Here is a 54,806-nt window from a genome sequence, read left to right on the forward strand (position 1 = left end):
CGAAAAGCGCGATCACCGCCGTCTCGGCAAGCAGATGGAACTCTTCCATTTCCAGGAAGAGGCCCAGGGCCAGGTTTTCTGGCATCCCAATGGCTGGCGCCTCTATCGCACGGTGATGAATTATATGCGTCGCCGCCTCGACGCCGCCGGCTATGTCGAGATCCGCACGCCGCAGCTGATGGACCGCAAATTCTGGGAGGCTTCCGGCCACTGGGACAAATATCGCGAGAACATGTTCATCTCCTCGATCGACCAGGAAGAGAAAGTCCTGGCCGTGAAGCCGATGAACTGCCCGTGTCATGTTCAGGTGTTCAACCAGGGCCAGAAATCCTATCGCGACCTGCCGCTGCGCATGGCCGAATTCGGCTCGTGTCACCGCTATGAACCGTCCGGATCGTTGCATGGTCTGATGCGGGTGCGCGGCTTCGTGCAGGACGATGCCCACATCTTCTGCACCAGCGACCAGATCACGGCGGAAGTCAGCGATTTCTGTGAGCTTCTGAAATCCGTCTATGCCGATTTCGGCTTTGAAGAGCCGCGGATCAAATTCTCCGATCGCCCCGAACAGCGGGTTGGTTCGGACGAGGTCTGGGATCAGGCGGAAGCCTCGCTGAAGGCTGCCGCCGAGGCTTCGGGTCTCGACTATGAGTACAATCCCGGCGACGGCGCCTTTTACGGTCCCAAGCTGGACTTTGTGGTCAAGGATGCGATCGGTCGCGAATGGCAGACGGGCACGATCCAGTGCGACTTCAACCTGCCGGAACGGCTCGATGCCAGCTTTATCGGTGATGACAGCGAGAAACATCGCCCGGTCATGCTGCACCGGGCCATTCTGGGCTCGCTGGAGCGTTTCCTGGGTGTGCTGATCGAGAGCTATGCCGGCAAGCTGCCCCTCTGGCTGGCGCCGCGTCAGGTCGTGATCGCGACGATCACCTCGGACGCAGACGCCTACGCCGAAGAGGTCAAGGCGGCGATGGTCAAGGCGGGCATGCACGCCGAAACCGATCTGCGTAATGAAAAGATCAACTACAAGGTCCGCGAACATTCGGTCGGCAAGGTGCCGGTGATCGCCGTTGTTGGCCGCAAGGAAGCCGAAGAGGGCACGCTGGCCCTGCGCTTCCTTGGAGAAGGCGGCAACAAGCAGGAAGTCCTGCCGCTGTCCGACGCCATTGCCCGTTTGAGCGAGGACGCCAAGGCGCCCGACCTCAAGCGCGCCTAGACCGTAGGGAAGGCGATGCAGCGCGGCGACACCCGGGCAGGCTGGGCAGGGCTTCTGGCTTTTGCCTTCGCCTTCCCCTTCGGCGTGGCGGGCAGTCTGATGATTGCTCCCTGGGTGTCGCTGCTCGCGGTCTTCGCCTTTCCGGTTCATGGCCGGTTCTGGCGTCCCGAGCGCCCGCCCTGGGCCTTGTTCGGCGTGGGCGTGTTCCTGGCGTGGGCGTTGGTGAGCTTTTCCTGGTCCCCGCATGATGATGCCCGCCAATTGTGGCGGACCGGTCTGGGCGTGCCGCTCTACATCCTGTTCGCGGTCCGCGTCGGACAATTGGACGGGCCTTGGCGTCGACGGGCCGAGACCGCGCTCCTGTTCGGGGTCATCGCGCTGGGGCTTTTCCTGCTGTCGGAAACCCTGTTTGACGGGGCCGCCACCCGCGGGTTCAAACTTGCCGAGGAAAATGGTGCGGTGCATGGCGAGTTCGGGGTCGAAATCCTGGTGAATCGCAGCCTCGGTCACGCCGCGGTTCCGTTGCTTCTCATGAGCATGCCGGCGGCGCTGATAACCTGGCGGGAAGGCGGGCCGGCCATCGGTGTCGGCATTCTTGTGCTCGCCGCGATTGCCGCCTTCAGCTTCGACACCGAAGTCAACACGGTCGCCTTTGTGTTCGGTCTGGTCGCGGCCGGTCTGACCGCCTTGTGGCCGCGCACCATGCTGGCCTGTTTGTTCGGCTTGCTGGCCGGGGCTGTCATTGTCCTGCCGCTTATCCTGCCCGGATTGATCGATGTGATGCCGGACAGTTGGCGGGCGGCCTTGCCGGCCTCGTTCGAATGGCGCTTGCAGATCTGGAGCTATACCGGTGACCTGATCCGCGAACAGCCCTGGTTCGGCTACGGTCTGGACGCCTCTCGCCCGCTCAATGGCGAGGCTGAAGTCTTTGCCCTCGGCAGTTTGCATAATGTCGAGGCCTTGCCGATGCACCCACACAATGCCACTCTGCATGTCTGGCTCGAGACCGGGGCGGTCGGAGCCGCGCTTTTGGCTGGCGTGCTTGTCGCTTTGGGGGGACGGATCGCCGCTGCGCCGCAGCTGTCACGGTTGCAGGCGATTGCTGTGGCTTGGATTACTGTGGTCTATGTGTCCTTGATCGTTTTCTCCTATGGGGTCTGGCAAGAATGGCACCAAGGGACATTGGCGTTGGCAGCAACGAGCGTGTTCTTTCTCGCGGCGAGACATCGCCCGCGATAGCGGAACCGCGCCTGTCCGTGGTTACGGTCTCCTGGCAGACCGGGCCGCATCTTGTGGAGGCCGTTGAGTCCATACTGGCAGCGCCTGGCGTGGACGAATTCGTGCTCGTCAATCATGGCAATCCACCCGAGCTGATCCAATCATTGCGGGCCATGGCGGCTGACCGGGACGACTTTGTTTTGGTCGAGACCGGCGCCAATTACGGGTTTGCCCGCGGCTGTAATATCGGCGCGCAGCGCGCCAGTGGCGATCTGGTCCTCTTTCTCAATCCCGACGCGGTGCTCGCCAAAGGGGTTGCCAGCCGACTCAAGGCTTCCGCCAAACAGCTCGGCGACACGGTCTGGGTGATTGGCGCGCGGATCGTCAATTCAGACGGCACAGAGCAGCGCGGCGGGCGTCGCGGTGAGTTGACACCGCGCTCGGCGATGGTGACGTTCCTTGGGCTCGATCGTTTGCTGCCATTCGTGAAAAGCCTGCACTTCGAGCATGAAGACCTGCCGACCGAACTCGCGTCCGTGCCGGTTGTGTCGGGCGCAGCGATGATGATGCCGCGTCGGGCTTTCCTGCAGATGGGTGGCTTTGACGAGCGGTATTTCCTGCACGTCGAGGATATCGACATTTGTCGCAAGGTTCGTGAATGCGGCGGGACGGTCTGGTTCGAGCCGCGCGCCTCGATCCTGCATTATGGGGGTACGAGCAAGTCCAGCCCCTATTTCGTTGAGACCCACAAGGCGCTCGGCTTCGTCAAATATTTCTGGAAATACTATCCAGGGGCGCTGGAGCGCCTGTTTACGATGCTGATGATCGTTCCGATTTTTGCGGCGATCTGGGGGCGTGTGACCTTGATACATCTGCGTGGGCGCATTGCCACACTGCTCCGACGCCGACGCGCCGTCGCAAGGCTGCGCCGGATGGAGTCGAAGCGTGGCGGGCGCGATCGAACCGCGCTTCCGGCAGCCGAAGCGGCTAATCCGCCGGTTTCGGAAACCCGCCCGCTCTAGACAGGGCGCTGTCGACCGGGTGTTTCAACCCGTCGCTCTCCAGCCATTTCGCGGTTTCAATCAACTTGTCCAGGTCCAGCCCGGTCTCGAACCCGCCGCGCTCGAGCATGTATACCACGTCCTCGGTCGCCACATTGCCGGTCGCGGCCGGCGCAAACGGGCAGCCGCCAATGCCGCCGACCGAGGCATCGATGACATCAACCCCCGCCTCGACCGCCGCGTAGATATTGGCCATCGCGGTATTGCGCGTGTTGTGGAAGTGCATGCGGATCTTCATGTCACCGCTTTCGGCGCGCACAAGATCCAGCATACGGCGGACCGCCCACGGGTCGGCGACACCGATCGTGTCACCCATGGCAAACTCGGATGCGCCGGCGGCGCGGGCCCGGGCGGCAAGGCGGGCAACGACCTTGGGGTCGACCTCGCCGTCAAAGGGATCACCGAAGGCGACCGACACCGTCACCGAGACCGGTACGCCCTCATCATGGGCGAGAATGGCGATACGGTCGAACAGGTCAGCGGTCTGGTCCGGCGTCGCGTTCTGGTTCTTCAGACCGAAGCCGGGCGAGGCGACCATGACGTAATTGACCTCGTCGCAGCCATTCTCCAGCGCCCGCCGCATGCCGCGTTCATTGAGCGCCAGGCCGATATATTTCACCCCGTCCTGCCGCGGCACGCGCTGCATGACCGCATCGCTGTCGGCCATCGCCGGTACCAGCTTGGGATGGACAAAACTCGCCGCCTCCATGCGCCGCACCCCGGCCGCGATCAGACGCTCGACGAACTCGATCTTGCTGTCCGTCGACATCATCGCCGGATCATTCTGCAACCCGTCGCGCGGTCCGACTTCAACGATCTCAATCTTGCGGGTCATTGGGGGTGTCCTCGTTGGTCAACGGGTTCTGCGGCAGGCTATCAGAGGCACAATACGTAAAGGCAATGGCAAGGACGGTATTGGTGCCGCGCGCATAATTCGTACCGGCTGCAAGTGTCCGGTGACATATCCGCAGGGCCGCGAAGCGCTCCGCCAATGGTTGGATGTCGGACCAGGCAAGCGTGGATGGGTGTGTCAGATAGGACCGCAACTCCGCATCCCGCGACAAGTCCAGCACTACCATCGTCGGTTCATCCCGGCCTTCAGCAAAGGCCAGGACCTCTTCGGTGGTTCCCAGCACCGTGTCTGTACCCAGAGAGAAAGCGAGGCTGGGTTCGGTGAAACTGGAGGCGGTCACGATCTCATCCGGCGACAGGCCGGTGATGGTTTCGGAATAGGCCCGCGCCGCGCGGACCTGATCGGCCAGTCGGACCGCATAGGCCTCCGCAAAACTGCCGCTTCGGGCCGCGATATGCCAGCCGAAGCCGGACAGCACCGCGAAGACAAGGGCCAGAACGCCGGGTCGCAGGCGATCGGATACCAGGGCGGCCACGGCGAGCGCCAGGAAGATGGCGAGACCGGCGAAAACCCGGGCAATGGCGCCCATGTCGTAGCCGAGCTGGAAACCGCCCTCAAAGCCGGCCCCGGCCAGCCGGATCGCATCCCAGTTCGCATTATTGCCATAGGTGATGAAGACATAGGGCAGGAAGATTGCGAACACCCCCGCACCGATAGCAAACAGGGTCCAACTTGCCCAACGTTGCCAGCGAGCGGCCTTGGCCAGCTCGACCAGACCCCAGCCAGCGGCCAGCGCCAGCGCGGGGTAAACCGGCAGCACATAGTGCGGCAGCTTGGTCGGCAGGATTTCGAACAGGAGCCAGGTCGGGATCGCCCAGGCGATCAGGAAACGGGCCGCGCCTGCCATCCGGTCGTCACCACCTAGGAGGGCCGAGACGATCCGCCCGGCGCCGGGAATGAGAAACAGGGTTGCGGGGAAGAAGACCAGGGGAAGAACCAGAAGATGATACCCGGGAAGACCCCCATGTCTTTCGTCGGCTGAAACCAGCTTGGGCACCAGGTCATCGCCCAGCGCGTCGCGCAGGAAACCACCCTCTGTCGCAATCTGGATCGAAATCAGCCAGGGCGTGACGATGAGGATGGCGAGCAGCGGTCCCCACCAGACCAGCACCGGTTTCAGCCAGGCAATCCGCCGTTCCCAGATCACGAGTGCCGCAACGGTCAGTCCCACCACCATCGGCGTAACCGGTCCCTTGATCAGGATACCGGCGCCCAGGCTCGCCCAGAACAGGAGGCCGGTTCGCCAGCCCGGATTTGTCCCGCCGCGGACATTGGCCAGAGCCGCCATGGCCAGGGTGGTACAGCCGACCAGCATCGCATCGGTCTTGGCGATACCGCCCTCGATCCCCAGAAGGACTGTCGTGGCAAACAGGGCCGCACCGGCAAAGGCCGCTTCGCGTCCGACCAGGCGCTGACCGCCCCAGAAACAGGCGAGGGCCGCGAGGATCGCACCGAGCACGGAGGGCAGGCGATAGGCCCAGATCTGGCGGTCATCCGCGTCGGAGACGAGGGCCACGGCGGCGGCCTGCAGCCAATGAATGCCGACCGGCTTCTTGTTGCGCGGCTCGTCGAGATAATTGATCTCGATGAAGTTCCCGCTCTCCAGCATCTGGGCGGTGGCCTGGGCGTAGCGGCTCTCGTCGCGGTCGATCGGCGGCAGGGTGAAAATGCCGGCCATGGCAGACAGGGCAGCGAGCAGGCCGATGATCCACCAGGCGCGGATACCGCGAGCCAGATCGGTCAATGTATTTCCTCCGCTCATCCCGCCATCATGCCGGTCGGCGACGCGGGGCATGAGAAATCCCTCGCGTCTTCACTGAAACCCGGTATGTAACGGGCATCCCGTATTCGCAAGCTCAAGCAGACACCTATGAGCCCTTCCGACCAGACCGTTCCCGAAATCTCCGTTGTTGTCCCGGCCTATAACGAGGCCGGCAATGTCGTGCCGCTGGCCCGCGAAATCGCGGCCGCGCTGGATGGACGGTCCTTCGAAATCCTGTTCGTCGATGATTGTTCGAAGGATGCGACCCGCCAGGAGCTGATCGACGCCAAGGCCGAATTGCCGATGTTGCGCGTGATCGCGCATCGTCACAATGCCGGTCAGTCCCGCTCGGTTCGCACCGGTGTGATGCAGGCGCGTGGCGCCATCATCTGCACGCTCGATGGCGATGGCCAGAACCCGCCTCAGGACCTGCCGACGGTGATAGATGCGCTGACCCGGGATGACGCGCCGGAAAACCTGGCCCTGGTCGGAGGCGACCGCTCGGCCAACCGTCAGGACTCGGCCTGGAAGAAATTCGCCTCGCGCTTCGGCAACGGCCTGCGCAAGGCCATGCTGAATGATAATTGCAATGACACCGGATGCGGCCTCAAGGCCTTCCGGCGCTCGGCCTATCTCGCCCTGCCTTTCTTCGACCATCAGCACCGTTTCCTGCCGGCCTTGATGATCCGTGAGGGTTATGTCTGCGAATTCCGGCCGGTCACCCATCGCCACCGCATGATCGGAACGTCGAAATATACGAATTTTGGTCGTCTTTTCGCCTCACTGACAGACATGATGGGTGTGATGTGGTTAAATTCACGCGCCCGCAATTCGCGCGGCAGTGATGAATTCTGATTATGGTTTGAAAGAAGCGAGTCTTTTGCCCGCTTCACAACCGGGGAGAGTGATGCATGGCCGGAGGCGGGGATAACGGCGTATTGTTAGGTATGACGGCAGCCAACCAGGCCCGACGGGGCGGCAGCCGTGGCAATGGGGGAGGTTCCATGTTCAACGTATTTCCACTTCTGATCATTCCGGTGATCATCTATGCCATCGTCGCCTACACAACGGGCGCCGACATGAGCACACAGGTTTTCTCGGTGCCGATGGTGTCGGGCAGCCTGCCTTTGTCGAAGGGTGATCTTCTGGTCATCCTGGGCATGATCATGCTCTTCATGGAGCTGATCAAAGCTGCCGGATCAGGCACCGCCACGATCATCAATCATGGCCTGTCCATGATGATCTTCGTGATCGCGATGGCGCTCTTCCTGCTGGTCGGTCATTTTTCGACCTCGACCTTCTTCCTGCTCATGCTGATGACGCTGATGGATACCGTTGCCGGTTTCGTCGTCACCATCGTGGCAGCCCGTCGCGACCTCGCGGTTGGCGACGGCGGCTAGAGAAGCACAAAGAGAAGGCTGGCGCCCAGGCTCACATCGAGCCAGAAGCCATAGCGCCGGGCCTTGGCAACAGCGATTGTCATGCGCGCCGCTCCCACATCGGGGGCGGCGCTTTCTTTGCGCTGGCCTGGGCATAGGTGCGGCGGAAACGTTCAATTTCGCTGGCTTCGGCCTTGATGCCGCGACGCGGGGCGTCGCCGATGATCTGGACCATGACTTCCGCCGTGGCAGGACGGGCCCTCACAAAAGAGCGGGCGCTGTCGCGCTCGTTCGATTGCGGGGTCGGGACGGTGACAAGGGCCCGGTCCTGCCGCGGCGGACGATCCTGCGAACCGCGCACACGACTGGCCGGCTCAATACGCCGGCTGGTCGGGGTCGGGACAGAATATGCGCTGCGGATCGTGGTCATGCCCTCTCCATCGCAAGCCGGATGCCAACTCTTAATGAGAAGTTAACCACGATTCTGGCTGCAAATGCGGCATTTGGGGCAGATGCCAAAGCAAAACCGGCCCGCGAGGCGGACCGGTTGGCTCATTTCGGTACGATTTTGTTAACCCTGTGAACGGGTTGTGCCAGTCGCGGCCGACCGGCGCGCGTCAATCACTTCTTGTCGAGCAGCTGGTCCATCTTGGCCCGCAAGCTGTCGAGTTCCTCGCGCAGCGCCGAAAGATCCTCCGGCTTGCTGTCCGGCGAGTCGGTTTCCTTGCTATCGGCGGACGTCGTCGCGCCCGATGCCGCACCGGCCTGGAAAGGCGTGAACATGCGCATGGTCTGGCCGAACAATTCCATGTTGCGGCGTGTCTGCTCCTCAAGCATCGCCATGGTGGCCTGCGGCGAGCTCATGGCTTCGCTCATCTTGTCGCGAAATTCTTCCTGCTGTTGCGAAAAGGAATTCATCGACATCTGGAGATAGCCGGGCACAACGCTCTGCAGGCTGTCGCCATAGAAGCCGATCAGCTGACGCAGAAAATCCACCGGCAGGAGATTGGCGCCGCGGGATTCCTCTTCAAAGATGATCTGGGCCAGCACGCCGCGGGTCAGATCGTCACCACTCTTGGCGTCAACGACCTGGAAATCGGTGCCTTTCTTCACGAGGTCGCGAAGGTAGTCCAGTGTCACATACTGGCTGGTCGAGGTGTCGTAGAGGCGGCGGTTCGCGTATTTCTTGATCACGATGCCGGCGCCCTTGCCGTTCGATTTGGTCACCAGATACTCCCCTGTTCGCGCCATGAAAAAGTGTCGGGATTGTTTTTCGTTCGACTTGGGCGCGTTGTAGTTTCATGTAAGGGTTTACGCGCTCAAGGCGGTGTGCTGCAAGCGCGAACGCAATCGGCGGCAAAGCCGATGCGTAACGGACAGGTCCGGGGGGAATGATCATGACACGTACGGCGTTGGTCACAGGCGGAACGCGCGGCATCGGTGCCGCCATCAGTACAGCCCTCAAATCGGCTGGCCATACAGTGGTCGCCAATTATGCCGGCAATGAGGAAAAGGCACGGGCCTTCGCCGATGAAACCGGCATCAAGGTCGTGAAGTTCGACGTCGGTGATTTTGACAGTTCCGTCGCCGGCTTGGCGGAAGTGGAAGCCCTCGCCGGCGCCCCGGTCGACATTCTGGTCAACAATGCGGGCATCACCCGTGACACCATGTTCCATAAAATGAGCAAGGCGCAGTGGGATGAGGTGATCAATGTCGATCTCAGCTCCATGTTCAATGTCACGCGCCCGCTGATCGACGGGCTGCGCGAGCGCGGTTGGGGGCGGGTGATCAACATCTCCTCGATCAATGGCCAGAAGGGGCAGATGGGACAGGTCAATTATTCGGCGGCCAAGGCCGGCGTGATCGGTTTCACCAAGGCCCTGGCCCAGGAAACCGCTCGCAAGGGCATCACCGTCAACTGCATCACACCGGGCTATATCAATACCGAGATGGTCGCTGCGGTGCCGGAAAAAGTACTGGAAAGCATCATCGCCGGCATTCCGGTCGGGCGGCTTGGTGAGGCGGGCGAGATCGGGGCGCTGTGTGTCTATCTGGCCAGCGAGGAGGCGGGTTTCGTGACCGGTTCGACGCTGACGATCAATGGTGGCCAGTATCTCGCCTGACATGAAATTCAGCTCTGCCCCAAATTTGCCGTCTTGGCGGTCATGATGCGTGTCGGGATGACGCGTTGGATTTTGGCCATACTTGTCGCCGCACTCGCTGCGGGCGCTGCAACAGGGATGCAAAACCCCCTGCGCGACCGGCTGTTGCGCAATGAGCGGACGCAGCAAGTATCGGGCTGGTTCCAGCGCGCCGACACCGGCGAATTCTTCCTGTTCGACCGCTCCGGCGATGCTGCCCTGCTGCGTGAACGCGATGCGCCCGACAGTGAGGTTTTGGTCCTCTATCCGGACCGGGCACCGGGTGGCGGTACGGCCTTCATCACCGATACCGGCCGCGAGGTCATCCGGCTCACCGGCCTGGGTGGCGCGACCTATTTTCCCAGTGCCGCACCGGATGGTGTGATCGCGGATTTCGCCAGTCCGGCCGGTTCGCTGGCACCGGCGCCACGGTCTCCGGAAGAAGTCCGCGCCAGGGCCGAGCAGCTGGCGAGCCAGATGGCGACCTCACTCGACCGGTCGATCTCGGTTGAATATGCGCCGGCCCCGCGAGCCGGTCTGGGTGTGCAATACGATACGCTGCATATTATCGGCCTGGCCTTTGACAGCGTGCGTGGCGAGCGTCGGCGTTTGCGCGGCGTCGAACATGTCCGTGTCGCGCTGGGTGACGCGCCCGCCGCCTATCGCCAGGAAGCGACGCTCGTCGTCGTGATCGCGCCTGGCCTCGGCTATGCCGGAAGGCCGTCCTCTGCATTCATTGGCCAGGTCCTGCTCAGCGATCCAAGCGCGACCTGATCACGCCGCACCCGGTGACCAGCCCGGCGGGGCCAGCTCAAATCCCTCAAAACGAAAGCCCGGCGCAACCGTGCAGCCGACCAGCGTCCAGTCGCCGGTCGAACGCGCGCTTTGCCACACACCTTCCGGAACGACACCCTGCGGCCGTTCGCCATCGTCCAGCCTCGCGCCCAGGCGCAATGTCTCGACCTTGATCCCGTCGGGGCTGAGGCCCAGTTCCAGGGCGGCACCGGCATGCCAGTGCCAGATCTCCACAGCGTCGACGCGATGCCAGTGCGAGCGTTCACCGGCGGCCAGCAGATAATAGATCGCCGTCGAGCGATCGCGGCCCCCGTCCGGGTCTGCGTCGCGCAGGGTCTCGGCATACCAGCCGCCCTCGGGATGCGGTTGCAGGCCGAGCGTCTCGATGATTCGGCGGGCGTCTTCAGGCAGGCTCAAAACATATCCTTTCGGCGGCGGATTTCGGCGAAGACATCGACATCGTCCGCTGTAGCCATGTCCAGGCGGGCGCGGATCGCCGGATCATCGGGGCGTAAAAAGGGATTGGCCGCTTTCTCGGCGCCGATCGTTGTCGGGACGGTCGGTTCGCCGCGCGCTCGCTCGCCCTCAACCATGGCGGCGTAGACCTGCAGGTCGCGATTGTCAGGGTCAATGCTCAGCGCAAAGCGGGCATTGGCTTCAGTGTATTCATGGGCGCAGTAAACGCGCGTCTCGTCAGGCAGGGCGGCGAGGCGGGACAGGGAATACCACATGTCGGCCGGTGTGCCTTCGAACAGTCGGCCACAACCGAGTGCAAACAGGGTGTCGCCGACAAAGGCGATCCCGTCCATTGGCAGATGATAACAGACATGCCCCATTGTGTGGCCTGGCGTGTAGATCACCTTCGCCTTGTGGCGACCCAGGCTGATGACATCGCCATTCTCAACCTCAACGGAAATTCCCGGGATGCGATGGGTGTCATAGCGCGGCCCGACGATTTTGGCCCCGGTCAGGGCCTGTATGGTCTCATTGCCGCCAGCATGGTCGAAATGGTGATGCGTGTTCCAGATCTGCGTGATCGTCCAGCCCGCCGCCTCAGCCTGGGCCAGGATGACATCAGCGTCCGGCGTGTCGATCGTGGCGGTTTCACCGCTGTCCGGGTCATGGATCAGGAAGCCGTAGTTGTCGGAAAGACAGGGAAACTGCCGGATGAGGAGTTCGCTCATTGTCCAAATGTCCGCTTGCGTTAGGCTGGTACCGCTGGGCCGTGGTCGGCCGGTCTGTGAGCCAGAGAACTTAGGCATCGCGCAGGAGTGTGGCCAGTGCGCCGTGACGTCCTTGAACTTGATCGTTTCTATCGCAGCCGCCAGGGCCGGACAGCGCATCGCATGATCGCGCGCCGGCTGGAGCCGATCTGGCCGGATGTCCGGGACATGGATGTGCTCGGCATCGGCTTTGCCAACCCCTATCTCGATATCTGGCAGGGACAGGCGCGGCGCTGCGTATCGCTGATGCCGGCGGCCCAAGGCGCCATTGTGCCGGGGCCAGACGGCGTGCCAACAGCGCTCGGCGATGAAACACACCTGCCCTTCCAGGAAGCCCTGTTCGACCGGGTGCTGCTGGTTCATGCGCTGGAGGAGACGGACTCGCTGCCCGCTTTGCTGCGCGAGGTCTGGCGGGTGATGGCGCCGGAAGGGCGGTTGATGATCGTCTCGCCGTCGCGCGCCGGCATCTGGGCCTGGCTCGACTCCACCCCGTTCGGGCATGGCCGCCCGTTTTCGCGCAGCCAGCTGACCCGATTGCTCGACGATGCCCTGCTCGTACCGACTGCTTGGTCGCGCGCCCTGTACGCCCCGCCCTGGGGTTGGAGCTCGCATCGCCGCATCGCCAATCTGTGGGAAGAGGTCGGCGAATATGCCTGGCCGGCGCTGGGCGGCCTGATCATGGTCGAGGCCGTCAAGCACAATGCTGGCGTCCTGCCCGGCCTGCGTACTGCGCGTGTCAGCAGGCGGGTACTTGAAGGGCAGAGCCAGCCCGCGTTATCTCCCCGGCGAGTGCCCACTCCGGCGCACCGGGACTGAGGAGTCATCATGTCTATTGAACCACGCGCCGGCATTCTGGACATCCGCCCCTACAAGCCGGGGTCTTCGGAAGCGCCCGGCATCGCCAATCCGGTCAAACTGTCCTCGAACGAGAACGCGCTCGGATGTTCGGCCAAGGCGGCCGAGGCGATGACGGCGATGGCGTCGAAACTCCATCTCTATCCCGATGGCGGCGCCACCAAGCTGCGTCAGGCCATCGCGGACGCCGAAGGGTTGGAAGCAGAAAATATTGTCTGCGGCACCGGGTCTGATGAACTCCTGCAGCTGCTCGGTAGGGCCTATCTCAATCCAGGCGACAAGGTCGTCCAGTCGCAATACGGTTTCCTCGTTTACCGGCTGGTGGCGATGCAGTGCGGGGCGCAGCTGGTCTCGGCACCCGAGCGGGATTATCGCAGCGATGTCGATGCCATTCTGGAAGCGGCTGGTGACGACACCAAGATCGTCTTCCTGGCCAATCCCAACAATCCGACGGGCACTTACATTCCTGACGCGGAAGTCCGGCGCCTGCGTGACGGTCTGCCGTCGTCGACGCTGTTGGTGCTGGACGCCGCCTATGCCGAGTTCGTGCGTCTTCCTGATTATGAGGCCGGTATTGAACTGGCGCGTGAGCGTGATGATGTCATCGTCACCCGTACCTTTTCGAAGATCCACGGACTGGCCGCGCTGCGTCTGGGCTGGGCCTATGGCAACAAGGCGATCATCGACGTGCTGCACCGGGTTCGCGGCCCGTTCAATGTCAATATGGCGGCGATCGAGGCCGGCACGGCGGCGATCGGCGACCACGAGTTCCAGACCCGATCGGCGGATCATAATGACGAGTGGGTGGCCTATTTGCGCCAGCAGATCGGTGGCCTCGGCCTCGAAGTGACACCGAGTGTGTGCAATTTCGTGCTGATCCATTTCCCGGAAACGCCGGGTCGGACTGCGGCGGAAGCAGATGCTTATCTGACCTCCAAAGGCCTGATCATCCGCGGTGTGGAGCCTTACGGCCTGCCCAACGCCCTGCGTGCGACGGTCGGGACCGAGGCCGAGAACCGCCGTCTGGTCGAGGCCCTGACGGACTTCATGAAAGCCTAATTGCCAAGGCCGCCCAAGCGGGCCGGTCCGAGATAGACGCCGCCATCGCGGATCCGGAAGGGCAGGGAGACCCCCTCCGGGCCGCGCGGTGCCATCATGGCGGCCACTCGCAGTGCTTCGCGGTTCTGTTCCGGAATCAGCCGCGCCTCCACCAGCGCTTCGGCGAGTGTGTCGGGATCGGTCACGCGCAGGGACAATCGGCCGTCGGGCCGGGCCATGCGGTCGAGGGTGAACTCGCCGACTGCCGTCAAATCTGCCGGACCCCATTGCAGCGCCGCATCGGTGATGTCGAGTTGGCCACCGGCCTGGCTCCAGGCCACCGCGTCGGCATTGCGGGCGAGTGACGCCCATTCGGTGACCGAAAATTCCATCCGCGCCATGCCGAGTGTTTCACCGAAGGCGCGCTCGACATCGCGGCTGAGCACGCCGGGCGCGGCCACCACATTCTCCGCCATCGCCCGGACATGCAGCGTGTTGTCGGCCTCGACAATGCCATTGAGATAGAGCGCGCCGATCGCCTGCACGTCCGGGGCATCGCCGGCGCGGGTCAGGATCGTGAAGTCGATCAACTCGGCGCCGACCCGCTCGGTCTCGCCAGCCTCGTTATAGACCAGGCTGATCCGGGCATCACTGGCACCCAGTTCGAGCTCGCTGCCCGGACCGTTGAGATTATTGAGATAGGCCGGGCCGCCGAAACGGACGATCCAGTGCGACAGGTCATGGGGGACGGCATGGGCCTGCAGGCTCGCCAGCTCGGCATGCCAGCCACCATCACTCGCCGGTGCGGTGATGCGCGGTGCACGGAAAGTCACCTGGAAGCGGTAGGGATAGCCCGAAACCGTCAACGCTTCGCGTTCGATCTCATAGCCGGCGGCTTCCTGCTCGGTGACCCAGCGCTCGACGGCGGCGCGGATCTGGGTGCTGGCATAGACCCAATAGGCCGAATACAGCAGGAAAACGAAGATGATCGCGCCGAACGGCAGGATGAAACGCAGGCGTCCGGTCATGATCAAATCTCTTTTGTTGCGAGTTCCGGGTCCGCAGCGAGGAGCGCGTCGGTGGCCTGGTTGATACGGGTGTGCAACTCGTTCATGAAACTCGCCTTGTCCAGTCCCGGCGCGATCGGTTCCAGGAACTCGACCACGATGAGACCGGGCTTGCGCAGGCCGCAATAGGTTTCCAGATGAACGCCGGAATTGAGTGCGACCGGGATGCAGGGCTTGTTCATTGACTTGTAGAGGCCGGCAATGCCCGGCTTGAACTCGGGCGCCTCGCCCGGGCGCACTCGGGTGCCTTCGGGAAAGATCAGGACCTGGCGATTCTCCGAGCCGCGCTTTGCGGCGTCACGAAGCATGCCTTTAAGGGCCTTGCCACCGCCATCCCGGTCGATCGAGATATTGCCGAGCTTGACCGCGAACCAGCCGAAGAAGGGCATGTAGACCAGTGATTTTTTCAGGATGATCGCCGGGTCGGGCAGGATTTCCCAGAAGGCCAGCGTCTCCCACATGCTCATATGCTTGGAGGCGACCAAGGCGCCGCCATCGGTCAGGTGTTGCCGGCCACGTACCTCGAACCGGACGCCCAGGATCCAGCGCATCCCGAACCAGACCACTTTGAGATAGGCGCGCAGGATTTTTCGCGCCCAATGGCGCGGTCCGAGCAGGAGCGGGGTCCCGATCAGTCCGAACACTGCCATCAGGCCATACATCCAGATGTAGAAAACCAGGGATCTCAACAAGCGCATCAGGCGTCTTCCACAGTCGGGGTCAGCGAATGGCGCAGCTGCACCGTCGTGTATTTGGCATATTCCTGGAGCCAGAGGCGCAGCCCGCGAACGTCTTGCCACGGTGCTGGCGTGCGGACCGGGTAGGGGATGAGGTCGACGCCGGGCATATTGCTGCGGAACTCCAGAAGGCTGCGCGGCAGATGATAGTCTGACGTCACGATGATCAAGCGATCATAACCGTTGGCCCGCACATAGGCGGCCGCTTCGCGGGCATTGCCGACCGTGTCGGTCGCCTCGCGGCCCAGCGTCACGCAGCACGCGAATGCCGTGTCATCAAGGCCGGTATGGCGGCGGATATCGGCGGTGGTCGCAGATGGATTGACGCCGGAGATCATCAACTGTCCGGCGCGCCCGTCCTGCAATAACTGACCGCCAGCCGCCAAGCGGCCGGCGTCTCCCGTCAGGACGATGATGGCATCGACCGAAACATTATCGTCCGGAGCCTCATAGCCGGCCACCTTGCCGGCATAGTCGGCAAAGCCGATCGCGCTGACCAGCACGATCACAAAGCACAGGCCGCGCAGCCAGAACCAGCTCCGCTTCATACTGTCCTCCCGGAATTCCGGTCCGGCGCCAGGCCGGATGTGTGAACCCTCACCAAGGTCGAGCCTCATGTCTGAAACGGGCAGATTTATGGTCGTTCACCAGCGCCCCCGCAAATCGGACGCCACGGCCAGTCGTGCCGACACTGCAGCGGTCAGGCCGGCCAGGATTGGAGCGGCGGCAAGCAGGACAAATTCGAACGGATCAGACGCCCATTGCGGCAGGAAAAACGCCATGTCGGCCGGGGCATCCCCGAGGCTGACGAGCAGGGAGACGAGGCCGGCGAAGACCGCGCCCGCGACCCCGGCCTTGAGTCCCAGCATGAAAAAGCGGCGTTGGAAAAGGCCGGCAATAAACCGGTCCTCGGCGCCACACAGGTGCAGGGCATCAATGACGTCGAGCCGTGCGGCAAGGCTGGCACGGGCCGCGAATGCGATTACCGCGGCGGCGGCACCGGCCAGCAGTGCCAGCAATCCCAGCCCGAGCGCCTGGGCTGATCCTGCGGCGCGGCGGACGGCATCGGACCAGCGGCCATGATCGTCAATCCGTGCCATCATGCCTTCCGCATCGAGCTGCGCCTGCAGGGCGGCGGTGTCGATTTGCACGCCGGAGCGGGTTCGCACATCGACCAGCAGGGGCAGGGGCAGGTCGTCGGGCAGATTGCCTTCGCCAAGCCAGGGGGTGAGCAGGGCCAGCGCGTGATCGCGGCCGCGCGATGTCGCGCGCTCGACGCCGGGCAAGGCCGCGGCCAGTTCGGCAGCCCGTCCGGCATCGGCTTCGGCGTCGCGGCCTTCGACGGGACGGATCTGGATGGTCAGCGAGGTCTCGAGATCTGTCGTCCAGCGCTGCGCCTGGAGCCAGGCACCACGCGCCCCCAGGGCGGCGATACAGGCCAGGAAGACGAGGATAGCGGCGACCACGAAGAGCGGCCGGTCGCGACCGGCATCCGGGGGCAGCAGGCGACCATTGCCGCCGGCTGGTGGTTTGGGGATGGCGCTACTCATCGACGTCCCCGTCGTCCGCGATGTCTGTCTCGTGTGGCTCGACACTGCTGCGCGGGGCTGCAGCGGCCGGCGCCGCGGCGATGCGATCAGCTTCGGCTTCCGCCTCGGCGGCCTCCTGCATGCGCAAGCGTTCGCTGCGCGGCGGGCGGATGTGCAGATGGCCGTTCGACAGCGTCATCACCGGTGCATCGAGCATGCGCACCAGCTGCAGGTCGTGGGTGGCGATGATGATGGTGGTGCCCAGCTTGTTGAGCTCTGCAAACAGGCGCAGCAGGCGCATGCCCATTTCCGGATCGACATTGCCGGTCGGTTCGTCGGCGATCAGGACTTCGGGCTGGCCAACGACGGCGCGGGCAATGGCGACGCGTTGCTGTTCGCCGCCGGACAGGGTGGCCGGCAGGGCATTCATCTTGTCACCCAGGCCGACCCAGGTCAGCAATTCGGCCACGTCCTCGGCATAGTCCTGACGTTTGCGACCTGCGACCCGTAGCGGCAGGGCGACATTGTCGAACACATTCATGTGGCCGAGCAGGCGAAATTCCTGGAACACCACCCCGACCCGCCGTCGCAGGTCCGGAAGCTCATTGCGCGGCAAAGTCGCGGCATCACGGCCGAAATAGCTGATCAGCCCGCGCGAGGGCTTGGCGGCGAGGTATATCAGCCGCAAGAGCGAGGTTTTGCCGGCTCCGGACGGTCCGGTGAGGAATTGGAAAGAACCGCGTGGTAAATCAAAAGACAAATCGCGCAGAATCTCCGGTCCCCGGCCATATCGCATGCCGACATTGTCGAAGCGGATCACCGGCTCCGGGTCCATGTGCGGCGACTGGGATGAACTCGGGCTGATGGAAATCCTCCATACGTTCGGGAGAGCCGAAGAAGATGTGTAGACGACTCATATGAGCATAGTACTCAGCTGTCCGTCATGTACCACGCGTTACCGTGCCAATCCCAATGCGATTGGCACGAATGGCCGTCGTGTACGCTGTGCCTCGTGCGGTCATGTCTGGACGGCCGAGATGGAAGATCCCAGCGATCTGCCCAGCCTGCAACCGGCCCCGCCCGTGAAACCGGACGCCCCGGACGAGGATGCCGGGGGCGAGAAAAAGGTCCACACAGCCTTCCGCGAACGCCAGGAAAAGAAACGCCGCACCCTGTCGGCCGCCGCCGCCGGTGGCGCCTGGGGTGGTTTGTTGGCGGCCTGTACCGTCCTGTTCGTGTGTGCCTGGATCTTCCGCGTCGATGTCGTGACGCTTTGGCCGCGGGCCAGCTCGGCCTATGCCGCAGTCGGCGCGACGGTCAATCCCTGGGGCTATGATGTCGGCGAGCTGGACGTGACCCGTGAGGTCGATCACGGCGTGCCGCTGCTCGTGATTGAAGGTGATATCCACAATTTTGACCGCCGCGCCCGCGCCATTCCCGGCCTGCGGGCCATTCTGCGCGATGAACATGGCGAAGCGGTGCTGGAGTGGACAATCTCGATGCCGGCCGGCCGCCTTGGCGCAGGCCGTCGCCAGGATTTCCGCACCGTGGTCTCCGATCCGCCACCGGACGCGGTCGAGGTCGAGGTCGTCCTGATGGAAACACCGGCGCATGGCAATGCTGATAGCGGCCATCAAGACGCCGGGGCCTCAGATGGTGCAGCCGCTGACGACGTCCACACATCGGAACTGGACACAGCCGCCGTGACGGATCACGCACCGGCGCCCGAACATGGCCCTCCGGCGGATCAGCACGCCTCAGCCGAACCGGTCGAGACCGGCCAGTACTGAACCTCACATCCATCTGATTTCGGTCGGGTATCAGAACCGGTCGAGCAGGCGTTCGATATAGTCGAGCTCTTCCTGTGGCCGGCCGGCTTCGGCGGCGCGGCGGCGCAGTTCTTCAAGGATATCACGGGCGCGGGCGCGGCTCATTTCGTCGGGTACTTCGACGCCGGCGCCATCAGCAAAGGCGCCTTCGGCCGGACGTCCGAGCGGGTCACGATTGTCCTCGCCTTCGCCCATCTGGCTGCCGTTTTCCTGCATCCGCTCCAGGAGATCGCGGGCCAATTGCTCGGCGCCTGAGCGCAGATCGGCAAGCGCTTCTTCCTGCGCCGCGAGTGCGCCTTCGGTGTCGCCATTGCGCAGCGCCTCTTCGGCTTGGCGCATGGCTTCGCCGGCCCCGCCGAGCGCCTCTTCACCCTGACCGGGCAGGGCATCGGCGGATTCGGAGAAGCGCTGGGCCAGCTGCCCCTGGGCATCGGCGAGCGCTTGCGCGCTCTGGCCGCCGCCGCTCTGGTTTTCCGCCAGTGTCTGCGGCCCGTCGCCGGATTGCTGGCCTTGCTGTTGCTGGCCGGAGGAATTACCCGATTGTGGCTGGCCGGTGCCGCCTTCTTCCTGTGACAGGCCGAAAGTCTGGTCCTGCAGATTGCGCTGCTCGCCGATCACCTCGCCCAATTCTTCCAGGGCGCGGGCGATGGCTTCGGAAATCGGATCGCTCTGCTGGCCTTCGCCCTGACCCTGGCCGAGTTGCATCTGCATGTTGCGCAGCATTTCCGACAGCGCGGCGAGCGCTTGACGGGCATCAGCGGTGTTGCCCAACTCGGCGGCATCGCGCAGCGCGTCGAGCATTTCCTGCAGGCCCTCCGAGTTGAGGTTGGAGCCTTGTCCGCCCTCGGCGAAATTGCCTTCTTCGGCGGCTTCGCGTGCCATTGCGGCCATGTAGTTCTGCATGGCTTCCTGGTAGGCCTCGAACAGGGCCGCGAGCTCGGTCTCGTCGGCACCGCGGGCCAGGGCTTCCATCAGCGCCCGCTCGGCTGCCCGCAGCGCCGCCTCGGCATCGGCCAGCGAGCCGAGTTCGGCCCGCAGGGCGATCAGCCAGAGATCGCCTTCCAGATCACCCAGCGCCGCCTGGTCGCGCTGGCGGCGCAGCCGGTGCAGCGTCTCGCGCAGGCCGAGATAGACGATCGGATCGTCAAAGAAATATTCCGGTGCATCCGAGATCGCCGCCAATCCGCGGGCCACTTGCTGCAGACCTTCCGGTGCGCGCTCGATCCGGCGGGCCGGGTTTTCGGTGAAATAGGCGGGGCCGGCGGGGATGTCTTCGGCGAACAGCGGCGCCGGTTCGTCCAGTGGCGCGTAGGCGGCGTCGGACGCCATGACATTGCGGCGCTGTTCGGCGACGGCCCGGGCCAGGGCGTCGAGGAAAACGCGGGCCGGCAGGGTGATGCCGAGTTCCGGCGAGCGCCCGATATTGCCGGCGGCATCGGTGGCGACCATGCGGATCTCGACCCGGCTGCCGGCGAGCGGATGGCGGGCCGTCTCCAAGAGGGTCGACATCGCGTTGTTGTCGCCGGTCGGCGTGACGGCTGTCGTCTCGATCTCGAGCGTCTGCCAATCGCCGCGTGACTCTTCCTCGCGCAGCTCCAGCGCATAGCCGGTGGCGCCATAATCATCGGTCACCGTGAAATCGAGATCGAGTTCGCCGGCGGCGGTCGAGTCCGGCACAGCGGTCAGCCGGACGCGGGGCGGTGTGTCGGGGGTCACCGTGATTGACCAGGTTTCGCGGGTGCCCGGCGCGGCAAGGCGCAGGCTGGCATCAAGATCGACCGGTTGCCTGATTTCCCAGACACTGTCGCCGATCTCATTGCCGTCGGTGCGTTGGCGGCCGTCGGCGTCGCGGAGTGTGAGGCGGGGCTGACGACGCGAGCCGGCAATGCGGGCGACGAAGGTCGAACCTGCGGGCACGACCGCCTCGCGACTGTCGGCAGCGAGGAAGATCGGGGCGCGGCCGGTATAGGCGGGCGGATCAATCCAGGCATCAATCGACAGCGTGTCGCCCCCGGCGATGATGGGTGTCAGCGAGACAGCCTCGCCAACCCGGTCGCGGGCGGCAGGGCCGGCGACCAGCCAGCCGACGGCGAGGCCCAGCGCCAGCATGCCGCGCACGGCGAAACCATCATGGCGGGCCCAGGCCGCGTGCGGGCGCCGTGCCCGGGCCGATTTGAGCCGTACGGCCATGCGGCGCTGGTGTTCGTGCCAGACCCGCTGGGCGACCGGGTCGGCGTCGCTCGGCTTGTCGGTCAGGGCTTCATGGGGGCGGGCGGGAATATCCGAGTCAGTTTCGACGCGCCGCGCCATGTCGTCGGCATCAGGCCAGACAAAGGCGCGCAGACCGGGGCGTGTCAGCCAGACGGCGAGCGCGAAACTGGCAATGGCATAGATGGCGCGCCACGGATCGCCGAGCATGTCCCAGCTGCCGAGCAGCGACAGGATGAGATAGCCCGTGATCCAGGCCAGGGCCGGCCAGATGACCGGAACAGACCGCTCCCAGACGAGCGAAAACCAGGCAAGGATCAAGGATGTGCGACGCATGGCGGAAAATCTATCACGCCGAACCGGAATAACGAGGCTTCGCTGCATTACGATTTGGTGAGCCGCGAAGCGTCAAACCCCTATTCGCCGGTGTCCTCTTCAGCCGGCGGTCGGTCGCCCCACAGCGGGTCGGGGCGTTCCAGATTGCCGCGCAGGCCGCAAGCCGCGACAGCGAGTGCGCTGAGCATGACAAGGGTGAATGTGGCCAGACGTTTCATCGCAATAACCCTCAGCAACCCAGACGGTCTTTCCAGACCGTCACTTGTTCACGGACCCGCACCGGTGATGTGCCACCGAAACTGGTGCGGCTCGACATTGATGCCCGCGCACTCAACACGGAAAACACGCTGTCGTCGATAGCCGGTTCGATGCTTTGCATCTCGGCCAGTGAGAGCGCGGCCAGCGGCACGTCGCGGGCTTCGGCCAGTTTGACGATCGAGCCGGAAATATGGTGTGCGTCACGGAAGGGCTTGCCCAGTTCGCGCACCACATAATCAGCCAGGTCGGTGGCGTCCGAATAGGCTTCGCCGGCGGCTTCTTCGAGCGCTGCCGGGAAGAAGGTCAGGTCGCCGGCCATGCCGGCCATCGACAACAGGGCGAGTTCCAGATCATCAATTGCCTGGAAAACCGGCGCCTTGTCTTCCTGCAGATCCTTGGAATAGGCCAGCGGCAGACCTTTTACGACGGTCAATAGACCGGTCAGCGAGCCGATGATGCGGCCCGGCTTGGCGCGTACCAGTTCGGCGGCATCGGGATTGCGCTTTTGCGGCATGATCGAGGAGCCGGTGGACCAGGCATCCGACAGGGTGGTAAAGCCGAAACGGCGCGTGCACCACAGCACGATCTCTTCGGCAAAGCGCGACAGGTTCACGGCGCAGATCGCGGCGGCCGAGAGGACTTCCAGCGCAAAATCACGGGCCGCGACGCCGTCGAGCGAATTGGCCATGGGGCGATCAAAGCCGAGCGCTTTGGCGGTCATGTCGCGGTCGATCGGGAAGGCGGTACCGGCCAGTGCCGCACAGCCCAGCGGGCTTTCATTGAGGCGTTTGCGGGCATCGGCGAAGCGACCGCGATCACGCTGGGCGACCTCGACATAGCTCAGCAGGTGATGACCGAGCGAGACCGGCTGGGCGGTCTGCAAATGGGTGAAGCCGGGCATGACCTGGTCGGCATGGGTTTCGGCCTGTTTGACGAGCGCGGTCTGGTAGGCGGCGAGCATGGCGTCGATGCGGTCGCAGGCATCGCGCAGCCAGAGGCGGAAATCGGTGGCGACCTGGTCATTGCGCGACCGTGCCGTGTGCAGGCGGCCGGCCGGTTCGCCGATGATGTCCTTCAGGCGCGCCTCGACATTCATGTGCACGTCTTCCAGCGCCGCCGACCACGGAAAGTCGCCGGCATGGATTTCCGAGCGGACCTGTTCCAGCCCGCGCTGGATCGCCGCAGCATCCTCGCTTGAAATCACGCCCGTTGCGGCCAACATTTGGCTGTGGGCCAGGGAACCGTCAATGTCCTGATCCGCCATGCGCTTGTCGACGTCGATCGAGGCGTTGATCGCTTCCATGACTGCGGAGGGACCGGCCGAAAAGCGGCCGCCCCACATCGCACTGGAAGTTTTGGTCGGCGCGTCGTTCGGTGTGTCGTCAGCCATGTCGGTTATGCCCGTGGAGGAGATAGAGATGAAGATGTCGCCGCTCAAGGCTGCACTGATTGCCATGCCCCTGATTGGTATTGCGGGCCTTCTATACGTGGTGTTTTCGGCCATGGACAAGGGCGAAACCGGCCCGCTGGACAGCTATGCCCACGGCGAGATGCGGGCTTTTGTCTCCATCGATGATGCGCCGTCACAGCCGGACCTGGCCTATGTCGACGGCGAAGGTGGCGAGGTGCGCCTGTCGGATTATCGTGGACAGGTGATCTTGGTGAATTACTGGGCGACCTGGTGTGGGCCCTGTGTCGAGGAAATGCCGGCCTTGTCCGAGCTGCAGGCCGAACTCGGCGGTGATGACTTCCAGGTGGTGACGGTGACGCTGGACCGCTCCATCGAAGACGCCCGTGAATTCCTGACGCGGATGGAGTTGGGCAATCTGCCACTGATCCACGACGTGACCTTCTCCAGCCCCAGCCAGGTGCGGGCAATCGGCCTGCCGATGTCCATTCTTTATGACGGCCAGGGTCGTGAGATCGGCCGGGTGCCGGCGCCGGCGGAGTGGAATAGCGAGGACGCCTATGCCCTTATCCGGGCCGCGATCCGCCGCAATATCTGACCGGGTCCGTTGGGGCTAATTGCACCTTTCGACGTTGTAGGTCCGGCAATAGCTTCCATCCGGCGGGCAGATTTGTTCTTGCACCATTCGGCACTGACGGTTGGTCCCGCTATTTGTTGATCCGGAGCCGTTTCCCATCGCGCCCGAAAGCATCAAGCCGCCGAGCGCCCGGATGGCCGGATTGGCAGCGCCGACGGGTCGACAGGTTCCGGGGAAGTCGTGATAGGTGACACAACGGACCTGATTGTTCGTGAATGTCACTCTCACCCAGCCGCCACGTCCGCCATTGTAGGTATAGTCGCCTTGGATGACGGCGTCGCCCGAGTTGGGTGTGTGAGAAAGGATACGCGCATTGCGCATGCTTCCATTGTCATAGCGATTGAACAACCATGAGCGCGAATCCCGGGCGACAACATCGTTCAATAACTGCGCGACTTGGGCGCCGTCATTTGCGGCGGTCTGGCTGGTGCCTGCGGTTTGATTCTGACCGGGTTTGACCTGCGCGTCTGTCGGAGCGCAAGCGATCATCAACGCGATGGTCGCGATTGTTTTTGGCCACAATTTCATGCCATCCCCCTAGGTTGAAGAATTCCGCATGGGCATCTTAGGTCGCGCCGACTTAGGGGCAAGCGAAATCGGGTCCTGGGCGGCAATTTGTTATAGTGTCGATCAGCAGTTCTGCCTTGCTGAGAAAACGGGCCGCTCCGATGTCTCGGGGCGGCCCAGTTGTTTGCATCTCGGAGGGATAAATCGAGTCGCAAACCCGTTCGGGGAGGAGCGGGTTGGCGCTCTTCTAGGGGCGGGATGCGACGTTGGAATGACAGGATGGCGATGCTTGTGTGTCGGGTCGGAAGAATTCGCAGTGTGAAAATATTGCAATATTTTTAGGTTGTTACCGCTCTGCAGCAAGAAAGTTTCCCGCGCGCGAAAATTTCGCCTGACACAAGAAAAAGCGCTCCGGACCCTGTGGTCCGAAGCGCTCTTCATACCGGTTGATGTGACGGCGTCTTAGTAGGTGACGCGGACACCGAAGACGGCGGACCAGCCGTATTCTTCGAACTGCTCAACCCGGTCGATACCGTCCGGACGGGTGACCGCGCGGAAGGGCTCGTCGGTGACGTTCTTCAGATCGGCGAAGATCTGAAGCGTGTCGTTGAATTCGAACTTGGCCGAGAGGTCGAGCTGGCTGTGCTCGAGCACCCAGCGGTCTTCGTCGGCACCGCCGCGGATCTCGTCGAGGAATTCCGAGCGGGTCGACAGCACGGCGCGCAGATCCCATGGGCCGTTGTCATAGCCGAGCACCGCATTCCAGACCGTGTCGGACTGGCGCGGCAGCGGAACGATGCGGCCGTCAGGCAGGACCGCTTCACTGTCGGTGGCGGTGTAGTTGAAGCCGACGATGAAGCCTTCGACCGGCAGGAAGTCGAGGGCCTGCTGGTAGTTGAACTCGAGGCCCGACACTTCGGCGTTCGGCAGGTTGATGAAGGAGGCAGCTTCGTCGAAGAAGCGGCCATTCAGCGTGATGTCCTCATAACCGACACCGGCGATGACATTTTCCAGGTCCTTGTTGAAATAGCCGAGGTAAACGACCGCGTCGTTGTTCGGATACCATTCGATGGAGACGTCAAAGTTCTCGGCTTCCAGGCGCTCGAGGTCCGGATTGCCGAATTCGCCCTCGACTTCGTCATCATCGTTCTGCTCGACCAGGATGCGCGGGGCAAACTGGCCCGGGTTGGGACGCTGGATCGAGGCGAAATAGCCACCGCGGACGATCACGTTTTCGGTCAGCTCATAACGGGCCAGGATCGACGGCAGGACGTCGGTATAGTCGTCGGACGCAGAGGTCGGCGTCACATAGACCGTGTCTTCCAGCTGGACCACACCGTTCACCGTGGAGTCTTCCTCGGCGAGGAAGGTTTCGTAGCCACGAGCGGCCATGTCGGTCTGCTCGACACGGACACCACCGACCAGGCGCAGCGGACCGTTTTCGATCGACCCCATCAGATAGCCGGCCATGACATCTTCCTCGACGCGGTAAGACGCGCCGAAGCTGTCGATATCACTGTCATTGGCTGCGTAGTCCAGGCTGCCCAGGTTCGAGAAGAAGAAATCGCGGACGCTGGCCGGGTTGGCGACAGGACCGATCGGGCCCTGGCCGTAATCGACCGTCCGGACGACCTCTGAAAGGAGCAGGTTTGCGTCGTCATAGACGTCGAAATCCAGCGCAAACTTCTTGTCCCGCGTGCGGGCCCGGACACCGTATTGGACATAGCCCGGCATCGTGCCGAAATTCATGTCGTGGCGGATGTTCAAGGCGGCCGCATATTCGCGGTCCTGCGACAGGCCATTGGTCAGTTCGAAACCGGCATTTTCGTAGTTTGAGGCGTCGAACACACGATCCGTGGTGACGCCGCCAGCAAAGCCCAGCTGCGGGCGCAGCGGGTTCGTCGAGTCGACTGTGAAGAGCTCGCCGTCTTCAAACTCATAGCTGAAATCCGTATCGAGACGGTTCGGCTCGGCTTCTTCCGCATAGACGTAGGACAGCGACCAATCGACCGAGGTATTGCCGTTCAGCCATTCACCACCGAAATCGGTCGCGAAGATCATCTGGGTTTCAAGACGATCCTTGATGTCGCGGTCGATTTCCATTTCGTCGGCGGTGAAGACGGCCAGATTGCCGGACGAGTTGGTGTCGTCATATTCGGCATCTTCGAACTTGATCTCGACGCGGTTGCGGTATTCCGCATCCGAGAAGTCAGACCAGGTCGAGCGCGAATAAAGGGTCAGGTCGTTGTTGACGCGGTAGTCGAAATTCAGGGCCGCCGTCGTACGTTCGCGGGTCACCTGATAGTTGCGCATCTCAACTTCATTCGGGAAGGCGACGCTTTCGTCGACATCCCAGCCGCCATCGACTTCGAAGCTGTCAGAGCCGAAGACGCGCTGCTGGTAGGACAGCGAGCCGGCGACGCCGAGGCGCCCGTCCATGAAGTTGTTGGCGAAGTTGATCGAGCCGCGGTGGCCGAATTCCTGCTCCATGTCGGAGTAGAGGCCGGCGACGCGGGCGCGCAGATACATGTCGTCGACATCGAGGCCGGACATGGTTTCGATTTCGACATTACCGCCGATGCTGTCGCCATCCATGTTCGGAAGCAGCGACTTGTTGATCACGACGGAGGAGAGCACATCGGCGTCGATGACGTCGAGGCCGACCTGGCGGTCTTCCGCTTCCGGGGACACCAGGCGGACACCATTGATCGAGGTGGAGACCAGGTTCGGGTCAAGGCCACGGATCGACACGAAGCGGCCTTCGCCCTGGTCGTTGAGCACGTTCACGCCGACGGCGCGGCGGGCGGCTTCGGCGACATTCTCGTCCGGGAACTGGCCGATGGCGTCCGAGGACAGGACCGCGACATTGCCGTCATTGGCGCGCTGGCGTGACAGGGCGGAGTTCAGGGCGCCGCGCTGGCCCATGACCAGGATGTTGTCCATGTATTCGACGTCGTCACCCAGGGTGATCGTCGGCGACACTGTGTCGGTGACCGTGGCGAGGGTCACATTGTATTCGCGGGCCGGGGCGCCGACATAGCTGACGCGCAGCGTGTAGTCGCCAGCGGCGAGGCCGGTGACCCGGAAGGTGCCGTCAGCGCCGACCGTCGTCGTCTGGCCGGTTTCCATGATGCGGACGATGGCGCCCTCAAGTCCGACGGACTCGGAGGCGTCTGTGACACGACCGGCAATGGTGCCGGCCTGGGCAGCGGTGGCGGCCGCGAGCGCGAGCACGGAAGCCGTGCCGAGCATGGCGATGGTCTTCTTCATGGGAGTCCCCCTCACATGTACATGACTGATGCCTTGCCCGGGCGGGCAAAGTTGCGGCCTCTATGCGCGGGGATCAGCGACATGATGATGACGCTTCGATCTCACCTCCGTGTCGTTTTCTTGTCGAATTCGCGAATTCCCGTATCAACGGCGCGTCTGTCACGGAAGTGTCGTAAAATCAGGGCTTATCGCCCTGATTTCCCCGTGTTATCGGCGCCTGTTGCCGACCGGAGACATGTCATGAAAAACCTGCTTGGACTACTCGCTGGCGCCAGTGCCTTGGCCGCCTGCAGCCAGGGGCTGCCACCGGTCGCGATCGAGGCGAGCGTTGAAACCGCCAGTGTCGCGGGCACGGGTGATGCCGCCGATGATCCGGCCGTCTGGGTTGCCGCCAATCCGGCCGAAAGCCTGATCTTCGGCACTGACAAGGACAATGGCGTCTACGTCTACACGATGACCGGTGCGGAGCACGCCTATCTGCCCGAGGGGCGGCTCAACAATGTCGATGTCCGTTACGGTTTTGACCTTGGCGACCGCGTGGTCGATATCGCGGCGGCTTCGGACCGGTCCAATGGCGGTATCGCCTTCTTCTTCATCGATCCCGAGACCCGAGATGTCAGCTATGTCGGTGCGGTGACGGTTGCGAATGTGACCGAGCCCTACGGTTTCTGCCTCTATCGCTCACCGGTCGACCAGGCGCTCTATGCCTTCCTCTCCGACAAGGAGCCGGGCACGTTCGTCCAGTATGCGCTGGGCTGGGATGGCGCCATGGTCACGACGCAAGAAGTTCGCCGGGTCACGCTGGGAACAATCGCCGAGGGCTGTGTTGCCGATGACCGCACCGGCCAGCTCTACATGAATGAGGAAAATGTCGGCGTCTGGACCATGGGTGCCGAGCCCACTGACCCTGCCGAGCCGCAGCCGATCGCCGCGACCGACGGTCGTGAAATCACTGCCGATGCCGAAGGCGCGGCCCTGCTGCCGCGAGGCGAGACCGGCGGCTGGCTGGTCGTCTCCAGCCAGGGCGACAATACTTATGCCGTCTATGAGCTGGAGAGCCATGCCTTCGTGACGCGCCTGCAGATTGTCGACGCCGCGATTGACGGGGTCACCCATACGGACGGGCTTGATATCTCCGCCGCCAATCTCGGCCCGGATTTTCCGGCCGGTGTGCTGGTGGTGCAGGATGACGAGAATGATACGGGCGGCCAGAACTTCAAATTTGTCGACCTGCGCGCGGTGGTCGCGGCGATTGAGGCGGCAGCGCCAGCCGACTAGGATTTCGGGATGGCTCTACTCGTCCCGATCGTTCTCGTTGCCATCCTCCTGTTTCTCGCCTTGCGCTATCGGTCGCGCGATGGCGGGCTGAGAGCCTGTCTTTGGCGCCTCGAGCAATCCCTGGTCGGCGCGCTTGAAAACGGGACAGTGGCCGCGGCCTTGCCAGCTGATCTGACGGCTTTGCAAGAGGCGCCGGAGCATCTTTATCGCTTGCTCGTCGAGGCGTTGACGCGCGATGACCGGGAGACCCGTTTGCGCGCCCTCGCGGCGATCCGAGAGTATCGCGATTTTCGCGGCTGGAAGGCGTGAGCGCGGCAGGTGTGAGGATTGTCATCCGCCGACCGGTGGCTAGACTCACGCGATGACCCTGCTTGCCGTCAACCTGCTGCAATTTGCCCTGATCGCGGTCGCCGGCCTCGGCTTCGTCCTCACGGTGACCCGGCCGCGCCTTCGTGTGGTGTCGGCGCTGCTGGCAATGTCAGCGACCTGGATGGTCTTCAACTTCCTTGAGGAGACGGCCGGCTTTCGCGATATCTGGCTGGTCACGCCTGCCTTCCGCCTCGCCTATCCGCCGCTGGTCTATCTTCTTGCCCGCGGCGTGATGATGTCCGGACCGGCCTTGCGCTGGCGCGACTGGCCGCATGCCGTGCCGTTTCTGCTTGCACTGGCCCTGACGCCACAGATCGGGCTTGTTGAACACGGTGCCCGGATCAGCCTATTTGCCTATTCCGCTGCGACGCTGCTGCTGATCCGTCGTTTTCACCGCGCCACCCGGGACATGCGTTCGGATGCCCGGACCATCCAGCTCAACTGGATGGTCGCGATGATCGCTTTTTACGTCATCGACGGCGTGTTCGACATTTTGCGCATGGACGCGCATTGGCTGCATCCTTACTGGCCCTGGCTGGGCACATCGTCGGCCTATGTTTTCCAGATTGCCGTGTCGCTGGTTTTTGTTTGCGTGCTGGTTGTTCTGGCTGTGCAGCATGGTCGCCTGTTCTCGGGCCTCGACGAGGGGGCCCTGGACGCTTGGGCCGAAGGGCGCGCTTCAACTCGATCTTCCGATGATACAGCCATGGCCAGCACGGCGGCGATTGCCGATTTCAAGCGTGTCGAGACGGCGGTCTGCGATGAGGCGCTCTATACCGAACCGCGCTTGACACGGCAGGAGGTTGCGGCGGCCTCCGGCCTCACCGAGCGGGCCGTGACCCTGGCTATCAAGTCGGCGACGGGCCGGAATTTCAACGACTATATCAACTCGCTCCGGATCGAGGATGTGTGCGCGATGATGCGGGAGGATGCCCGCACCGGGACCCGCCAGCGTGTGATTGATCTCGCCTTCACGGCCGGCTTCAGCTCCAAGTCCGTCTTCAACGCCGTCTTCAAGCGCGAGACCGGCAAGACACCATCGGCCTTTCTGGCTGCCCTCAACGCCCCGCCGGCCAGTCCGAAATCCGGTCCGGCGGCCAGCTGACGTATTCCGCACGTCCGGAATCCGGATATCGGGCGATCTGTCGGGACGCCCGTGATCCTGTCCTTCCGTCAGCAATCGGGAGACAGACATGCTTCGACTTTTCATGGCCCTCGGCCTTCTGCTCAGTATCGCCGCTGCGGTGTTGGTCGCCTGGGCGCATCAATTACCGGCGGCCATGCATCCGGATCGCGACGCGCCGCGATCCTATCTGATCACCAATGCCAGCCTGCTCGACCCGGCGACCGACCGCGTGCAGGCGGACGGGCATGTCCTGGTGGTCGACGGGCGGATCGAACGCGTCGGGACGGGCGCCCTGCCGGCCCGGCCCGACGGCGTCGAGCTGATTGATGCGGGGGGACGCGTCCTGATGCCGGGTCTGGTCGATGTGCATGTCCATGTGTTTGACGAGACAGATCTGGCGGCGGGCCTGGCGCGCGGCGTCACCACGGTGCGCAATATGGGCGGCTTTCCCTTCCACCTGCCGCTCGCCTCCCGCATCGAACGGGGCGAAATCCTGGGGCCGCGCCTCATGACGACCGGTCCGATCCTCAATGAGGTCGGCGGTCGCAATGGCAATGCCCTGCATGAAGCGGTCGACGGTGCCGAGGAGGCGCGGGCGAGCGTGCGTCGGCAATACGCCGCCGGCTTTCGCCACCTCAAACTCTATTCCAACCTGTCCCGGGAAAGCTTCGCGGCCATTCGTGATGAGGCAACCGGTCTGGGCATGACGATGAGCGGGCACCCGGTCGAGGGCACCGAGGCCGATCCGGTCGACTTTGCAGCCTCGCTGGATGCCGGTTTCCGGACGCTCGAACACACCGAGTCGATCGTCTGGTATGCGTTGAATGACGAGATGGACCCGGCGGGCGTGCGCCGGCTGGCCGAGCAGATCGCCGCCTCCGGTACAATGATCGACCCGACCCTGGTCGTGCATGAAAACCTGGCCCGGATCGTCGAGACCGGCGGTGCCCATATCACCCGCCCGGTCATGGCGAGCTATAATCCGGTGATCGCCGGCTTCGAGCAGGACAATTTCGAATTCTGGGCGCAATATCCGCATGATGACCGTACCCGCATGCAGGCCTTCTATGTCGAGTTCACCGGCGCCCTGCACGAAGCCGGCGTGCCGCTGACAGTCGGGACGGATTCCGGTGTGATGGTGACGCCGCACGGGGTCTCGACCGTGCGTGAGATGGAGATCCTGGTCGATGCCGGTCTGACCCCGATGGAAGCCATCCGGGCTGCGACGCTGAACGGCGCGCAGGCGCTGGGGCTGGAGGGCGAGGTCGGATGCCTGGCGCCGGGCTGTGCCGCCGACCTCATCCTGCTCAACGGTGATCCGGCACAGGATATCGCCCGGCTCTACGAGATCGAGGCCGTGATGCGCGATGGCCGTTGGCTGGATCGCGACGCGCTGGCGGCGCTCGAAGAGGCGGGGCATCATCCCTCAACCCTTCGCACCTGGTGGCGTCTGGGGCAGCACACCCGGGCGATCGGCTGACATCTGGCCGACAAGAAAAAGGCCCGGCTGAACCAGCCGGGCCTTGATCATTTCAATGCGGCGTCAGCCTAGCCGAGCGCGGCGTCGAGCTCGGGCAGGGCGTTGAAAAGGTCCGCGACCAGGCCGTAATCGGCGACCTGGAAGATCGGCGCTTCCTCGTCCTTGTTGATGGCGACGATGACCTTGCTATCCTTCATGCCGGCGAGGTGCTGGATGGCACCGGAAATGCCGACGGCAATGTAGAGCTCGGGCGCGACGACCTTGCCGGTCTGGCCGACCTGGTAATCATTCGGGACATAGCCGGCATCGACGGCGGCGCGCGAGGCACCGACGGCGGCGCCCAGCTTGTCGGCGATCTTGTCGAGCAGGTGGAAATTGTCACCGGACTGCATGCCGCGGCCGCCGGAGATGACGATCTTGGCGGCGGTCAGTTCCGGACGGTCCGACTTGGACAGCTCTTCGGACACAAATTCCGACTTGAACGGGCCGGAGGCGGCACCGAGATCCTCGATGCTGGCCGAGCCGCCATCGCCGGCCTTTTCAAAGGTGGTCGGGCGGACGGTGATGACTTTCTTCGCGTCGGAAGACTTCACCGTCATCATCGCATTGCCGGCATAGACCGGGCGGATGAAGGTGTCCGGGGCTTCGACGGCGGAGATTTCCGAGATCTGCATCACGTCGAGCTTGGCGGCGACGCGCGGCATGAAATTCTTGCCGGAGGTGGTCGCAGCCGCGAGCACGGCGTCGTAATCCGCCATCAGCGGCGTGACGAGCGCGTCCATGGCTTCCGCCGTCGGCTTGGCGAGGACGTCGCTCTCGGCGTGCAACACCTTGGCGACACCGTCCAGCTTGGCAGCGGCATCGGCCACGGCCTGGGCGCCGGAACCGGCGACGAGGACGTGGATGTCGCCACCCAGGCCCTTGGCCGCCGTGACGACCGCGCGGGTCGCGTCATTCAGCGTGGCATTGTCATGTTCGGCGATAACGAGAACAGCCATGATCAGATCACTCCCGCTTCATTTTTCAGCTTATCGACCAGTTCGGCAACGCTTTCGACCTTGATGCCGGCTTCGCGCTTGGGCGGCTCGGTGACCTTCAAAACGCTCAGGCGCGGCGCGGTGTCGACGCCGTAATCGGCCGGAGCCTTGGTGTCGATCGGCTTGCGCTTGGCCTTCATGATGTTCGGCAGCGAGGCATAACGCGGCTCGTTGAGGCGCAGATCGGTGGTGACCACGGCAGGCAGGGTGAGCGACAGGGTCTGCAGGCCGCCATCGATTTCACGCGTGACCTTGGCCTTGCCGTCGGCAATCTCGACTTCCGAGGCGAAGGTGCCTTGCGGCCAGTCGAGCAGGGCGGCCAGCATCTGGCCGGTCTGGTTGTTGTCGCCGTCAATGGCCTGCTTGCCGAGCAGCACGATTTCCGGGCTCTCCTCGTCGACCACGGCCTTCAGGAGTTTGGCGACGGCGAGCGGTTCGACCGCATCATCGGTCTGGATCAGGATGCCGCGATCAGCGCCCATGGCGAGGGCCGTGCGGATCGTTTCCTGGGCCTGTGCCGGGCCGATCGAGACCACGATGATCTCTTCGGCCACGCCCTTTTCCTTGAGACGGATCGCTTCTTCGACCGCGATCTCGCAGAACGGGTTCATGGACATTTTGACATTCGCGAGGTCGACGCCCGTTTGGTCGGGCTTGACGCGGACCTTCACGTTGTAATCGACGACCCGTTTGACGGGGACGAGAATCTTCATGCTGGGGCTCCGGTTGGCCGCGCGCGGAAATAAGGTTCGCGCACCTGACAAGAATAGGCCGGAAACCTGCCTTCGCCGGTACGGTAAGTCAATGCATCCAGCTGGCTTACGCCAGCGTCAATTCGCAGTTGCGGTATTGTCGGTATGGCGAGTGGGTCAGCGAAGTTATGGTCTCTATGGTTATGTCTGATGCAATTCGACGCAGCGCCGCGCTGCCGGTACCGGGCAAATTTAGAGTTACGGGTACGTTTTGGCGGCGAGGGGTGGTGCGACGGTCGGGATCCTGTGGCCGGTGCACTAGGGCCGCATCCATCGCGAGACGGGTCCGCGCGGGCTCAGGGCGAGGCGCCACAATCCGTAGATTGCGGCGATCAGGACAGCATTGACGAGGAGCATGACCGGGATGAAGGCGGCGCCCAGCGCTTCGCGCGCGCCGGGCTGGACTTCGTAGGACAGGGTCAGTCCGACTTCGTCGGGGTAGAGCCAGAGCCCGACGCCGTCAGGATTGAAAATCTCCATCACCGCCATGTGAAAGAAGACCAGCACCATGAGGCCGGTCGCGCCGATCACCATGATGGCAAGATAGTGCACCAAATGCGCGACCGGCTGACGCCAGGCCGGCGGCGGGGCCGGCAGGTCTCCGAAACCGGCAATGGCATCGGCCAGTTGCCCGGCTTCGGTCTCGGCGGTGGTCTCGCCCATCGCCTCGCGCATATGGGCGGCGGCCTCGGCCCGGGCTTCGGCCCGTTCGTCCGGGCCGAGGGTCCGGTTGGACCAGTCCAGCCGTTTGAGGAAGCGCCGCCAAAGGGTGCGGGCGGCCTCGGTGACGAGAACGAGATCGGTCGTCATGCGGTGTCTCCCTGGGCATCGAGCACTTCGCCCATCCGTGTCCAGACCGCGCGCATGCGGGCCAGCGCCGCGGCGCCGCGGTCGGTAATCGTATAGTATTTGCGGGGTGCGCCGGTCTCTTCGGCAACCCATTCGGCGGTCACCAGCCCGTCCTTTTTCATCCGCGACAAGACCGGATAGACGGTGCCCTCGGCCAGATTTTCAAAGCCGGGCGCGTGCTTGAGGCTGGCCACGATCTGATAGCCATAGGCCCGGCCAGCGCTGACCCGAGCGAGCAACAACATCTCGAAATACCCTTTACGGGCCTGGGAAATCCAGCGTTCGAGCACGTCGTCATTGTCTGTCTTGCCGACCATTCACGCCTCATGTTTCCGAGTCGTTATCGGTATACCTTGTATTTGGTCATGGCAATATATATAGCAATACATAGTACATGGTTATGGATGGGAAATTGGAACGATGAGACCTCTCACCTTGGTCCGCCTGTTTTGCGGCTTGGCCGCGCTGGCCTGGATCTACGCAGTTGCCACGGATATGCGCGTCTTCACCGGCATTGATCCCGAAGCGTCATCGGCTAAAATGGCGACGCAGCTCGACAGCGTGCTCGATCGGGCCATGCAGGACTACTCGATCGCCGGCGTCGCAGCCGGGGCCTTGCGTGATGGCGAGGTCATCTGGTCGGCCCGCCGGGGCCAGGCGCTTGCCGACGGCACGCCGGTCACGGGGCGGACCGCGTTCAATCTCGGCTCGATTTCCAAACCGGCAACGGTCTGGGCCGTTCTGACGCTGGCGCGGGATGGCCGTATCGAGCTGGATGCGCCGGTCCAGCCCTATCTGACCCGCTTCACCCTGCCCGAGGGTGAGTTCGACGCCAGCGGCGTGACCGTGCGCCGCCTGCTGCAGCATGTCGCCGGTATCAATGTCCACGGCTATGGCGGCTATGGCAGCCACGAAGACCAGCCTGCCGATATTGTCGAGCTGTCACAGACATTCGAGCCGCTTGAAATCATACGCGAACCGGGCAGCCAGCCGCGTTATTCCGGTGGCGGCTATGTGTTGCTGCAAATGATGATCGAGGATGTGAGCGGGCAGGGGTTTGATGCCTATGTGCGCGAGCATGTCTTTGCGCCCCTGGGCATGGACGATAGCGGTTTCGTCGAAGCGGATCTGCCGGGCCGTTCGGCAGCATTCAATTATTATCGCCGCGAGATCGAGGATTTGCGCGATGTCGCTTCCGCTGCGGCGGGCGTCTACATGTCCGGTGACGACATGGAGCATTTTCTGCTCGCTCACCTGGATGGCGGGGGTGTGCTGTCAGAGGCCTGGCTCGACCAAGCGTTCGCGCCGTCCGAAGGAAGCCCCGCCATCGGCATGAGCTATACACGTCTGGAAACGCCGCGCGGCCTGCTGGTCGGGCATGGTGGAAACAATTCCAGCTGGAACGCCCGGATCTATATCCGCCCGGAAACCGGCGACGGCTTCTACTTCATGACCAATGCAACATCGGGCGCCCAGCTCGATTTCGACCTCAGCTGCACCTGGTTGTCAGCAGCGCGGGAAATGCCGGTGGATGACGTGTGCGAAGAAGCTCTCGAGCTGACCCGCCAGATCAGCCTGGCAGCCGCGATCACCGGTGTCGTGGCGATCCTGGTCACCTACTGGCTGATTGCGGGCATCGCGGCGGGGCGACGCAAACTCAGCTGGCCGCCGCGCGGACGCGGTCCCTTGCGGCTGACGGGCCGGCTTGTGTTGAGTGCGTTCTTCACTGTCGCGGCCGCCATGTCTGCCTGGCTATTTTACACGAATTCCGTGATGTGGCGCACCGAGGTCATCTTTATCGATGAGATGCCAATCGATGAATTCGAGCATTTGCTTCCGGCGATCCTGGCGGTGCTGACCGGTCTGGCATTGAGCTTTTTCTCCAGCCCGATGCGTCAGGCGGGGCCGGCCGCGCCCGACGTGCGAAACCGCTAATCGACACCGGATGTGGCAGACGCGCCGTGCCGGGCGCGTCTGCCGATCATCGGGTCAAAGCGGGGCTATTGCGCCGCCGTCACTTCGGTTGAGATGAACAGGCTGATTTCGTCGGAGACGAAGGGAACGGCGAAGCCCATATCCCATTCCGAGCGCAGCAGCGAACCGGTGGCGGTGAAGCCGAGCTTGGTCGCGCCATCACGGGTCTCGCCGACCTGGTTGAGCGTTACATCCAGGCTGACCGGGTTGGTCATGCCGTTCATCGTCAGATCGCCGGTCATCGTGCCGGTCTCTCCGTCCTCGGTCTCGAAACCCGTTGCGACGAAATGCGCCGTCGGATTGGCCTCGGTCTCGAAGAAGTCGTCGGAATTCAGGTGGCCGATGAACCGCTCTTGATGGGCGCCGACCCAGAAACCGTCGATCAGGTTGAAAGTGATGTCGACGGTCGAGTTGGCCGGAGTTTCAAGGTCGAGCGACAGCGTGCCGTCATAGTCCGTGAATTGCAGGCGCTGGGTGGAATAGCCCTGATGGTCCCAGCTGGCTTCGATGAGGGTGTGGGATTTGTCGAACTCGAAATTGACAGGTTCGGCCTGGGCAGCCGTGGCGGTCAGCAGGGCCGCGGAAGCGGCGAGAAGAAGGCGGGTCATGCGGTAACTCCGTATGGACTGAACTGGTGGCACTACACATAGGAGGCTGCGACAATTTGTCGACCGGGCTGACATCAAGTTGATCTTTCCAACGCGGAAACAATCCCGAACTCAGCGATCCTTGCCCGGTACCCAGAGCACATCGGCGCGGCCCTCATCATTGGCGGTCCGGGCCATGACGAAGAGCAGATCGGACAGCCGGTTGAGATATTTCAACACCGCCGGATTGAGCGTCGTTCCATTGGCCACGAGTGCGGAGACCTTGCGCTCGGCGCGGCGGCAGATGGTGCGCGACAGGTGCAGGCGTGCCGCCGCCTCGCCGCCGCCGGGCAGGATGAAGGAGTTGAGCGGCTCCAGCTTGGCATTGAGCGCGTCAATCTCGCCCTCCAGCCAGGTGACCTGTGCATCAGTGACACGAAGCGGCTCCCAGTCCGGCGGCGTGTCGCTTTCGGGCACGCACAGGTCGGCACCCAGGTCGAACAGGTCGTTCTGGATACGGGCCAGCACTGCGTCGAGGGCAGGCTGCGATCCCAGTGCGGTGCGTGCCAGGCCGATAGAGGAATTGGCTTCGTCGACATCCCCATAGGCGTCGACCCGCGGGTCATGTTTGACTGTCTGCGACATGTCACCCAGCCGGGTGGTCCCGGCATCGCCGGTGCGGGTGTAGATTTTTGTCAGACGAACCATGGGTTTGTCCTTAGCGCCTGTCTGCGGCCCGGGAAAGGGCTGAAAAGGGGAAGATCATGTTCGCTTTTATCGCCGCCGCCGGCCTGCTTTTTGTCCAGCCCGCCGAACTCGACACCATCGCAGCGACCACGTTGGAGGCCTCGGGCGCACCCGGCGTGGCCGTGATGCGGATCATCGGCGACGAAATTCAAACCGGCACCGCCGGGCTTCGCGCCATCGATGATGAGGCACCGATCGGGCGCGATGATCTTTGGCATATGGGTTCGAACTCCAAGGCGATGACGGCAACGCTGGTCGCCCGCCTGGTCGAACAGGGCGTGGTCGGCTGGGACGATACGATCGCCCAGCATCTCGGCGACACTGTTCCGGACATGCACCCGGCCTATCGCGATCTCAGCTTCCGGCACCTCTTGTCCCACCGCGCCGGGATCACAGCCAATGTCGGCATGGTCGCCATGATCGCGTTCAATCAGCAGGGCGCCAGTGGCGATCCCCTGCCGCCGCAGCGGATCGACTATGCGCGCCGGGTTCTGAGCCCGGCTCCGGCCGTCGAGCCAGAGGCGGAGTTTCTCTATTCCAATGCCGGCTATGTCGTGGCCGCAGCGATGCTGGAGCAGGTCACCGGCGAGAGCTGGGAGGTGCTGATCACACGCGAGGTCTTCGAGCCGCTGGGGATGACGAGTGCCGGATTCGGCCCGCCCGGCTCGGCCGACACGATTGACCAGCCGCGCGGACACCGTGGCGGCCTGTTTGGCCGTCAGGCGATGGCGCCCGGGCCGGGGGCCGACAATCCGCCCGTCATGGGGCCCGGCGCCACGGTCCATGTCTCGATGGCGGACCTGGCGCTTTTCCTCCAGGCGCATCTGGCCGGCGCGCGCGGCGAGGTGACGGACTACCTGTCCGCAGAGAGCTGGACCGTCCTGCATACTCCGCCCTTCGGCGGAAACTACGCGATGGGTTGGGGGTTTAACGGCACCCAGCTCCTGCACGCCGGATCGAACACGATGTGGTTTGTCCAGATGGTGATCGAACCGGCCACGGATCGCGGCTTCGTTGTCGCCTTCAATGACGGTCGGACCAACGCCCTTCAGGGACCGATCGGCCAGGCCATCCGCGCCATGGCACAATAACGCCACCCTCAACCGCCGAGATTTTCCTTCACCAGGAAGATCGCGATGATGATCAGCACGGCAGCGAATTGCAGCACCACGCGCAGGCGCATCAGCTTGTTCGAGCGCGAGCGTGCCTTGTCGTCCGAGCGGTACATGTTGAAAACGCCGAAGCCGAGCGTGACCAGGACGGCCAGCATGGCGATGTAGAGCAGGCCTGTGAGGAAGGTATCCATCAGCTTCTCCAGCGCAGTTCCGCTGCGCGTACAGGGTTCTTGAAGGGTTCGCCGGTCTCGCGATGCTTGTCCCAGGCGCGCTTGAGGGCGAAATACCATTTCGCCTGCACGTCGCTGTCATGGATCAGCATCAGCTTGGGATCATAGGCGAGGCCGACCTGCTGGGCGTTAACCGCATCGCGGTCCTGGCCGACAAAGGTCTCGATGCCCTTGCGGATCACCGGGTTGGGCACGATCGATGGCAGCCAGTGATCCCAGTAGACGACGATGGTGATCGCGGTCGAGTTTTCATTGGTTGGCGTGACGGCGGTGAAACCGGTGAAATGCTTGCCGCCGGCCTTCACATATTCGGTGCGCAGGCCGGGCAGCTGGAAGCGGATCTCGGTCTGCGGCTCGCCCATCAGGGAATAGAGATAGGAATTCTTCGACGGCACGTGCGGCAGCATGGAGAAGCCGCGCTCGACGGGTCCGAATTTCTTGGTCTTCTCGTGCACCGACTTGGCCGAGCGCCACCACCATTGGCGGTGGATATAGGGGATGTGGGCCGGGTCCATCAGGCCGATCACCGCATGGTCGACATGGCAGTTGAAGACGTCATGGACAACGAGTTTCGGCTTGTGGCCGTCGGGAATGTCCAGCTTGGGCGGGTCGATCGAGGGCGGTTCGTCGAGGCTCGCCTCGTCGGCATACCAGATCCAGATCAGGCCCTGGTCCTCATGCACCGGAAAGCGGCGGACGCGGATCTTGGTCAGGTCCATCGCCTCGGCCTGGTCGGCGGTCAGCGAGGGGATGGCGGCGCACGACCCGTCCGTGCGGAAGCGCCAGCCATGATAGGGGCATTCGACCTGGGTCTCGCCATCATGGTTCTGTGCTTCGCCGCCGGACAGGAGAATGCCGCGATGCGGGCAGATATCCTTGAGGGCATAGGCTTTGCCGTCATGGTCGCGGCCGAACAGGATCGGCTGGCCCAGCAACTCGCGATGGAGATGCTGGCCCGGCTTGAGCTCGCTGGCGAGGGCGCCGAAATACCACAGGTCTTTGACAAACATGATCGCCACATAGCGCGTTGCGGCCCGCCTGCCTAGCGGGCGGGCGGCATCACAAGTGCGGCATATGGCCTTGTGAAGGCGGTGACGGCAGGGCTAGTCTGAGGGTCGCAGAGGGGGCGCGTTCGAGGATGACGCGCATGCGCACAAGACGACTGGCAATTTTGTTCCGCCCGGTCCCGGTACTCAGCCTTGCCGCTGTACTGGCCGTGGTTGGCTGTTCGCGCGATCCCGCGCCCCTGCCCGACGAAGCGGGCCTGCCGGCGGCCGCACTGGCCGCGTTCCAGACGCATCTGCGCACGATGAGTGACGGCGATCTCGCCTGCAGCAACGCAGCGATCGAAGCGGCGCCGCGTGTGGTTGGATACATCAATGATGACCGCCAGCCCGACTTCGCCATTGCCACGCAGGACCTGCAATGCCGCAGCGAACTGGGGTCCGCGGTCGCCTATTTCTGTGGCGGGTCGATCTGTGCCTTTCCGGCCCTGATGTCGGACGGCGCCGATTATCAGGTCATCTGGTTGATGTCGGGCAATGAGATCTCCACCCGCACCGATTATCAGGAGGCCCGCTTTGTGGTCCGCCAGGGCGTGTTCGCGGGCAGCGCCGGCAGCCGGGTATCGGTGCGGGAATATGTCTGGCGGGACGGCGCTCTGACCCGCGTTCTCGAGCGGGAGGAGTTGGCGAGGCGGGCGCCCTAATCGCTGAACCGCGCCCGCACCTGGTCCGGAGAAACGCCGCTTTCGCGCAGGGATTTCAGTGTCGCGGACCTGTTGCGTTTGGCAAAACGCTCGCCGGTCTCGTCCAGCAGCAGGCGGTGATGGCGGTAGACCGGGGTCGGCAGGCCGAGCAGGGTCTGAAGCAATACATGCAGCGGTGTCATGGCGCGCAAATCCTCGCCGCGGATGACATGGCTGATGCCCTGCAGCGCGTCATCATGCACCACGGCGATATGATAGCTGGTCCCGACATCCTTGCGCGCCAGGACGACATCGCCCAGCGGCACCGGGTCGGCGGTTTGTTCGCCCTTGTCGTCCTCAATGAAACGCATCTCGCCGAAGCGCGCGCCCAGAACATCACGGCAATGGCTCTGCGACAGCCGCCAGGCGAAGGCCTCGCCCGCGTCAATGCGCGCCGCCTCTTCGTCCGCACTCATCGGTTTGAGCGGCCCACGATAGACCTCGCCGACCTCGTGCGGCGCCCGGGCAATATCCTCCATGATTTCCCGCCGTGTCTTGAAACAGCGATAGACGACGCCCAGCCCGCGCAGGCGCTCAAGCACTGCGTCATACTCGGAGAAATGCTCCGACTGCCGTCGCACCGGCTCTTCCCAATCCAGCCCCAGCCAGATCAGATCGTCCAGGATCACCTGCTCGAATTCCCGCTTGCAGCGGACGGTATCGATATCCTCCATCCGCAAAACGAACCGCCCCTCCGCCTCACACGCCGCGCGAAACGCCGTCCAGGCGGAATAGGCATGGCCGATGTGCAAATGCCCGGTGGGAGACGGGGCGAAACGGGTGGTGAAGCTCATGGTGGGAGTGAGGCAGAGTCAGGGCGATTTGTCATCCCGGACGGAAACCTGCGAAAGCAGGTTGCAGATCCGGGACCCATTCGCGCCAGCGCGGCAGACATCGAGTGTATAGGTCCCGGATCTCCGCCCCGCTTTTGCGGGGCATGCGTCCGGGATGACAAAACGGATTTGCAGGATGTTGCGCGCGGCCTGCTCCCCCTTGCCCCCATCCCCCGCATCCCTCTATCCAGTTGGCTGCGAATACGGAGCCCATCATGACCCGACCCATTGACGGACCGCGCCTCGCGCCGCGCGACGGATCGACGCCGAAAAAACTGGTGATCTTCCTGCATGGCTATGGCTCGAACGGGAAGGATCTGATCGGGCTGGGGCAGCACTGGGCGCGGGATTTGCCGCATGTGCAATGGGTGTCGCCGAATGCGCCGGACCCGGTGCCGGGCGCGCCGGACGGCTATCAATGGTTCCCGATCTCCAATCTCGATCCGCAGCGCATCGAGGCCGGTGCGGCGACCGCCTGGCCCATTGTCGATGCCTTTATCGACCAGGAACTCACCCGCTACGGCCTGACCGAAAGCGATCTGGTGCTGTGCGGCTTCTCGCAAGGCACCATGTTGTCGCTCGCGACCGGCCTGCGGCGTGAGCGGCCGATTGCCGGCATTATGGGGTTTTCCGGGGCCTTGCCGGGTGGTGAACGCCTGAAGGAAGAGGTGCGCTCCAAACCGCCGATCATGCTGGTGCATGGCGATCAGGACCAGGTCCTGCCGCTGGGCTTCATGTTTGATGCGCTGGAAAACCTGGCCGCCGCCGGTCATGGCGCGCAATGGCATATCTCCCAGGGCCTGCCGCATTCGATCGGTGAAGACGGGCTGGACATCGGCAAGCGTTTCATCGGCAATGCGCTGGCCGGGCGTTACCGCTGAGCCACACTGATAGACCGTCATCGAGGATTCGCGACGCCGTCATAGGACTGACACGCGAACAGGAGTAACTTCCGTTCAAGCGCGGGAAGCGAAATGATTCGTAGAAACGAATCCGCCTCTTGCGTGCGACGGGAGGTGTGCTTTCAGGACGTTCGTCCGGGATACCCACCCCCTCCCGATCTGTCCCGACCGACCGGTAGGGACCGGTCGCAGCGAGGGAGGTCGCCATGCAGGTGCTTGATCGGGCGCCGCAGGGATGGCCCTGTCTGGTCCTGAATGCGGACTATCAGCCTTTGAGCTATTGGCCCTTGTCGACCTGGTCCTGGCAGGAGGCGATCAAGAATGTCTTCCTGGAACGGGTCGCCGTGGTCTCGCATTATGACGAGGTCGTGCATTCGCCCAGTTTCGAGATGCATGTGCCCTCCGTCATCGCCCTGCGCGACTATGTCACCCAGGACCGCACACCGGCCTTCACGCGATACAATGTCTGGCTCCGCGACGGCTTCAAATGTGTCTATTGCGGCAAGCATGGTGTCGACCAGCTGACCTTCGACCATGTCATTCCGCGTCGGGCGGGGGGCAAGACCAGCTGGGAAAACATTGTCGCCGCCTGTGGTCCCTGCAATCTGAAAAAGGGTGGCCGTTCGCCGCGCGAGGCCAGCATGCCGCTGCCGCGCCCGCCGCAACGGCCGTCCATGCATGAGCTGCAGGCCCAGGGCCGCAAATTCCCACCGAAATTCCTGCACGAAAGCTGGCTGGACTATCTCTACTGGGATATCGAGCTGGAACGCTGATTGTCCGGGAACGCCATGACCACCCACATCGCCCTGCTGCGCGCCGTCAATGTTGGTGGCACCGGCAAGCTTCCCATGGCTGAACTCAAATCGATGGCGGTGCGGATCGGGTTTGAAAATCCGCGCACCTATATCGCCTCCGGCAATCTCGTGTTCGAGAGCAATCTGACCACGGCGCAGGCCGGTGAGGCGCTGGAGGCGGCCCTGCAGGACTATGCCGGCAAGCCGGTCGGCGTGATCATGCGGACACCGGACGAGATGCAGGCCGTGTTCGCAGCCAATCCGTTTCCGGACGCGCCGGGCAATCGCTGCGTTGTGCTCTTCCTCGACACCGCTCCGCCGGATGATCTGTCGGACACGCTGAAGCATCAGGCCGGCGAGCAGGTCGTAGCCGGCAAGCGCGAGATTTACATCCATTATGGTGACGGGATGGGCCAGTCGAAACTGGTCGTGCCAGCGGCAAAGACCGGTACCGCCCGCAATATGAACACGGTGGCGAAACTGGTGACGATGGCGGGCGGTGAGGCGAGCGCCTAAATCCGCTCGGACACCTTGATCGCAACCCGGCAGCCGGCTTCGATCGCCTTTGACAGCAGGGCATAGCCCGGCGCCTGTTTGGCGCCTTCCTCGATGGCGAGGTCGCGGTGTTCGAGCTCTTCCTCGCGGAATTTCGTGAACAGGTCGGCCAGCTCGTCCTCGCCCATGGCGCGGAGCTCCTCGATCTGGCCGGCATAATGCTGTTCGATCACGCTCTCGACGGCTTCGGTGCAGGCATGGGCGGCCTTCTCGCCCATCAAGGCGGTGGCGGCGCCGAGTGCATGACCGGCCACATCCCAGATCGGGGCGAGGGCCGTCGGGCGGGTATTGCGCTCGAAGATCAGCCGGTCGAACGTGTCGAGATGGTGCTGTTCATCGGCCTCCATCTCCTCCAGCTGCCGCGCGATGCGGGCCTTGTGGGGCAGGCCTTTGAAGACCGCTCGCTGACCCTGGTAGATCGCCACCGCACCATATTCGCCGGCATGGTCGACCCGGACCATTTCCTCGACACGGCGGGCATTGCGGCGCTTGCCGGGGAGGGGCGGGGTGAAGGTGTCGGCGTCGCGACCGGCTGTCATGATTTCAGACCCTTATAGCCGACCAGAACGGCCAGAACGGCCATGGCGGCGGAGATGATCGCGTTGAAACCGGCCATGGAAATACCCAGCAGGGTCCAGGCCGCCTCGTCGCACAGCACGATCGGCCCGCAATCGGTGCCATTGAGGATACACGACAGATCAACTTCGGGAATGCCGCCACTGGTGGTGCAGGTCTCGGGGCCGTCCCACCATTTGTACTCGACGCCGGCATGCCAGCCGGCAAAGCCGGCCGAGTAGATCAGGACCGCGGCGATCACGAAGATCATCCAGGGTGCGAATTTGGCCAGCGAGGGACGCAGGATGAGCGCGATGCCGGATACCAGGCCGAGTGCGATCACGGTCATATGGATGTGGCGCTGGTCGTAACACAGGGCGCACGGCTCATAGCCGCCGATATATTCGAAGCCCCAGGCGCCCAGCATCAGGGCGAGCGAACCACCGGCCAGCAGGAGCGGCCAGCGTGTCAGCGGGAATTGGGACAGGACCGGGTTCATGAAATGCATCATTGCGGGATCACCTCTCATGCGCACCGCGACCAATGCGCACACAGATTGCCTGCGATCACAGCAGTGACCGGATGAAGTCTTTCAATACATCCGCTGCGGCGCCGCCGAAGAATGAAAACAATGTGATCAGCAGCGCGATCCAGGCAATGCCCAGGACCAGCCCGGCCAGCACCAGAAGACCGTCGCGGGTGAGAAGGCCCAGTGATCCGATCACCAGCGCCACACCGGGGGTCGAGTTGGTCAGCGGCAAGGGGACCAGGATCGAGGCGCAGAACAGCACGAAAATCGCGCCGACAAGGCGTTCGGCGGTGGGTCCGGACAATCCGGTCAGGCGGGGCCGGGCCAGCGCCTCCAGCCAGCCGAACCATTTCCGTCCGCCGCGGGCCATCCGCACGAGGCCGCTCTTTTCGATCCGGCGCGCCTTGAAGCTGGCGGGCAGCCACGGCTCGGGCCGGCCCATCGCCATCTGTGCCGACAGCGCCATCATCGGCAGCGCCATCACCTGCGGCACGCCGTACAGGAAGGGAATGCAGACCGGCAGGGCCATGGCAAACAGGATCACACCGAAGGCCTGCTCGCCGAGCGCATCCACGAACTCACCCAGGCTGAGTCCGTCGTCGGGCGCCGTGTCGGCGATCAGTTCGAGCGTGCCGATCAGGCCGCGTGGCGAAGTCGTGTCGGTCATATGGTCTTCCGTCCCGGATTGGCAGCGAACCTAGCCGCAGCCTGCATGCGGGCCAAGCGGAATGGGTTGTTGACAGGGGCAGGCCGGATGGGCAGCTTGCGCCTCCGAATTTCCCCGCCCCGCACGGCCTGCATGAGCAGGCCCGGACGGCGGACACAGGGCCCCTGTGGCGGAATTGGTAGACGCGACGGATTCAAAAGATTTTGTATTCAAAATAGCGGATCCAAAAAACATAATAAAAACAACGCGTTAAGCACACAATTATCAAACCGCATCTCCCCAAAACCCTTACGCATGTGTTACACATAAATTTGCTCAATTACGCAACTTCTGGTAATGTTGCTGTATGACAAATAAACACACGTTGTTTGGTGGGAAGCTTCACCTCTATAAGCGCGAGAACAGCAAGCTCTGGCAGTGTTCTGCTTATTTGAAGGGCCAGAACCGGCGCAAAAGTACCGGCGAGGAGAGCCTGTCGCTCGCGAAGGAAATCGCCGAGGATTGGTATCTCGGCTTGAGGGGGCGTGCGCGAGACGGTCTCCTTAAAAACGAAAAATCCTTCAAACACGCTGCGGAGCAATTCAGGCGTGAGTATCTGGTCATCACGGAAGGTCAGCGAGCCGAAACGTACGTAACCGGAATGATGAGGAAGCTGGATAACTACATCATCCCCTACTTCGGCACCCGAGGGCTTTCTGAAGTTACCGCTGGGCTCATCCAAGAATACCGAATCCATCGGCAATCATTCTCGGTCAAACGGCACAATCAGAAGAAGGAGCATTCGGGGAAGCGGCCGCATCATAATACAATCCACCAAGAGATTGTCGCGCTGCGCCAAGTTCTCAAAACGGCTGTGCGCCATGGATGGCTCGATAGGTTGCCCGACTTGTCCCAGCCCTACGCGACGAACAAGAAAGTTACCCGACGAGCGTGGTTCGCGCCCGACGAATATAAGCGACTATATGAGGCAACGCGCCGGCGCATTGGTGCCGCGACGCGAAAGAACCACCGCTGGTCGGCAGAGCAGTTGCACGACTACGTATTGCTCATGGCCAATACCGGTCTTCGCCCAGATGAAATCAAGCGGCTGGAGTATCGGGACGTCGAGATCGTTGAAGACCAAGACACTGAAGAGGTAATTCTACTTATTTCGGTACGCGGTAAACGAGGCGTTGGGTACTGCAAAAGTATGCCAGGTGCGGTCAGGCCATTTGAGAGGCTTCAAAAGCGAAACAACGGCGCACCCACGGAGCTGTTGTTCCCGAAGAGTCATAATGAGCTTTTGAATTCGATCTTGGATGAAGAGGATCTCAAATTCGATCGCGAAGGGCAGCGCCGAACCGCCTACTCATTGCGCCATACCTACATCTCAATGCGTCTTTCCGAAGGAGCGGACATCTATCAAGTTGCGAAGAATTGCCGAACGAGTGTCGAGATGATTGAGAAGTATTACGCCGCCCATATCGCAAACAGTATTAATGCAGCGGCAGTTAATGTGAGAAAAATCAAGAAAACCAGAAGCAAAGAAAACTAATTATTGCAATTTATTCTCACTAACATATATTGTTGCCTTCATTTGGAACTAGTGTAAACACGGTCCCACTCGTGCGGGTGTGGCGGAACTGGTAGACGCGCCAGACTCAAAATCTGGTGTCCCTAGGACGTGTCGGTTCGAGTCCGACCACCCGCACCATCTTCATTTCACTCAGAAAATTCAGGCGGAAAGAGAACCCTTTCCGCACCAGAGCTGCGCCGTTGGCGCGATGAAAGCTCTGCCTATGAACTCCCAGGTAACGTCGAGAATAGCTTTGAGGCATGCTCAAAGTCAGACGTTCAATCTGCCCCGCTATCGAGTGGATACATTTCCGATTGGCGAGTGGCGGCGGTAGCCGTAGCGGGTAAGAGAATCCTCCAGCATCAAGGCCATGCGGGTTCGGGGCTCTCCGGCAGCACCATCTCATTCCAAACAGCAATAAGATCTGGTTCCGTCGCCGTAAGCAGATCCGCTCCGTGAATCCGATTTCACCGGCCTCACAATTGGAAACCTGCCGACCCGGCTGAGCTAGGCGCAACGCCTGCGGAGAGGTTTCTTCGCCATGAGCTGCGCTCATTTCCCCGCCCATCCAAGAAACATCCCCTGCACCGTCGCTCCATTGGAGCGCCTCTGACGAGGTGCGCCGCTCATCCGGTGTCGGCTGCTCGCTCTCCAACGGGCCGTGAATGAACACGGTCTCAAACAGGAGACAGATCAATGACGACCAATTTTGAACCACGTATCTATGTTGCCTGCCTGGCGGCATACAATAGTGGCTACCTGCATGGGGCCTGGATCGACGCCACCGAGGGCGTGAGCGAGATGCAGGATCAAGTGAACTCCATGCTAACCGCATCGCCTATCGCAGGCGCTGAGGAATATGCGATCCACGACTATGAGGATTTCGGTGGTGCCTTCATCAGCGAGTATGCTGGCCTAGCTGATGTGTGCGAGACCGCAACTTTTCTTGCTGAGCACGGGCCTTTGGCAGCAGTCACTCTCAAGGCCGCGTTTGGCAATCTCTCAGAGGCCCGATCGATGCTTGAGCGCTATGCCGGATGCTACATTTCAGTCGCTGCCTTCGCCGAAGAATGTGCGGAGCAATGGTATGAGATTCCGGAACAGCTCGCGTATTACATCGACTACGAGGCTATGGCCCGGTCGTTTCAGCTCGGTGGAGAAATTGAAGTCGTCACTGAAGGGTTCGAGGAGGTCCATATTTTCTGGGGCCAATAGGCCTCTACCTCCTCATAGGTATGGCAGCCTAGAGATTGAGTCCCCATGCTTTCAGTATGATTAGATTGAATTATTGGCATCCGCGCAGCGCTAACAGGAATGCGCGTATTTACGTGTCCCGCCGGGACTACAATTCAACCAGCACGTCTGTCTGGCTTGAACAGCAAACGCCCAACGCTAGTCGTCCGGACTGGCGCGTAGTCGTTACCTTGGCGGACAAAGAGGTTTCGCGGCGTCATGATGAAGTCGTTGCCGCTATCACCCAAGAAACCTGCGCCCACCTAGATTTCTATTTGACCAAGCACGGCCAACGAAATGCCAATCGCTTAGGCTGGGTTGATTGGGTAGCGATTGCGCGGCGAAACACTCCTTAAGTGCGCAGTGTCACATTCGCAATTTTAACTAGATAATATGAGCTAATCTCGGTTAGATGGCGTCCTCACCCATTCCTTCGTGTTGAGGCGTTCCATGGAACTGGTACTTTTTGTTGTGTTTGTAGGCGGAGCCATAACGCTCTTTGTTCATCCGAAAACCAAAAATCACCCAATTATTCTTTGGTTGAAGCGGGCTTGGAAGAAACTCGGCGAGATGATGCCGAGCGAGCCCGAGGCAGTGCCACCAAAGCCGGCACAGCCCGCACCGACGAACGCCGAGCCTGGCAATGTTCCCCGGGTAAAAGCCGAACTCGGGAAGGAGCCGCCCACAAAGGGCGTGCACGTGTTCCCTGAGCCTCGTGACCCAGTGACGCGCTTCGAAGAGTTCAACGCAAAACTATTCCTCTACGAGAACGCCGAGACGCCGCTTTGGAGCGGGAGCTTGGACAATGACTTCGGTACGAAGATATCTGGCGATTTTGCCTGGCTGGAAGGTGAGATCAAAAAGCGGCTACGTCCGTCATTCCCAGTTCTCTATGACCCGTTCGGTTTGTGGGCAGCAGCCTCCAAAGAGCTGGAAATGGATCCTCATTTCGCCGATCCGATTGCTAGCGCGTATCTATCGCTTCCGCGGGATGTTCGCCCTGTCGTAATTTCAAAGACTGGTGACGCTCCGCGCACCAACGCAACAGCCAAAAAAACACCGGAACCCAAACGTCTTAAGCTCTACCGATATGGCTTTGTAGATTATCGTTTCGACCGCAAGTTTCTTGAAGACTATCCGGCTGATCTACTCACTGGCCTTCTGCGGGCGCTGTCTGGGCCCGAGGACGAATGGGAGGCGTTTTCGCCGGCCCGGCTTCGCGGTGCCGTGCTTGACGAAAATCGCGAAGAGGAAGCGCACCGGCAAGCCATGGCATCGCATCAACATGCCAATCGGTTTGCCGCTCTTTGGAGTTTACGCGAGGAAGACTCGCGATCGGAAGAGGCCCTGGATGATCAGAGCGAGGCGGAGGCAGCACAATGACTGCCTCCCTATTCCAGTCGAAGACGAACGTCGAGCAATACGCAGATCTCTGGCGGGATTATTGGCAAACCCGCTGGCACCGAACACCCGATTGGCGTGAAACGCAGCGATTCAACGCGCTACTTGGAGCAAGTGAGGCGCGGTCTGAGGCCTCGCCTCTGGTCTATGACTACCCTCAGGGTAAGCGTCCGTTTCTCGGCGTATTGTCGATGGGTGAGGACGGGGCGCCGTCGCAAGATGCCGGAGTTCTAGAATTTCCTGACGCAGGCCACCTGCTGACGATCGCGCCAACGCGAACCGGCAAAGGTGTCAGTCAGATTATTCCGAACTTGTTGTTCTATGCCGGCAGCGCGTTTGTCATCGATATCAAGGGTGAAAACTACGACATTACCGGCGAGCACCGGGCACAGATGTTTCCCGGAGCCAAGGTGATCAAGTTCTCACCCTTCGAAGAACAAACGGATCGGTATAATCCACTGGATTTCGTCAGAACTGCCGACGATGGTGGGCCGACGCCAGACACTTTCGAGGACTGTCGGCTGCTCGCGGAAATGCTGCTTCCGAAGACCGGGAAATCGAAAGATGAGTACTGGGATCTAGAGGCCCGCAATATCCTCACGTCCATCTTGATGTATGTGGTTTGTCGCAATGGTTATGCGTCTGACGCGCGGACGATGCGTTCTGTTGTCGATGTTCTTTACGTTGGTGACGACGAGGAAGATATGACCGGCATCGAACGGGAGTTCGTGACGATGCAGGTCTACGCGGAGAGCATCAATTATCGGCCTCTGCACGCACTCGCGACGGCGTTTTTGGGTCACCACGAAAAGGTGGCCAGTAGCATTCTCTCGACCTGTCGAGCAGGGATGCAGATTTGGTTATCTGACCGGCTGCTGAGCGCGACCGACCGGAGTGATTTTCGCTTCTCCGATCTCAAGAAGTCGATGTGCCGACCGATCGAAGAGGATCCGGCTCCAACGACGATTTATGTGATCATCCCCCCTGAGTATCTCAACGAGTATCGAAGCGTGTTGCGGATGATGACGGGACTTGCTGCGGTCGAGCTGACACGCGTCGGTGATTGGGTGGAAGAGCCAGGATGGCGGCGTAAGCCACCATGCTCGGTATTGTTCCTTCTCGACGAGTTTCCGGCGCTCGGTGAAATGACGCCAATCGCCAATGGGCTTGCGTATTTGGCCGGGTATGGTGTTCAGCTATGGCCATTCGCACAGAGCATTGGGCAACTCAAATCGATTTACGGTGAAGCCTGGCAGAATTTCCCTGCCAATGCAGGGGCGACGTCATTCTTTGGCGTCAACGATCCGGATACTGCGGCTTACGTCGAGCGGCTTTTGGGGGAAACGAGCGAGACCCTTCAGCATTACTATGCCCGCGGGTACTACAATGCGGGATCGATCACCGACCAAACCGGCCAATCGTCCAACACTGGCTCTTCGTCAGGAAGCAATTCATCAAACCAATACTCATCCGGCTTCAGCACGAACCGCTCAGATAACAACTCGAGTGGTACAAGTAGCTCAAGATCGAGGGTCACGAACCTGGAACACGAAGCTGATCGCATCAACCATCGCTACACGAAATGGAAGATTGCGACGGCGGCAGATGTTCGAGCGCTACCGGAGGAGCTTCAATTCGTCTTCATTCGAAATCGGAGACCGATACTGTCCACGAAGCTACCGCACTATCAGTTTGAGCTTCTGGAGGGTCTTTACAGCACGTGGAAGCGCGGTTGAGGCCTAACGTTCGCGGTCGAAGCTTTTGCCGCGCCTGCGAAAGCCGCGTGCGGATTTTCTGGTCTCTTGTTGTTGAGTGTTACCGATCTCCTTGAGCTCGCGTTCTTTCTGGACCTCTTTTTGGCGCTTACGCGCTGCGATGCGGTCGAAGGTCAGCAGATTGAGTTCTTCAGATTTGGTTTTCTGCTGAGCCGCGCGATACTCGCGGGTTAGTCGTTCTTCCGTTTGCTTGGCTGCGGGGGTCTTCCCCTGAGCAGGGTTTTGGCGGTTTGCTTCCATTGCTGCATTGAGGTGATTGCGAGCCGTCTTCTCGCGTGTCTGGGCGACCCGGACGAGTTCTTCTAGATCTCTACGCGTGGTTTGTTTGTCCGTCAAAATCGACGCTCCCGTGTGAACGTCGAACCTGCCATTTAAGCGTTACTCATTCAATGGTGGGAGTAAAACAGGCACTTCGCCGGTGTAGAAAATCTTGTCGTAGTGCATGTAGGTTTGATGCGGCTTAAGCGGCGGCACGCCGTGCTTGCGATAATAATTGCTAAACCAGGAAGGGCTGAACCAAATGCTCTGGCGTTGGCAAAGGCGGCGCGCAATTCGGAAGATGGCAAGGCGAAGCCCGGTTAGTTTTGGGTGGGGCTCAAACCATTGCGGTCGCCGCATATCGACGTATGCGAAATCGTCTGTGCCGGGGAGTTCATAGTATCCCCCGTATCGTGTCCCTATATGACCAGTCACTAGCCACTAACCTCGACACCATCGTCGTCAGCCAATGTGGCTTCGGCCTTCACCTCTGCAGAAGCAACGGTCTCAGGCGCCACGCCTCGAGCCTCAAGTTTTTGTAGTGCTCGTGCTTCAGCAGCAGTCATTCCTTCCGGAACGCCAAAGAATTTCAAAAAACCCATATGTCATACATCACCTATAATTGTTTCATCCGTATACGGATATTATTGGTGTTGTGCGTGGGAATTTCAAGTCTTCTCTTTGAAAATCAACTTTCTTTTCGAAAAAAGCCACCGCGCCGCGATGTATTCAAGTGCGCCGACGAAGCCGATATCAACAACAAGCGAAGCCAGCCCGGCAGTTAGATCCGACACCTCTCCGGCGACCAAGCCGACGGCTTCTGTAAGAACATTTAGTGTGTGAGTTCCGAGATTCTGTATCGCGTCCGACGATCCGCCGAGGAGGAGGTATGTGAAGGCAGCGTTTGCTGGTAGGGCAATTAGGGCGTACTCGAGCCACCTGCGCGGCGATGACGCTAAGAAATACCGGTTTAGATCCCCGATCGCTGAATCCCGCCAGCGGCCGGTCTCTTGATGATGCAGCCAGGATCCCTTGAAAAATCGGTACAGATCAAACACTGCCGCTGCCGCGATCATTGCAACAATTTGGCGTTCCGGAAAAAATGCTGCCGCGGCGGTGATCAGGGTGGCGCCCACAACGAGCGTTCGCATCTGAAGGAAAAAGTAATACCCGCGGTACTTTGCGATCAGCTCTTGTGGGGAAAGATCGTTGGAAGAAGCCTCGGCCATGGACGCACCTCGCACTCCGAACTGCAGTTCGGGGTTGAACAGAATGATGCATTTTGTTCAGCGGACAGCCTTCCAGGATTATTCTTGATACGGCGTGCTAACCCACATCTTTCGGGCAAGGTCTCGTTCTTCAGGACCAATTACATCCAAGTAGATTTCGGTTGTTTGTAGTCGAGCGTGCCCCATCCATTTTTTCACTAAGGTGATAGGCACGCCCTGGAGCATCGCGTGGGTCCCAAAGGTATGACGAAGCCCTTTGGGCGTGGCTTGGGGCCCAACGATCTCAGCCGCCGCCATGATTGTTTTGATGTGATTGTAAGCGGACGTTCGACCTATTGGCCAAAGCAAACTTGCGCCGGCGCCAAGGTGCTGAAGGGGCCGCAACCTAAAGCGCTTGTTCACTGCCAAAACGAAACCGCTATCCAAGGGAACTTGCCGCCAAATCCCTCTCGTTCTCTGCTTGAGGGTTTCGACCGCTACTAAATTGGATTCTAGATCAATGTGAGATGCTCGAACTGCAAGCGCTTCGGATATGCGGCATCCAGAAAATGTGAGGAACTCAGCAAGCGTGCGCCAGGGCTCGGCATACTCTCCAGCGACAATGAGAAAACGACGACGTTCGAACGGGGTCAGGTAAAGGCGATTGCCTTCACGATCCAAAAGCGAGCGCGGCGAAAAGCCCAATTATGTCCTTTCGGGAAGTTCCCGGTTGAAAGAGTTAAAATATGTGAACATTATGCATCATTCTGTCTGCGTCACGTAATATTAATATAATCGGTTTCTGTATTTAGTTTTACTGCAAATGTGACGATATTTTATAACACTTGAAGTGATGGTGCTGAAATTTTTCTTTTTATTGTTGTTCATCTGCGATAGGCTCCAAGAATGAATGGAGCCGTGAAACTGTTTTTGGTGCTGATGCTGTTCCTCGCCATGGGTGGCGAGGGCGTTGCTAGTGTTGCGCCTGAACACGACCATCATTCCGACCTCACCATGGTTGAAGAGCCAGCTGAAGCGCCCGACAGAGAGCATGGGAACCATGCGATCCATGGGTGCGGCGTTTGTCACCATATGGTCGACGGCCGTTTGCTCGTAATTGGTGTCGCGGTTAGTTCCTCCGATCAAAAATACTATTTTACGGGCGACCGAATGTCGTCACGGGCTCTTGAGCCGCCATTCCAACCACCGATTGAGAATTCAGTCTGACCACTTTGTCTAACTGAAACTAAAAATCGGAATCTGTATTAAATGAACTCAAAATTTGTCGCCTGGCCAAACTGGCTAGGGCGGAGCGCTGTGGCAGCAATTGTGCTAGCCGGAGTCTCCATTAGCGCTGCTGAGGCCCAAACTGCCTCGTCAGACTCACTAAACCTATCTGGTGCACTAAATCTCGCACTGGAAAACAATCCAATCACCAGCGCAGCTCGCGAGGAAATACGAGCTGCTGAAGCCGAGGCGCTTCAAGCCGGACTTTGGGATAACCCCACTCTTGGAGCAGAAGTAGAGGAGTTTGGGGGCGACCGGGGAGGCCTCGGCGATGCCGATACGACCCTGTCAATCAATCAAACGATCCCACTGGGCGGTGATCGCGGGCGTGCTCGCGAGGCAGCAAGCGCCTGGGCTCTCGCCGCAAGGTCAGATCTGGCACTCCAGCGCACTCGTCTCTTGGCGAGCACAGCGCAGGCGTATGTCGAAGCACAGGCGGCCTCTGAAACTCTGTCATTGCGAATGGAGTTGTTGGAGATAGCCAACAATTCGGCCGATGCGATCCAAGCAAGGGTCGAGGCTGGTCGAGCTTCGCCAATTGAGCGCAACCGTGCGGAAATGCTGGTTGGGTTG

At 61.9% G+C, this 54,806-nt stretch carries 59 protein-coding genes and 1 tRNA gene (2 of these 60 running past the window's edge); 28 read left to right on the forward strand and 32 right to left on the reverse strand.

Going from position 1 to position 54,806, the window contains the following annotated elements; translation table 11 throughout:
- The 3 genes in view from thrS to C7435_RS15785 are tightly spaced (at most 17 nt apart) and all read left to right on the forward strand, a layout consistent with a single transcriptional unit that may run on beyond the window.
- Positions 1-1,219, forward strand: the 3' portion of a protein-coding gene (gene thrS / locus C7435_RS15775) for a threonine--tRNA ligase (protein ID WP_121212430.1). 716 nt of this gene lie to the left of the window's left edge; 1,219 of the gene's 1,935 nt are visible here — the last part of the coding sequence; its start codon lies off the left edge, out of view; the stop codon is at positions 1,217-1,219.
- 15 nt (positions 1,220-1,234) lie between these two features.
- Entirely contained in the window at positions 1,235-2,458 is a 1,224-nt protein-coding gene (locus C7435_RS15780) for an O-antigen ligase family protein (RefSeq protein ID WP_121212431.1), read from the forward strand.
- A 17-nt stretch (positions 2,459-2,475) separates the two neighbouring features.
- Positions 2,476-3,459, forward strand: a complete 984-nt coding sequence (locus C7435_RS15785) for a glycosyltransferase family 2 protein (protein WP_170150514.1) — start codon at positions 2,476-2,478, stop codon at positions 3,457-3,459.
- Here C7435_RS15785 and C7435_RS15790 read toward each other — a convergent pair.
- Together C7435_RS15790 and C7435_RS15795 are read right to left on the reverse strand one after the other, a co-directional pair.
- Entirely contained in the window at positions 3,425-4,333 is a 909-nt protein-coding gene (locus tag C7435_RS15790) for a hydroxymethylglutaryl-CoA lyase (protein WP_121212433.1), read from the reverse strand. The genes C7435_RS15785 and C7435_RS15790 overlap by 35 nt on opposite strands.
- On the reverse strand, positions 4,317-6,206 hold the full coding sequence (locus C7435_RS15795; RefSeq protein ID WP_121212434.1) for an ArnT family glycosyltransferase: 1,890 nt from the start codon (positions 6,204-6,206) through the stop codon (positions 4,317-4,319). Before C7435_RS15795 ends, C7435_RS15790 begins: the two co-directional genes overlap by 17 nt.
- Positions 6,207-6,281: 75 nt before the next feature.
- On the opposite strand from C7435_RS15795, the gene C7435_RS15800 reads away from it, so the two are divergent.
- Complete coding sequence (locus C7435_RS15800; protein ID WP_121212435.1) at positions 6,282-7,028, forward strand: glycosyltransferase family 2 protein; 747 nt, start codon at positions 6,282-6,284, stop codon at positions 7,026-7,028.
- A 149-nt stretch (positions 7,029-7,177) separates the two neighbouring features.
- Positions 7,178-7,573, forward strand: coding sequence for a hypothetical protein (locus tag C7435_RS15805; RefSeq protein ID WP_233128344.1), 396 nt, complete (start codon positions 7,178-7,180; stop codon positions 7,571-7,573).
- A gap of 79 nt (positions 7,574-7,652) precedes the next feature.
- Here the strand turns inward: C7435_RS15805 and C7435_RS15810 are convergent, their stop codons facing one another.
- Entirely contained in the window at positions 7,653-7,982 is a 330-nt protein-coding gene (locus C7435_RS15810; protein WP_075191248.1) for a hypothetical protein, read from the reverse strand.
- A gap of 191 nt (positions 7,983-8,173) precedes the next feature.
- Entirely contained in the window at positions 8,174-8,779 is a 606-nt protein-coding gene (phaR, locus tag C7435_RS15815) for a polyhydroxyalkanoate synthesis repressor PhaR (protein WP_083635241.1), read from the reverse strand.
- A 170-nt stretch (positions 8,780-8,949) separates the two neighbouring features.
- Here phaR and phbB point away from each other — a divergent pair, with 170 nt between their 5' ends.
- Positions 8,950-9,675 (forward strand): acetoacetyl-CoA reductase, encoded by a 726-nt coding sequence (gene phbB, locus C7435_RS15820; protein ID WP_121212469.1) that lies wholly within the window; start codon positions 8,950-8,952, stop codon positions 9,673-9,675.
- A gap of 57 nt (positions 9,676-9,732) precedes the next feature.
- Complete coding sequence (locus C7435_RS15825) at positions 9,733-10,467, forward strand: DUF4908 domain-containing protein (RefSeq protein WP_158025641.1); 735 nt, start codon at positions 9,733-9,735, stop codon at positions 10,465-10,467.
- Here the strand turns inward: C7435_RS15825 and C7435_RS15830 are convergent, their stop codons facing one another.
- Complete coding sequence (locus C7435_RS15830) at positions 10,468-10,905, reverse strand: cupin domain-containing protein (RefSeq protein ID WP_121212437.1); 438 nt, start codon at positions 10,903-10,905, stop codon at positions 10,468-10,470.
- The gene (gene gloB, locus C7435_RS15835) at positions 10,902-11,672 is read right to left on the reverse strand and encodes a hydroxyacylglutathione hydrolase (protein ID WP_075191252.1); all 771 of its coding nucleotides are present in this window, start codon (positions 11,670-11,672) and stop codon (positions 10,902-10,904) included. Before gloB ends, C7435_RS15830 begins: the two co-directional genes overlap by 4 nt.
- A 96-nt stretch (positions 11,673-11,768) precedes the next feature.
- On the opposite strand from gloB, the gene C7435_RS15840 reads away from it, so the two are divergent.
- The gene (locus C7435_RS15840; protein ID WP_233128345.1) at positions 11,769-12,527 is read left to right on the forward strand and encodes a class I SAM-dependent methyltransferase; all 759 of its coding nucleotides are present in this window, start codon (positions 11,769-11,771) and stop codon (positions 12,525-12,527) included.
- A gap of 9 nt (positions 12,528-12,536) precedes the next feature.
- Positions 12,537-13,625 (forward strand): histidinol-phosphate transaminase, encoded by a 1,089-nt coding sequence (gene hisC / locus C7435_RS15845; protein ID WP_075191254.1) that lies wholly within the window; start codon positions 12,537-12,539, stop codon positions 13,623-13,625.
- On the opposite strand, the gene C7435_RS15850 is transcribed toward hisC, so the two are convergent.
- The 5 genes from C7435_RS15850 to ftsE all read right to left on the reverse strand — a co-directional run bounded on the left by C7435_RS15850 (position 13,622) and on the right by ftsE (position 17,772).
- Complete coding sequence (locus tag C7435_RS15850; protein ID WP_075191255.1) at positions 13,622-14,632, reverse strand: DUF2125 domain-containing protein; 1,011 nt, start codon at positions 14,630-14,632, stop codon at positions 13,622-13,624. The genes hisC and C7435_RS15850 overlap by 4 nt on opposite strands.
- A gap of 2 nt (positions 14,633-14,634) precedes the next feature.
- Positions 14,635-15,369, reverse strand: coding sequence for a lysophospholipid acyltransferase family protein (locus C7435_RS15855; protein WP_121212438.1), 735 nt, complete (start codon positions 15,367-15,369; stop codon positions 14,635-14,637).
- The gene (locus C7435_RS15860) at positions 15,369-15,956 is read right to left on the reverse strand and encodes a YdcF family protein (RefSeq protein WP_075191257.1); all 588 of its coding nucleotides are present in this window, start codon (positions 15,954-15,956) and stop codon (positions 15,369-15,371) included. The genes C7435_RS15855 and C7435_RS15860 overlap by 1 nt, the downstream gene beginning before the upstream one ends.
- A gap of 96 nt (positions 15,957-16,052) precedes the next feature.
- Complete coding sequence (locus tag C7435_RS15865) at positions 16,053-16,958, reverse strand: cell division protein FtsX (protein WP_121212439.1); 906 nt, start codon at positions 16,956-16,958, stop codon at positions 16,053-16,055.
- Positions 16,951-17,772, reverse strand: a complete 822-nt coding sequence (gene ftsE / locus C7435_RS15870) for a cell division ATP-binding protein FtsE (protein WP_121212440.1) — start codon at positions 17,770-17,772, stop codon at positions 16,951-16,953. The genes C7435_RS15865 and ftsE overlap by 8 nt, the downstream gene beginning before the upstream one ends.
- An 82-nt stretch (positions 17,773-17,854) precedes the next feature.
- On the opposite strand from ftsE, the gene C7435_RS15875 reads away from it, so the two are divergent.
- A complete protein-coding gene (locus C7435_RS15875; protein ID WP_121212470.1) occupies positions 17,855-18,727 on the forward strand; it encodes an MJ0042-type zinc finger domain-containing protein in 873 nt (290 codons plus the stop codon).
- A 30-nt stretch (positions 18,728-18,757) separates the two neighbouring features.
- On the opposite strand, the gene C7435_RS15880 is transcribed toward C7435_RS15875, so the two are convergent.
- From C7435_RS15880 to argH, 3 genes are all read right to left on the reverse strand, one after another.
- Positions 18,758-21,310 carry a DUF4175 domain-containing protein gene (locus C7435_RS15880; RefSeq protein WP_170150516.1) on the reverse strand — a complete coding sequence of 851 codons (2,553 nt, stop codon included), beginning with the start codon at positions 21,308-21,310 and terminating at the stop codon, positions 18,758-18,760.
- A gap of 80 nt (positions 21,311-21,390) precedes the next feature.
- Complete coding sequence (lptM, locus tag C7435_RS17215; RefSeq protein WP_170150517.1) at positions 21,391-21,528, reverse strand: LPS translocon maturation chaperone LptM; 138 nt, start codon at positions 21,526-21,528, stop codon at positions 21,391-21,393.
- Between the two features lie 11 nt (positions 21,529-21,539).
- Positions 21,540-22,958: an argininosuccinate lyase gene (gene argH / locus C7435_RS15885; protein WP_121212471.1), complete on the reverse strand. Its 1,419-nt coding sequence runs from the start codon at positions 22,956-22,958 to the stop codon at positions 21,540-21,542.
- A gap of 28 nt (positions 22,959-22,986) precedes the next feature.
- Between argH and C7435_RS15890 the strand changes: the two genes are divergently transcribed.
- Positions 22,987-23,574, forward strand: coding sequence for a TlpA family protein disulfide reductase (locus C7435_RS15890; RefSeq protein ID WP_170150518.1), 588 nt, complete (start codon positions 22,987-22,989; stop codon positions 23,572-23,574).
- A 15-nt stretch (positions 23,575-23,589) separates the two neighbouring features.
- Here C7435_RS15890 and C7435_RS15895 read toward each other — a convergent pair whose 3' ends face one another.
- Both C7435_RS15895 and C7435_RS15900 read right to left on the reverse strand, forming a co-directional pair.
- A complete protein-coding gene (locus C7435_RS15895) occupies positions 23,590-24,141 on the reverse strand; it encodes a hypothetical protein (protein WP_075191264.1) in 552 nt (183 codons plus the stop codon).
- Between the two features lie 441 nt (positions 24,142-24,582).
- Positions 24,583-27,390, reverse strand: a complete 2,808-nt coding sequence (locus C7435_RS15900; protein ID WP_121212442.1) for a TonB-dependent receptor — start codon at positions 27,388-27,390, stop codon at positions 24,583-24,585.
- Between the two features lie 240 nt (positions 27,391-27,630).
- Here C7435_RS15900 and C7435_RS15905 point away from each other — a divergent pair, with 240 nt between their 5' ends.
- The 4 genes from C7435_RS15905 to C7435_RS15920 all read left to right on the forward strand — a co-directional run bounded on the left by C7435_RS15905 (position 27,631) and on the right by C7435_RS15920 (position 31,643).
- A complete protein-coding gene (locus C7435_RS15905; protein ID WP_121212443.1) occupies positions 27,631-28,668 on the forward strand; it encodes a phytase in 1,038 nt (345 codons plus the stop codon).
- A 9-nt stretch (positions 28,669-28,677) separates the two neighbouring features.
- A complete protein-coding gene (locus C7435_RS15910) occupies positions 28,678-28,977 on the forward strand; it encodes a hypothetical protein (RefSeq protein ID WP_121212444.1) in 300 nt (99 codons plus the stop codon).
- Positions 28,978-29,029: 52 nt separating this feature from the next.
- The gene (locus C7435_RS15915) at positions 29,030-30,142 is read left to right on the forward strand and encodes a helix-turn-helix domain-containing protein (RefSeq protein WP_121212445.1); all 1,113 of its coding nucleotides are present in this window, start codon (positions 29,030-29,032) and stop codon (positions 30,140-30,142) included.
- Positions 30,143-30,230: 88 nt separating this feature from the next.
- On the forward strand, positions 30,231-31,643 hold the full coding sequence (locus C7435_RS15920) for an amidohydrolase family protein (RefSeq protein ID WP_121212446.1): 1,413 nt from the start codon (positions 30,231-30,233) through the stop codon (positions 31,641-31,643).
- Between the two features lie 68 nt (positions 31,644-31,711).
- Here C7435_RS15920 and C7435_RS15925 read toward each other — a convergent pair whose 3' ends face one another.
- From C7435_RS15925 to C7435_RS15945, 4 genes are all read right to left on the reverse strand, one after another.
- On the reverse strand, positions 31,712-32,641 hold the full coding sequence (locus C7435_RS15925; RefSeq protein ID WP_075191270.1) for an electron transfer flavoprotein subunit alpha/FixB family protein: 930 nt from the start codon (positions 32,639-32,641) through the stop codon (positions 31,712-31,714).
- A 2-nt stretch (positions 32,642-32,643) separates the two neighbouring features.
- Positions 32,644-33,393, reverse strand: a complete 750-nt coding sequence (locus C7435_RS15930; RefSeq protein ID WP_121212447.1) for an electron transfer flavoprotein subunit beta/FixA family protein — start codon at positions 33,391-33,393, stop codon at positions 32,644-32,646.
- A gap of 297 nt (positions 33,394-33,690) precedes the next feature.
- Positions 33,691-34,242: a hypothetical protein gene (locus C7435_RS17035; RefSeq protein ID WP_147422735.1), complete on the reverse strand. Its 552-nt coding sequence runs from the start codon at positions 34,240-34,242 to the stop codon at positions 33,691-33,693.
- Positions 34,239-34,598 carry a PadR family transcriptional regulator gene (locus C7435_RS15945; RefSeq protein WP_121212450.1) on the reverse strand — a complete coding sequence of 120 codons (360 nt, stop codon included), beginning with the start codon at positions 34,596-34,598 and terminating at the stop codon, positions 34,239-34,241. The genes C7435_RS17035 and C7435_RS15945 overlap by 4 nt, the downstream gene beginning before the upstream one ends.
- Positions 34,599-34,701: 103 nt before the next feature.
- Between C7435_RS15945 and C7435_RS15950 the strand changes: the two genes are divergently transcribed.
- The gene (locus C7435_RS15950) at positions 34,702-36,216 is read left to right on the forward strand and encodes a serine hydrolase domain-containing protein (RefSeq protein WP_121212451.1); all 1,515 of its coding nucleotides are present in this window, start codon (positions 34,702-34,704) and stop codon (positions 36,214-36,216) included.
- 65 nt (positions 36,217-36,281) lie between these two features.
- On the opposite strand, the gene C7435_RS15955 is transcribed toward C7435_RS15950, so the two are convergent.
- Positions 36,282-36,863: a YceI family protein gene (locus C7435_RS15955; protein WP_075191275.1), complete on the reverse strand. Its 582-nt coding sequence runs from the start codon at positions 36,861-36,863 to the stop codon at positions 36,282-36,284.
- Positions 36,864-36,974: 111 nt separating this feature from the next.
- Positions 36,975-37,550: a cob(I)yrinic acid a,c-diamide adenosyltransferase gene (locus tag C7435_RS15960; protein WP_121212452.1), complete on the reverse strand. Its 576-nt coding sequence runs from the start codon at positions 37,548-37,550 to the stop codon at positions 36,975-36,977.
- Positions 37,551-37,606: 56 nt separating this feature from the next.
- Here C7435_RS15960 and C7435_RS15965 point away from each other — a divergent pair, with 56 nt between their 5' ends.
- The gene (locus C7435_RS15965) at positions 37,607-38,680 is read left to right on the forward strand and encodes a serine hydrolase domain-containing protein (protein WP_121212453.1); all 1,074 of its coding nucleotides are present in this window, start codon (positions 37,607-37,609) and stop codon (positions 38,678-38,680) included.
- Between the two features lie 8 nt (positions 38,681-38,688).
- Here the strand turns inward: C7435_RS15965 and C7435_RS15970 are convergent, their stop codons facing one another.
- The gene (locus tag C7435_RS15970) at positions 38,689-38,895 is read right to left on the reverse strand and encodes a twin transmembrane helix small protein (RefSeq protein WP_121212454.1); all 207 of its coding nucleotides are present in this window, start codon (positions 38,893-38,895) and stop codon (positions 38,689-38,691) included.
- Entirely contained in the window at positions 38,895-39,944 is a 1,050-nt protein-coding gene (locus tag C7435_RS15975; protein WP_121212455.1) for a Rieske 2Fe-2S domain-containing protein, read from the reverse strand. The genes C7435_RS15970 and C7435_RS15975 overlap by 1 nt, the downstream gene beginning before the upstream one ends.
- Before the next feature lie 137 nt (positions 39,945-40,081).
- Here C7435_RS15975 and C7435_RS15980 point away from each other — a divergent pair, with 137 nt between their 5' ends.
- On the forward strand, positions 40,082-40,642 hold the full coding sequence (locus C7435_RS15980) for a hypothetical protein (protein WP_143743087.1): 561 nt from the start codon (positions 40,082-40,084) through the stop codon (positions 40,640-40,642).
- On the opposite strand, the gene gluQRS is transcribed toward C7435_RS15980, so the two are convergent.
- A complete protein-coding gene (gene gluQRS / locus C7435_RS15985; RefSeq protein ID WP_121212456.1) occupies positions 40,639-41,475 on the reverse strand; it encodes a tRNA glutamyl-Q(34) synthetase GluQRS in 837 nt (278 codons plus the stop codon). The genes C7435_RS15980 and gluQRS overlap by 4 nt on opposite strands.
- A gap of 254 nt (positions 41,476-41,729) precedes the next feature.
- Here gluQRS and C7435_RS15990 point away from each other — a divergent pair, with 254 nt between their 5' ends.
- The 3 genes from C7435_RS15990 (at position 41,730) to C7435_RS16000 (ending at position 43,726) form a co-directional block, all read left to right on the forward strand.
- Positions 41,730-42,395 carry an alpha/beta hydrolase gene (locus tag C7435_RS15990; RefSeq protein WP_121212457.1) on the forward strand — a complete coding sequence of 222 codons (666 nt, stop codon included), beginning with the start codon at positions 41,730-41,732 and terminating at the stop codon, positions 42,393-42,395.
- A gap of 227 nt (positions 42,396-42,622) precedes the next feature.
- Positions 42,623-43,189, forward strand: coding sequence for an HNH endonuclease (locus C7435_RS15995; protein WP_075191284.1), 567 nt, complete (start codon positions 42,623-42,625; stop codon positions 43,187-43,189).
- 15 nt (positions 43,190-43,204) lie between these two features.
- Positions 43,205-43,726, forward strand: coding sequence for a DUF1697 domain-containing protein (locus C7435_RS16000; protein WP_121212458.1), 522 nt, complete (start codon positions 43,205-43,207; stop codon positions 43,724-43,726).
- On the opposite strand, the gene C7435_RS16005 is transcribed toward C7435_RS16000, so the two are convergent.
- From C7435_RS16005 to C7435_RS16015, 3 genes are read right to left on the reverse strand one after another with little or no spacing between them, the layout of a single operon-like run.
- A complete protein-coding gene (locus C7435_RS16005) occupies positions 43,723-44,304 on the reverse strand; it encodes a demethoxyubiquinone hydroxylase family protein (protein ID WP_075191286.1) in 582 nt (193 codons plus the stop codon). The genes C7435_RS16000 and C7435_RS16005 overlap by 4 nt on opposite strands.
- Positions 44,301-44,831 carry a disulfide bond formation protein B gene (locus C7435_RS16010; protein ID WP_170150519.1) on the reverse strand — a complete coding sequence of 177 codons (531 nt, stop codon included), beginning with the start codon at positions 44,829-44,831 and terminating at the stop codon, positions 44,301-44,303. The genes C7435_RS16005 and C7435_RS16010 overlap by 4 nt, the downstream gene beginning before the upstream one ends.
- 55 nt (positions 44,832-44,886) lie before the next feature.
- Complete coding sequence (locus C7435_RS16015; protein ID WP_121212460.1) at positions 44,887-45,516, reverse strand: exopolysaccharide biosynthesis protein; 630 nt, start codon at positions 45,514-45,516, stop codon at positions 44,887-44,889.
- 346 nt (positions 45,517-45,862) lie between these two features.
- Here C7435_RS16015 and C7435_RS16020 point away from each other — a divergent pair, with 346 nt between their 5' ends.
- From C7435_RS16020 to C7435_RS16040, 5 genes are all read left to right on the forward strand, one after another.
- A complete protein-coding gene (locus tag C7435_RS16020; RefSeq protein WP_121212461.1) occupies positions 45,863-47,050 on the forward strand; it encodes a tyrosine-type recombinase/integrase in 1,188 nt (395 codons plus the stop codon).
- A 73-nt stretch (positions 47,051-47,123) separates the two neighbouring features.
- A tRNA-Leu gene (locus C7435_RS16025) sits at positions 47,124-47,209 on the forward strand.
- Between the two features lie 558 nt (positions 47,210-47,767).
- A complete protein-coding gene (locus tag C7435_RS16030; protein WP_121212462.1) occupies positions 47,768-48,286 on the forward strand; it encodes an antirestriction protein ArdA in 519 nt (172 codons plus the stop codon).
- Between the two features lie 468 nt (positions 48,287-48,754).
- The gene (locus C7435_RS16035; RefSeq protein ID WP_121212463.1) at positions 48,755-49,687 is read left to right on the forward strand and encodes a hypothetical protein; all 933 of its coding nucleotides are present in this window, start codon (positions 48,755-48,757) and stop codon (positions 49,685-49,687) included.
- Positions 49,684-51,441 carry a type IV secretory system conjugative DNA transfer family protein gene (locus C7435_RS16040; protein WP_121212464.1) on the forward strand — a complete coding sequence of 586 codons (1,758 nt, stop codon included), beginning with the start codon at positions 49,684-49,686 and terminating at the stop codon, positions 51,439-51,441. The genes C7435_RS16035 and C7435_RS16040 overlap by 4 nt, the downstream gene beginning before the upstream one ends.
- Before the next feature lie 3 nt (positions 51,442-51,444).
- On the opposite strand, the gene C7435_RS17040 is transcribed toward C7435_RS16040, so the two are convergent.
- From C7435_RS17040 to C7435_RS17410, 4 genes are all read right to left on the reverse strand, one after another.
- Positions 51,445-51,816, reverse strand: a complete 372-nt coding sequence (locus tag C7435_RS17040; RefSeq protein ID WP_147422736.1) for a hypothetical protein — start codon at positions 51,814-51,816, stop codon at positions 51,445-51,447.
- A 356-nt stretch (positions 51,817-52,172) separates the two neighbouring features.
- Positions 52,173-52,340, reverse strand: coding sequence for a hypothetical protein (locus C7435_RS17220; protein WP_170150520.1), 168 nt, complete (start codon positions 52,338-52,340; stop codon positions 52,173-52,175).
- 66 nt (positions 52,341-52,406) lie between these two features.
- Complete coding sequence (locus tag C7435_RS16045) at positions 52,407-52,967, reverse strand: hypothetical protein (RefSeq protein WP_041636976.1); 561 nt, start codon at positions 52,965-52,967, stop codon at positions 52,407-52,409.
- 78 nt (positions 52,968-53,045) lie between these two features.
- On the reverse strand, positions 53,046-53,651 hold the full coding sequence (locus C7435_RS17410) for a tyrosine-type recombinase/integrase (protein ID WP_011644277.1): 606 nt from the start codon (positions 53,649-53,651) through the stop codon (positions 53,046-53,048).
- 213 nt (positions 53,652-53,864) lie between these two features.
- On the opposite strand from C7435_RS17410, the gene C7435_RS17045 reads away from it, so the two are divergent.
- On the forward strand, positions 53,865-54,173 hold the full coding sequence (locus tag C7435_RS17045; RefSeq protein WP_143743088.1) for a hypothetical protein: 309 nt from the start codon (positions 53,865-53,867) through the stop codon (positions 54,171-54,173).
- A 42-nt stretch (positions 54,174-54,215) separates the two neighbouring features.
- On the forward strand, positions 54,216-54,806 hold the start of the coding sequence (locus C7435_RS16060; RefSeq protein WP_011644276.1) for a TolC family protein. Its footprint extends 723 nt past the window's final position; only the first 591 of its 1,314 coding nucleotides appear in the window; its start codon is at positions 54,216-54,218; the stop codon falls past the right edge of the window.

Source organism: Maricaulis maris, from assembly GCF_003634045.1.
Taxonomy (GTDB): domain Bacteria; phylum Pseudomonadota; class Alphaproteobacteria; order Caulobacterales; family Maricaulaceae; genus Maricaulis; species Maricaulis maris.

Coding starts and splice junctions, on each gene's coding strand:
- C7435_RS15945 (WP_121212450.1), bottom strand. CDS start 34,598: ATGGTCGGCAAGACAGACAATGACGACGTGCTCGAACGCTGGATTTCC.
- C7435_RS15950 (WP_121212451.1), top strand. CDS start 34,702: ATGAGACCTCTCACCTTGGTCCGCCTGTTTTGCGGCTTGGCCGCGCTG.
- C7435_RS15925 (WP_075191270.1), bottom strand. CDS start 32,641: ATGGCTGTTCTCGTTATCGCCGAACATGACAATGCCACGCTGAATGAC.
- C7435_RS15790 (WP_121212433.1), bottom strand. CDS start 4,333: ATGACCCGCAAGATTGAGATCGTTGAAGTCGGACCGCGCGACGGGTTG.
- C7435_RS15810 (WP_075191248.1), bottom strand. CDS start 7,982: ATGACCACGATCCGCAGCGCATATTCTGTCCCGACCCCGACCAGCCGG.
- C7435_RS15805 (WP_233128344.1), top strand. CDS start 7,178: ATGTTCAACGTATTTCCACTTCTGATCATTCCGGTGATCATCTATGCC.
- lptM (WP_170150517.1), bottom strand. CDS start 21,528: ATGAAACGTCTGGCCACATTCACCCTTGTCATGCTCAGCGCACTCGCT.
- C7435_RS16000 (WP_121212458.1), top strand. CDS start 43,205: ATGACCACCCACATCGCCCTGCTGCGCGCCGTCAATGTTGGTGGCACC.
- argH (WP_121212471.1), bottom strand. CDS start 22,958: ATGGCTGACGACACACCGAACGACGCGCCGACCAAAACTTCCAGTGCG.
- C7435_RS16005 (WP_075191286.1), bottom strand. CDS start 44,304: ATGACAGCCGGTCGCGACGCCGACACCTTCACCCCGCCCCTCCCCGGC.
- C7435_RS15970 (WP_121212454.1), bottom strand. CDS start 38,895: ATGGATACCTTCCTCACAGGCCTGCTCTACATCGCCATGCTGGCCGTC.
- C7435_RS15990 (WP_121212457.1), top strand. CDS start 41,730: ATGACCCGACCCATTGACGGACCGCGCCTCGCGCCGCGCGACGGATCG.
- gloB (WP_075191252.1), bottom strand. CDS start 11,672: ATGAGCGAACTCCTCATCCGGCAGTTTCCCTGTCTTTCCGACAACTAC.
- C7435_RS15855 (WP_121212438.1), bottom strand. CDS start 15,369: ATGCGCTTGTTGAGATCCCTGGTTTTCTACATCTGGATGTATGGCCTG.
- C7435_RS15975 (WP_121212455.1), bottom strand. CDS start 39,944: ATGTTTGTCAAAGACCTGTGGTATTTCGGCGCCCTCGCCAGCGAGCTC.
- ftsE (WP_121212440.1), bottom strand. CDS start 17,772: ATGGACCCGGAGCCGGTGATCCGCTTCGACAATGTCGGCATGCGATAT.
- C7435_RS15865 (WP_121212439.1), bottom strand. CDS start 16,958: ATGAGTAGCGCCATCCCCAAACCACCAGCCGGCGGCAATGGTCGCCTG.
- C7435_RS15880 (WP_170150516.1), bottom strand. CDS start 21,310: ATGCGTCGCACATCCTTGATCCTTGCCTGGTTTTCGCTCGTCTGGGAG.
- phbB (WP_121212469.1), top strand. CDS start 8,950: ATGACACGTACGGCGTTGGTCACAGGCGGAACGCGCGGCATCGGTGCC.
- C7435_RS16035 (WP_121212463.1), top strand. CDS start 48,755: ATGGAACTGGTACTTTTTGTTGTGTTTGTAGGCGGAGCCATAACGCTC.
- C7435_RS15955 (WP_075191275.1), bottom strand. CDS start 36,863: ATGACCCGCCTTCTTCTCGCCGCTTCCGCGGCCCTGCTGACCGCCACG.
- C7435_RS16010 (WP_170150519.1), bottom strand. CDS start 44,831: ATGATGCATTTCATGAACCCGGTCCTGTCCCAATTCCCGCTGACACGC.
- C7435_RS17220 (WP_170150520.1), bottom strand. CDS start 52,340: ATGGGTTTTTTGAAATTCTTTGGCGTTCCGGAAGGAATGACTGCTGCT.
- C7435_RS15930 (WP_121212447.1), bottom strand. CDS start 33,393: ATGAAGATTCTCGTCCCCGTCAAACGGGTCGTCGATTACAACGTGAAG.
- C7435_RS15895 (WP_075191264.1), bottom strand. CDS start 24,141: ATGAAATTGTGGCCAAAAACAATCGCGACCATCGCGTTGATGATCGCT.
- C7435_RS15960 (WP_121212452.1), bottom strand. CDS start 37,550: ATGGTTCGTCTGACAAAAATCTACACCCGCACCGGCGATGCCGGGACC.
- C7435_RS15795 (WP_121212434.1), bottom strand. CDS start 6,206: ATGCCCCGCGTCGCCGACCGGCATGATGGCGGGATGAGCGGAGGAAAT.
- C7435_RS16015 (WP_121212460.1), bottom strand. CDS start 45,516: ATGACCGACACGACTTCGCCACGCGGCCTGATCGGCACGCTCGAACTG.
- C7435_RS15915 (WP_121212445.1), top strand. CDS start 29,030: ATGACCCTGCTTGCCGTCAACCTGCTGCAATTTGCCCTGATCGCGGTC.
- gluQRS (WP_121212456.1), bottom strand. CDS start 41,475: ATGAGCTTCACCACCCGTTTCGCCCCGTCTCCCACCGGGCATTTGCAC.
- C7435_RS15875 (WP_121212470.1), top strand. CDS start 17,855: ATGAGCATAGTACTCAGCTGTCCGTCATGTACCACGCGTTACCGTGCC.
- C7435_RS15920 (WP_121212446.1), top strand. CDS start 30,231: ATGCTTCGACTTTTCATGGCCCTCGGCCTTCTGCTCAGTATCGCCGCT.
- C7435_RS16020 (WP_121212461.1), top strand. CDS start 45,863: ATGACAAATAAACACACGTTGTTTGGTGGGAAGCTTCACCTCTATAAG.
- C7435_RS15900 (WP_121212442.1), bottom strand. CDS start 27,390: ATGAAGAAGACCATCGCCATGCTCGGCACGGCTTCCGTGCTCGCGCTC.
- C7435_RS15980 (WP_143743087.1), top strand. CDS start 40,082: ATGCGCACAAGACGACTGGCAATTTTGTTCCGCCCGGTCCCGGTACTC.
- C7435_RS17035 (WP_147422735.1), bottom strand. CDS start 34,242: ATGACGACCGATCTCGTTCTCGTCACCGAGGCCGCCCGCACCCTTTGG.
- C7435_RS15825 (WP_158025641.1), top strand. CDS start 9,733: ATGACGCGTTGGATTTTGGCCATACTTGTCGCCGCACTCGCTGCGGGC.
- C7435_RS15995 (WP_075191284.1), top strand. CDS start 42,623: ATGCAGGTGCTTGATCGGGCGCCGCAGGGATGGCCCTGTCTGGTCCTG.
- hisC (WP_075191254.1), top strand. CDS start 12,537: ATGTCTATTGAACCACGCGCCGGCATTCTGGACATCCGCCCCTACAAG.
- C7435_RS15850 (WP_075191255.1), bottom strand. CDS start 14,632: ATGACCGGACGCCTGCGTTTCATCCTGCCGTTCGGCGCGATCATCTTC.
- C7435_RS16045 (WP_041636976.1), bottom strand. CDS start 52,967: ATGGCCGAGGCTTCTTCCAACGATCTTTCCCCACAAGAGCTGATCGCA.
- C7435_RS15905 (WP_121212443.1), top strand. CDS start 27,631: ATGAAAAACCTGCTTGGACTACTCGCTGGCGCCAGTGCCTTGGCCGCC.
- C7435_RS15890 (WP_170150518.1), top strand. CDS start 22,987: ATGAAGATGTCGCCGCTCAAGGCTGCACTGATTGCCATGCCCCTGATT.
- C7435_RS15780 (WP_121212431.1), top strand. CDS start 1,235: ATGCAGCGCGGCGACACCCGGGCAGGCTGGGCAGGGCTTCTGGCTTTT.
- C7435_RS15860 (WP_075191257.1), bottom strand. CDS start 15,956: ATGAAGCGGAGCTGGTTCTGGCTGCGCGGCCTGTGCTTTGTGATCGTG.
- C7435_RS16030 (WP_121212462.1), top strand. CDS start 47,768: ATGACGACCAATTTTGAACCACGTATCTATGTTGCCTGCCTGGCGGCA.
- C7435_RS15965 (WP_121212453.1), top strand. CDS start 37,607: ATGTTCGCTTTTATCGCCGCCGCCGGCCTGCTTTTTGTCCAGCCCGCC.
- C7435_RS15910 (WP_121212444.1), top strand. CDS start 28,678: ATGGCTCTACTCGTCCCGATCGTTCTCGTTGCCATCCTCCTGTTTCTC.
- C7435_RS15800 (WP_121212435.1), top strand. CDS start 6,282: ATGAGCCCTTCCGACCAGACCGTTCCCGAAATCTCCGTTGTTGTCCCG.
- C7435_RS16040 (WP_121212464.1), top strand. CDS start 49,684: ATGACTGCCTCCCTATTCCAGTCGAAGACGAACGTCGAGCAATACGCA.